The 57671-nt window shown below is 44.7% G+C and carries 46 protein-coding genes, 1 tRNA gene and 2 rRNA genes (1 of these 49 running past the window's edge); 26 read left to right on the top strand and 23 right to left on the bottom strand.

What is annotated here, in order from left to right:
• The 5 genes from K5Q92_RS03260 to K5Q92_RS03240 all read left to right on the top strand — a co-directional run.
• Positions 1–1411 carry the 3' portion of an efflux RND transporter permease subunit gene (locus tag K5Q92_RS03260; RefSeq protein WP_220767619.1) on the top strand. 1664 nt of this gene lie to the left of the window's left edge, so the window shows 1411 of its 3075 coding nt (coding positions 1665–3075); the start codon falls outside the window, past its left edge; its stop codon occupies positions 1409–1411.
• Between the two features lie 448 nt (positions 1412–1859).
• Positions 1860–4106 (top strand): hypothetical protein, encoded by a 2247-nt coding sequence (locus K5Q92_RS03255; protein ID WP_220767618.1) that lies wholly within the window; start codon positions 1860–1862, stop codon positions 4104–4106.
• 227 nt (positions 4107–4333) lie between these two features.
• Entirely contained in the window at positions 4334–5704 is a 1371-nt protein-coding gene (locus K5Q92_RS03250) for a sigma-54 dependent transcriptional regulator (RefSeq protein WP_220767617.1), read from the top strand.
• A gap of 42 nt (positions 5705–5746) precedes the next feature.
• Complete coding sequence (locus tag K5Q92_RS03245) at positions 5747–6538, top strand: thioredoxin domain-containing protein (protein ID WP_220767616.1); 792 nt, start codon at positions 5747–5749, stop codon at positions 6536–6538.
• Between the two features lie 738 nt (positions 6539–7276).
• Positions 7277–9619: a hypothetical protein gene (locus tag K5Q92_RS03240; protein ID WP_259649472.1), complete on the top strand. Its 2343-nt coding sequence runs from the start codon at positions 7277–7279 to the stop codon at positions 9617–9619.
• A gap of 186 nt (positions 9620–9805) precedes the next feature.
• Here the strand turns inward: K5Q92_RS03240 and K5Q92_RS03235 are convergent, their stop codons facing one another.
• The 5 genes from K5Q92_RS03235 to K5Q92_RS03215 form a co-directional block, all read right to left on the bottom strand.
• Positions 9806–12874, bottom strand: a complete 3069-nt coding sequence (locus K5Q92_RS03235) for an Ig-like domain-containing protein (protein ID WP_220767614.1) — start codon at positions 12872–12874, stop codon at positions 9806–9808.
• Between the two features lie 450 nt (positions 12875–13324).
• On the bottom strand, positions 13325–13498 hold the full coding sequence (locus tag K5Q92_RS03230; RefSeq protein ID WP_220767613.1) for a Trm112 family protein: 174 nt from the start codon (positions 13496–13498) through the stop codon (positions 13325–13327).
• An 11-nt stretch (positions 13499–13509) separates the two neighbouring features.
• Positions 13510–14502: a tetraacyldisaccharide 4'-kinase gene (gene lpxK / locus K5Q92_RS03225; protein WP_220767612.1), complete on the bottom strand. Its 993-nt coding sequence runs from the start codon at positions 14500–14502 to the stop codon at positions 13510–13512.
• Positions 14503–16326 (bottom strand): lipid A export permease/ATP-binding protein MsbA, encoded by a 1824-nt coding sequence (gene msbA / locus K5Q92_RS03220; RefSeq protein ID WP_220767611.1) that lies wholly within the window; start codon positions 16324–16326, stop codon positions 14503–14505.
• Positions 16327–16358: 32 nt separating this feature from the next.
• Positions 16359–18728: a DNA internalization-related competence protein ComEC/Rec2 gene (locus tag K5Q92_RS03215; RefSeq protein WP_308443567.1), complete on the bottom strand. Its 2370-nt coding sequence runs from the start codon at positions 18726–18728 to the stop codon at positions 16359–16361.
• Positions 18729–18771: 43 nt separating this feature from the next.
• Between K5Q92_RS03215 and K5Q92_RS03210 the strand changes: the two genes are divergently transcribed.
• Positions 18772–19278, top strand: coding sequence for a DUF2062 domain-containing protein (locus tag K5Q92_RS03210; protein ID WP_220767609.1), 507 nt, complete (start codon positions 18772–18774; stop codon positions 19276–19278).
• 79 nt (positions 19279–19357) lie between these two features.
• On the opposite strand, the gene K5Q92_RS03205 is transcribed toward K5Q92_RS03210, so the two are convergent.
• From K5Q92_RS03205 to yejK, 3 genes are all read right to left on the bottom strand, one after another.
• Positions 19358–20155: a M23 family metallopeptidase gene (locus K5Q92_RS03205; RefSeq protein WP_220767675.1), complete on the bottom strand. Its 798-nt coding sequence runs from the start codon at positions 20153–20155 to the stop codon at positions 19358–19360.
• A gap of 66 nt (positions 20156–20221) precedes the next feature.
• The gene (locus K5Q92_RS03200; RefSeq protein WP_220767608.1) at positions 20222–21112 is read right to left on the bottom strand and encodes a 6-carboxytetrahydropterin synthase; all 891 of its coding nucleotides are present in this window, start codon (positions 21110–21112) and stop codon (positions 20222–20224) included.
• 357 nt (positions 21113–21469) lie between these two features.
• Positions 21470–22498: a nucleoid-associated protein YejK gene (gene yejK, locus K5Q92_RS03195; RefSeq protein WP_220767607.1), complete on the bottom strand. Its 1029-nt coding sequence runs from the start codon at positions 22496–22498 to the stop codon at positions 21470–21472.
• Between the two features lie 428 nt (positions 22499–22926).
• Here yejK and K5Q92_RS03190 point away from each other — a divergent pair, with 428 nt between their 5' ends.
• The 3 genes from K5Q92_RS03190 (at position 22927) to K5Q92_RS03180 (ending at position 25224) form a co-directional block, all read left to right on the top strand.
• A complete protein-coding gene (locus K5Q92_RS03190) occupies positions 22927–23145 on the top strand; it encodes a YejL family protein (protein ID WP_202723423.1) in 219 nt (72 codons plus the stop codon).
• Positions 23146–23226: 81 nt separating this feature from the next.
• A complete protein-coding gene (locus K5Q92_RS03185; RefSeq protein WP_220767606.1) occupies positions 23227–25011 on the top strand; it encodes a DUF3413 domain-containing protein in 1785 nt (594 codons plus the stop codon).
• Positions 25012–25147: 136 nt separating this feature from the next.
• A tRNA-Pro gene (locus tag K5Q92_RS03180) sits at positions 25148–25224 on the top strand.
• A 121-nt stretch (positions 25225–25345) separates the two neighbouring features.
• Here K5Q92_RS03180 and K5Q92_RS03175 read toward each other — a convergent pair.
• On the bottom strand, positions 25346–25570 hold the full coding sequence (locus K5Q92_RS03175; protein ID WP_220767605.1) for a cytochrome c3 family protein: 225 nt from the start codon (positions 25568–25570) through the stop codon (positions 25346–25348).
• A gap of 435 nt (positions 25571–26005) precedes the next feature.
• Here K5Q92_RS03175 and K5Q92_RS03170 point away from each other — a divergent pair, with 435 nt between their 5' ends.
• Entirely contained in the window at positions 26006–28168 is a 2163-nt protein-coding gene (locus tag K5Q92_RS03170; protein WP_220767604.1) for a diguanylate cyclase, read from the top strand.
• Positions 28169–28231: 63 nt separating this feature from the next.
• On the opposite strand, the gene K5Q92_RS03165 is transcribed toward K5Q92_RS03170, so the two are convergent.
• On the bottom strand, positions 28232–29671 hold the full coding sequence (locus K5Q92_RS03165; protein ID WP_220767603.1) for a carboxylesterase: 1440 nt from the start codon (positions 29669–29671) through the stop codon (positions 28232–28234).
• 82 nt (positions 29672–29753) lie between these two features.
• Here K5Q92_RS03165 and K5Q92_RS03160 point away from each other — a divergent pair, with 82 nt between their 5' ends.
• Complete coding sequence (locus K5Q92_RS03160) at positions 29754–30233, top strand: DUF6942 family protein (protein ID WP_220767602.1); 480 nt, start codon at positions 29754–29756, stop codon at positions 30231–30233.
• A gap of 81 nt (positions 30234–30314) precedes the next feature.
• Here the strand turns inward: K5Q92_RS03160 and nadE are convergent, their stop codons facing one another.
• Positions 30315–31145, bottom strand: a complete 831-nt coding sequence (nadE, locus tag K5Q92_RS03155) for an ammonia-dependent NAD(+) synthetase (RefSeq protein ID WP_220767601.1) — start codon at positions 31143–31145, stop codon at positions 30315–30317.
• Positions 31146–31313: 168 nt separating this feature from the next.
• Here nadE and K5Q92_RS03150 point away from each other — a divergent pair, with 168 nt between their 5' ends.
• The gene (locus K5Q92_RS03150; protein WP_220767600.1) at positions 31314–31949 is read left to right on the top strand and encodes a LysE family translocator; all 636 of its coding nucleotides are present in this window, start codon (positions 31314–31316) and stop codon (positions 31947–31949) included.
• A gap of 15 nt (positions 31950–31964) precedes the next feature.
• On the opposite strand, the gene K5Q92_RS03145 is transcribed toward K5Q92_RS03150, so the two are convergent.
• Both K5Q92_RS03145 and K5Q92_RS03140 read right to left on the bottom strand, forming a co-directional pair.
• Positions 31965–33317, bottom strand: a complete 1353-nt coding sequence (locus tag K5Q92_RS03145) for a sigma-54 dependent transcriptional regulator (RefSeq protein ID WP_220767599.1) — start codon at positions 33315–33317, stop codon at positions 31965–31967.
• Positions 33314–35044 (bottom strand): HAMP domain-containing sensor histidine kinase, encoded by a 1731-nt coding sequence (locus K5Q92_RS03140; RefSeq protein ID WP_220767598.1) that lies wholly within the window; start codon positions 35042–35044, stop codon positions 33314–33316. Before K5Q92_RS03140 ends, K5Q92_RS03145 begins: the two co-directional genes overlap by 4 nt.
• Positions 35045–35468: 424 nt before the next feature.
• On the opposite strand from K5Q92_RS03140, the gene K5Q92_RS03135 reads away from it, so the two are divergent.
• From K5Q92_RS03135 to K5Q92_RS03120, 4 genes are all read left to right on the top strand, one after another.
• Entirely contained in the window at positions 35469–36248 is a 780-nt protein-coding gene (locus tag K5Q92_RS03135) for a hypothetical protein (protein WP_220767597.1), read from the top strand.
• Between the two features lie 1049 nt (positions 36249–37297).
• On the top strand, positions 37298–37768 hold the full coding sequence (locus K5Q92_RS03130; RefSeq protein WP_220767596.1) for a hypothetical protein: 471 nt from the start codon (positions 37298–37300) through the stop codon (positions 37766–37768).
• Entirely contained in the window at positions 37768–38109 is a 342-nt protein-coding gene (locus tag K5Q92_RS03125) for a hypothetical protein (protein WP_220767595.1), read from the top strand. Before K5Q92_RS03130 ends, K5Q92_RS03125 begins: the two co-directional genes overlap by 1 nt.
• A 107-nt stretch (positions 38110–38216) precedes the next feature.
• A complete protein-coding gene (locus K5Q92_RS03120; RefSeq protein WP_220767594.1) occupies positions 38217–38738 on the top strand; it encodes a hypothetical protein in 522 nt (173 codons plus the stop codon).
• Positions 38739–38935: 197 nt separating this feature from the next.
• Here the strand turns inward: K5Q92_RS03120 and K5Q92_RS03115 are convergent, their stop codons facing one another.
• Positions 38936–39094: a hypothetical protein gene (locus tag K5Q92_RS03115; RefSeq protein WP_220767593.1), complete on the bottom strand. Its 159-nt coding sequence runs from the start codon at positions 39092–39094 to the stop codon at positions 38936–38938.
• Between the two features lie 433 nt (positions 39095–39527).
• Between K5Q92_RS03115 and K5Q92_RS03110 the strand changes: the two genes are divergently transcribed.
• Positions 39528–39872, top strand: coding sequence for a hypothetical protein (locus K5Q92_RS03110; protein ID WP_220767592.1), 345 nt, complete (start codon positions 39528–39530; stop codon positions 39870–39872).
• An 86-nt stretch (positions 39873–39958) separates the two neighbouring features.
• On the opposite strand, the gene K5Q92_RS03105 is transcribed toward K5Q92_RS03110, so the two are convergent.
• From K5Q92_RS03105 to K5Q92_RS03095, 3 genes are all read right to left on the bottom strand, one after another.
• A complete protein-coding gene (locus K5Q92_RS03105; protein ID WP_220767591.1) occupies positions 39959–41524 on the bottom strand; it encodes an ABC transporter permease in 1566 nt (521 codons plus the stop codon).
• 40 nt (positions 41525–41564) lie between these two features.
• Positions 41565–42326, bottom strand: a complete 762-nt coding sequence (locus K5Q92_RS03100; protein ID WP_259649471.1) for an ATP-binding cassette domain-containing protein — start codon at positions 42324–42326, stop codon at positions 41565–41567.
• A gap of 93 nt (positions 42327–42419) precedes the next feature.
• Positions 42420–43274 carry a putative selenate ABC transporter substrate-binding protein gene (locus tag K5Q92_RS03095; RefSeq protein WP_220767590.1) on the bottom strand — a complete coding sequence of 285 codons (855 nt, stop codon included), beginning with the start codon at positions 43272–43274 and terminating at the stop codon, positions 42420–42422.
• A 285-nt stretch (positions 43275–43559) separates the two neighbouring features.
• On the opposite strand from K5Q92_RS03095, the gene K5Q92_RS03090 reads away from it, so the two are divergent.
• Both K5Q92_RS03090 and K5Q92_RS03085 read left to right on the top strand, forming a co-directional pair.
• Entirely contained in the window at positions 43560–44234 is a 675-nt protein-coding gene (locus K5Q92_RS03090; protein ID WP_220767589.1) for a response regulator, read from the top strand.
• The gene (locus K5Q92_RS03085) at positions 44225–45577 is read left to right on the top strand and encodes a sensor histidine kinase (protein ID WP_220767588.1); all 1353 of its coding nucleotides are present in this window, start codon (positions 44225–44227) and stop codon (positions 45575–45577) included. The genes K5Q92_RS03090 and K5Q92_RS03085 overlap by 10 nt, the downstream gene beginning before the upstream one ends.
• Before the next feature lie 55 nt (positions 45578–45632).
• Here the strand turns inward: K5Q92_RS03085 and K5Q92_RS03080 are convergent, their stop codons facing one another.
• Positions 45633–46328 (bottom strand): 2OG-Fe(II) oxygenase, encoded by a 696-nt coding sequence (locus K5Q92_RS03080; RefSeq protein WP_220767587.1) that lies wholly within the window; start codon positions 46326–46328, stop codon positions 45633–45635.
• 107 nt (positions 46329–46435) lie between these two features.
• On the opposite strand from K5Q92_RS03080, the gene K5Q92_RS03075 reads away from it, so the two are divergent.
• Together K5Q92_RS03075 and K5Q92_RS03070 are read left to right on the top strand one after the other, a co-directional pair.
• Positions 46436–47695: a DUF3391 domain-containing protein gene (locus tag K5Q92_RS03075; protein ID WP_220767586.1), complete on the top strand. Its 1260-nt coding sequence runs from the start codon at positions 46436–46438 to the stop codon at positions 47693–47695.
• 106 nt (positions 47696–47801) lie between these two features.
• Positions 47802–48116, top strand: coding sequence for a DUF3135 domain-containing protein (locus K5Q92_RS03070; RefSeq protein ID WP_259649470.1), 315 nt, complete (start codon positions 47802–47804; stop codon positions 48114–48116).
• A 65-nt stretch (positions 48117–48181) separates the two neighbouring features.
• Here K5Q92_RS03070 and corA read toward each other — a convergent pair whose 3' ends face one another.
• Complete coding sequence (corA, locus tag K5Q92_RS03065) at positions 48182–49129, bottom strand: magnesium/cobalt transporter CorA (RefSeq protein ID WP_220767584.1); 948 nt, start codon at positions 49127–49129, stop codon at positions 48182–48184.
• A gap of 107 nt (positions 49130–49236) precedes the next feature.
• The gene (locus tag K5Q92_RS03060) at positions 49237–49608 is read right to left on the bottom strand and encodes a hypothetical protein (RefSeq protein WP_308443566.1); all 372 of its coding nucleotides are present in this window, start codon (positions 49606–49608) and stop codon (positions 49237–49239) included.
• 160 nt (positions 49609–49768) lie between these two features.
• Between K5Q92_RS03060 and K5Q92_RS03055 the strand changes: the two genes are divergently transcribed.
• Entirely contained in the window at positions 49769–50455 is a 687-nt protein-coding gene (locus K5Q92_RS03055; RefSeq protein WP_220767582.1) for a DUF2057 domain-containing protein, read from the top strand.
• Between the two features lie 76 nt (positions 50456–50531).
• Here K5Q92_RS03055 and K5Q92_RS03050 read toward each other — a convergent pair whose 3' ends face one another.
• On the bottom strand, positions 50532–51509 hold the full coding sequence (locus K5Q92_RS03050; protein WP_220767581.1) for a LysR family transcriptional regulator: 978 nt from the start codon (positions 51507–51509) through the stop codon (positions 50532–50534).
• Between the two features lie 205 nt (positions 51510–51714).
• On the opposite strand from K5Q92_RS03050, the gene xapA reads away from it, so the two are divergent.
• From xapA to K5Q92_RS03030, 4 genes are all read left to right on the top strand, one after another.
• Positions 51715–52548, top strand: a complete 834-nt coding sequence (gene xapA / locus K5Q92_RS03045; protein WP_220767580.1) for a xanthosine phosphorylase — start codon at positions 51715–51717, stop codon at positions 52546–52548.
• 11 nt (positions 52549–52559) lie between these two features.
• Complete coding sequence (locus tag K5Q92_RS03040; protein WP_220767579.1) at positions 52560–53822, top strand: NupC/NupG family nucleoside CNT transporter; 1263 nt, start codon at positions 52560–52562, stop codon at positions 53820–53822.
• Positions 53823–53881: 59 nt separating this feature from the next.
• Positions 53882–54754: a DMT family transporter gene (locus tag K5Q92_RS03035; RefSeq protein WP_220767578.1), complete on the top strand. Its 873-nt coding sequence runs from the start codon at positions 53882–53884 to the stop codon at positions 54752–54754.
• A gap of 216 nt (positions 54755–54970) precedes the next feature.
• Positions 54971–55921, top strand: coding sequence for a patatin family protein (locus K5Q92_RS03030; protein ID WP_259649469.1), 951 nt, complete (start codon positions 54971–54973; stop codon positions 55919–55921).
• Between the two features lie 1274 nt (positions 55922–57195).
• Here K5Q92_RS03030 and rrf read toward each other — a convergent pair.
• Together rrf and K5Q92_RS03020 are read right to left on the bottom strand one after the other, a co-directional pair.
• Positions 57196–57311: ribosomal RNA gene (gene rrf / locus K5Q92_RS03025) — 5S ribosomal RNA — on the bottom strand.
• Positions 57312–57555: 244 nt separating this feature from the next.
• A 23S ribosomal RNA gene (locus K5Q92_RS03020) occupies positions 57556–57671 on the bottom strand; the annotation flags it as partial.

The raw sequence follows: 57671 nt of genomic DNA, 5'->3' as shown, positions 1-57671 counted from the left end.
TAATCGTCTATACATCAACTATCAGGTGGAAGGCCGTCACAGCTTAGACGTCACTGAAGCGATGATCACTAAGATGGAAACTTATCTCTATGCCAATAAAGATAAGTTCCAGATAGACTCGGTATACAGTTACTTCTCGGCCGACAGAGGTCAATCGACTCTGATCTTAAAAGAGGACACCGAAGTCGATATGAAGGCGCTGAAGAAAACCATACGGGAAGGTTTTCCAAAATTTGCCATCGCCAAGCCGCAATTTGGCTGGGGTGGTGAGAATAATGGCGTTCGCGTCTCCCTCACAGGTCGCTCGACCACAGAGTTAATTCACCTTAGTGAGCAAGTCATCCCACTGCTCAGTAATATCGATGGCCTCACCGATGTGCGCTCAGAGTTAAATGGTGCCCAGCAAGAGGTAGTTATCCGCATCGACCGCCAAATGGCTGCAAGACTGGATTTAAAACTCAGTGAAGTCGCCTCTAGCATCTCCATGGCGCTAAGAGGCACACCTCTACGCTCATTTCGTCATGATCCTAGTGGTGAGCTGCGGATCGAAATGGCGTTTGAGCAGCAATGGCGCTTATCACTCGAGAAACTAAAACAACTGCCAGTGATCCGAATCGACAATCGAGTCTACACCTTAGACAGTTTAGCCAAGGTCGAAATTTTACCTAGGTTTGACACCATTCGCCATTACGATAGACAGACAGCACTATCGATTGGAGCCAACTTAGATGAGCTAACCACAGAGGAAGCACAGGAGAAAATCACTCAAGTGATGGATAACGTTAACTTCCCCGCAGGTTACGGTTACTCGCTAAGAGGCGGCTTTCAAAAGCAAGATGAAGATGAAGCCGTAATGGCGACCAATATGATATTGGCTATTGCGATGATCTACATCGTCATGGCCGCACTGTTTGAGTCACTGCTACTGCCCACGGCGATTATCACCTCGATTCTATTCTCTATTACCGGCGTATTTTGGGCACTGCTATTTACTGGTACTCCCATGTCAATAATGGCGATGATAGGCATTTTGATCTTGATGGGGATAGTGGTGAATAACGGTATCGTATTGGTGGATCAAATCAATCAGCTTTCACCTGAGCTAGATAAACTATCTGAAACCATTAGTGCCGTGTGTTTCACTCGATTACGCCCAGTGCTTATGACAGTAGGAACAACAGTACTAGGCTTAGTCCCCTTAGCTATGGGAGATACGCAGCTCGGCGGTGGCGGTCCATCATACTCGCCGATGGCGATTGCGATTATCGGCGGCCTCACCTTCTCAACCGTCACTAGCCTATATTTGGTGCCCTTGTGTTATCAAGCCCTTTATAGAATACGCCACAACAGCGCGATTCGCCTTGGGCAAGCCGACAGGTTTTCAAGGAGGCTATTACCTTGGATGAGCTAATGGTGATTGCCGTAAGTGAGTTCATGCCCGTTAGCTCGGGCTAGCTCTTAACTATCAAGGGGCAACTCATGGCTGTGATGAATACGCTGTACTCTATGAGAGCCTGCTCAAGACTTTTTAAACTTGAACTGGCGATGCTCTAACACATTACAATTTATAGCCAAGGTCTACTCTCACCTTGGCTCTTTCCATTTATTTTCCGCTTTTTATCCGCAAAACTGCACGGCTACACCTGCTATTCGTTGCAAGTATTTTACTCTCTAAAAAGTGTATCACTTTTGAGACAAGATAAGCCTCTGAAAAAACTCAATATAAAGCCATATCGCCGATAACTGTTACACACCTCGCAACCGATAAAAGAGTAACCAACTGAATTATAAGAAATAAATTGTTGGCACTATATATGTATTAAATCAGTACAAACAATGCGATGAATGAGGTATCTATTATGAAAACTCGCAATAAACCTCGATTCTCACTTTTACCTATGCTCGCTGCTTTAATCGCGGTGGGGCTTCCGATGGCTGCTAATGCATTATCGGGCGCCATTTTCACCACCACAGAAGATGGCGGCATAGTCAATGAGAATGTGAGGTATGGCAGTAAGCTCGAAGTCTATCTTGATGGTGGACCTCGGATGAATGCGCCCGCCTCTGCTGCAGCACTTCCTGACGGTAATTACTATTTCCAAGTCACCGACCCCAGCGGTAAAAAGCTCCTCTCTCAAGACCCTGTTATCTGCCGTGAGGTAAAAATCACCAATGGTGTCATCACCGAATACCTAGGCGAAGGGCGAACCTACCAGAGTAAGGGAAAAGAGGTCTCTTGTACTGAGTTCCCAACCAATGGTAATAAAACCATAACGGTGCACGCATTCAACCCCGATATGGATCACGGTGGCGCCCCTCTTTACGCCATGGTCATTCAGCTCTACCCTTATGCTGATACCCCTAACAAAGGTGGCGTCTATAAGGCATGGATGACCCCCGTTGATAACTATGGCGCAGTAAATGAAGGCTTTCATGGCTTTATCCCACGCTACTCCAAAACCGATAACTTTAAGGTAAAAGAGAAAAAACCTCAGTACGGTATTATTGCGCTACGTAACTACCACGATGCTAACTTAAATTGTCGTTTAGACCTAGGCGAGAAGTTTATCTGGCAATGGCAATACGGTATTGAAGATGGCCTAAATGTTCGTAATGACGATAACACCAATGATGAGTCAACGGGCGACCCAACCACTATCTTACTTAAAGAAGCCTTAGGACAGCTCAATGATCTTTGGTCTTTAGACCACTTCAGGTGGACCGAACATCAAGATAAGAACCTTAATAGTCAATATTTCACTACCTCAGGTTATGTCCATGACTACCAAGCATTTAGCTCATTAAATACCGGACCAGAGGATCCTAGCCTTTGGGATGGCGATGATCCAAATGATTTTATTCAGCGCTTCGTGATGGAGATGCCTTGTCCTGACCTATTTGATGACGGCCTAGCGCCACATACCAGTAATGAGTTCTCAGACTTTGTTCCTACAGCCTTAGGTGTCGAGCCTCTAGTGGATAGCGACCCGCAAATCACTATCACCTTAAGCCAAGTTGGTTTCGCCAATATCAAGGTGAAGAAAATCTTTGATACTAACAATAACGGTATCCAAGATGGCAATGAAGTTGGGCTAGCCAACTGGCCGGTTCGACTAAAATATGCCCCAAGCTTGCTGGAATCTAATGGTGGTCCAATCCCGGATACAATCAGCAGTACGGTTAATGCCGATGTGTATGCCGAAGTGGTTGCACGTTTTGGACTCACCGCAGATCCAATCCTAGAAAACGGCTACGCAAACCGAATGACAGATGTCAACGGTGAGATGACCTTTAGCGTATTATTACCTAATGGTTATGGGGATGCACCGCTAACTCAGTACCCTTCTGACTACTATCAGGTAGAAGAAGCCACCGCGCAAGGCTGGATGGCGACATCAAGTATCACCATTGAGTTTGACGTGCGATCTGAGGCCAGCGGTCCAGACGGTCGATTACCACCTATTATGGGTAACGCTTATCTAGACAATAACAGCACCCCACTAGGTGATGTGGTATTTACCAATATCTGTTTTAATGAAGCGAGTTTCGGTACTAAAGGTTATTGGCATAACAAGAATGGCTTAGGCGAAATGGAGACAGCCTTTGTCACAGGTTATATCAATACGTTAGATCCCTATTACAGTGAAACAAGCTATTTTGGTAAAGGTGATGAGCCGTTTGATGGCATGCTCACCGATGGCACACCAGTCGAACCGGCTTATAAAAATGACATGATCACTGACGGCATTATAGATGGTGCTGGTGCGGGTACAGTCAAGGCCGAGGTGTCTCACTTCCTAATTGATAGCAATGGCGGCGGCGATCCAAGAGAGCAGCTCGCACAGCAACTACTGGCTTTTCTATTCAATATTGAGTATCGCCTAGGTGGTGATGCTGTCTTGATGATGCCAGGCGGCGGCACTATGTCTACCGCTGATATCGTTTCAGCTGCAATTAGCGCATGGCAAGGTACAGATGCCGCGGCGCAAAATCACTACAAGACCTTGCTAGATACCTTTAACAACATGAAAGTTGCCGATGGTAACGGTGTTAAGTACGTACCAAGCGATCCTAGTCAATGCCCTGCACTCCCAAGTCCATACTAGTACCACCTATAGCTCAGGGATGAGCTTTATTCATGCCTCAGTCCGAGTCAGATAAGTTAAGATTCAATTCTGACCAGACGCCAAAAGTGACAAAATACTGCCACATGTCAATAACGTGGCACTTTTAGCTCTCTATCGGCTTGCGTTCCGCCAAATCCTACCTAAAATTTATACAACAAGAGTTCGCCATTGAGGGCACTGACACAGAGTTTCTCTAAGGGAGAACCGTGAACAAATTCCAAAATAAAAAGCCCATTGCTTGTAGAGAGCTCCTCGTACTTGACCTCACAGGTGAGTTTTTGGGCTATGAACAAGAGCTCAAAACGTATCATTGGCACAGCATCCTCGCCACAACCCTTACAAGCGCAAAAAAAGCTGTACGAGATTACAATTTTCATGTTGCCATTGCAGTATTATCTAAAAATAATCAGCAACGGGTACTCAGCAGCATTAATGAGATAAACCAGCGCCAGCAAAATATTATCTGGATCGCCGTGTTAATCGATATCGATGCGGTAGACACAAAACTCACTTCTAGTCTCCCCTACTATTTTACCGACTATCATCATCTTCCTATAGATTGGAATCATCTTAACCAAACATTGGGTCATGCGTACGGTATGGCAATTTTGAAGCAGAAAGAGCAAGGGGCATGCCGTCATCAGGGTCAGAAGACTCCGCTTTTGGGTGACTCTCATTTGATCAATAAATTAAGAGATAACATTACTAAGGTTGCAGTATCAGACGAGGCTGTATTGATCAGCGGTGAAACGGGTACAGGCAAAGGCCTATGCGCTCATCTTATTCATTGTCAATCGGCTCGCCAAAAAGGTCCTTTCATCACCATCAACTGTGGAGCCTTACCTCAAAGCTTGATCCATTCAGAGTTATTTGGTCACGAAAAAGGCGCCTTTACCGGTGCAGACAAACAATACATAGGGCATATAGAGAGAGCCAATAAAGGCACGTTATTTTTAGATGAGATAGGCGACCTGACATTAGAGTCTCAAGTGAACCTGTTACAGTTTCTCGAAGAGCATATCATCGAGCGTCTCGGTGGCAACAGAAATATTGCCATTGATTGCCGAATCATCTTTGCTTCCCATGTTAATCTTGAAACCGCTGTTGAGGAGGGAAGATTTAGAGAAGATCTCTATTATCGTATCAATATACTACGCCTGCACGCACCGAGCCTTAGAGAGCATAAAGAGGACATTCCACTGCTCGCGAATGAGTACCTTGAGCTGTTCGCTCCAGAGCATCACAAATTCACCCTTGCCCCAAAGGCGCTCGATACCATGCTCAGTTATGAATGGCCCGGTAACGTGAGAGAGCTTAAGAACCGTATACATAGAGCCATTATCATGGCAAACAGTAATCAATTAAGCGCAGCAGATTTAGGAATTAAAATCACTAATTTAAAGCCCGATGAAAACGATGTTGTTGATTTGGCTCAGCATAGAGTGGTGATTGATACCGAACTGCTACTTGATGCTATAAAGCGTAATAACCACAATATCTCTGCAGCGGCGCGTGAGCTTAAGATATCAAGAACCACCTTTTACCGTTTAATTAAGAAATGCAAGATTAAACTCTAGAGATGGCTTCTCGAGTCCATTTGATTAGCCGAGGACCCCACGATGTTAAGATATAAACGATTACCGATTGCGTTATTACTGACTCCCTTGCTACTTACAGGCTGTCAGCCTCAGGATAACGCAGAATTAAAACAGGAAATGGCATCACTCAAACAAGAGATAACCCAACTGAAAAAAGAGGTGAGTACGGTAGGAAGCCAAGTCAAAGACATTCATACCATTGCTATGCGCTCGCAAAAGCCACAATACAAAACCTTACCAACACAGCCAAACTTTAATGAAGATGGTAAATTGCCTTCACTTGGGGACGCCACAGCTCAGTTGGCAATTATCGAGTTTTCTGACTACCAGTGCCCTTACTGTAAACGTTTTATTGATCAAACTTTCACTAAGCTAAAATCCAATTATATCGATACTGGCAAGGTCCAATATCTAGCCCGCGATTTTCCTCTGAACTTTCACCCGAAGGCAAAGGGCGCCGCTATTGCTGCAAACTGCAGTCAACAACAGAATGCATACTGGCCGATGCGCGACTCTCTGTTCAAGAACATGAAGCAACTCGATGATGAACTCTACCAACAAACCGCCAGCAATCTCTCATTAGATATGACTAAATTTGACGCCTGCTTAAGCGATGAAAAAGTAGCAAACAAAATACAGCAGGATGTGGCCTACGGCTCCTCTTTAGGGATCCGCGGAACACCAAGCTTCGTCATTGGCTTAGTAGAAAATGGGGAATTACTCTCACCCAAGCTGGTTGTCGGTGCTCAGAGTTATCAAACTTTCGCACTATTACTCGATGAACTGCTAGCTAATTCCCAACAAAATAACTAGCAAGTCATAAATTCATAAATATATCGCACCACTCTACAGTTCCAGCTTAAAACTAATAATACCAATATTGGGCCTCAGCCCATTATTGGTATTAGGTTTTTACAGGTAACCGCTCCTTATTAGTAATAGCAGCTCTAATTAAGCAAGAGCTTTATACACATACCTTTTCGCGCTTATCTTGGCTCCCCCTCTACTTACCAGCTTCCCTATGTAAACTACGTAAATTACCGACTTATAAGGAATGAAGTACTAAGCCCTATTTAGCTCTGCTTTTTCATTGGTAAACATACTGATTCTCAGACACTAAGGCTAGGGTTCAGAAGAGAACTGCGCCAAGTGTAACAAGCGTTACAGCATCAACTTGAACACTCTCAAAAAATAACCCTATAACAAACATGTAGTTAGATAACCTCTCAAAATCTCTCTGTTTCACCTCTGAAACATCTCATTCCAGACTAGGTGCTAAAAAATAAAGATTACTCTTAATATTCAGCCACATACATCTATGGCTTGGGGTTTGCTTACTCTCTTGGCATAAGCTTGAATTCGCCCTCACTGAAGTTAATTGCTAGCGCTCTTTTCAGTCAGGTAATCAGCCTTATCGGCAAACTGCCGACAGTGGCGTGACCATGGGGCCACGTCAAATTTTAATACACAGAAAGTAAAGATTTTATTGGTAAAAATTGACAAAAACTAAGCACGTTTTATCCATATTCACTTATTAAGATGGTAAATATTATGAAACGATTTAAATGCAAACGACTTATCGGCGCGCTGGGTATTGCGCTTATAAGCTCAACGACCCTCTATGGTGTGACGAGCCTGTCAACCGCAAATGCCGCAGCCTATGACTGGCTTGGCATGGGCGAAGACCCGGCTAAATTCTGTATGGCCGATGCCTATCTGATGAAAGACGGTAATAGGCTGGCACAGGACGCATTAAACTGTACCGCGAACGACGTTGAGATCACTAGAGTCACCCCAACCGACCCTAACGCCGAATGTAACTTAGGTGAAGTGTTTACCTTTAACGCCGATGTAACGGTACGGACTAATGCAAACGAACGTTGGGATACGACTTTCTATCTACCTTTAACCGAGCAAAGCCCACAGGTTGTGCAAGGTCCAGGTCTTCGTAACTGTAGCATGATCTTACCCATCCCAGGTGACAGCGGTCAGGCAGCCGATATACAGCTAGACGGTGACCAATGTGGCGATATTACCAAGGCGTTAGGCCCTGATGAATATGTGCTCACCAATGAGCCTATCACCATGTTATGTGCCGATGCAGATGGTAATAATCAGGCAGACTTCACCTACTGTGCGGCTTGGGATAACCAAGATAGAGATAATTGTACCTATGAAGAAGACCCTTACGCCGGTCAGATCCCTAATACCAAATCAAAATGTAACTGTGACACCTTTAATATTGATGTCTTTATTAAACCGACTCCGCCCGTTGTAACTAAAACACTCACGAGCGTCTCAACCCGCAGCGAGCCAGGTGGAACATTTAGCTATACAGTAAGTTTTACTAACCCTAATGCTCAAACCTCACTATTTATCACCTCTCTAAGCGATGAAATTGATATCGGCGCAGAGGGTGGTTTTGATCAATCAATTGATCTTTGGGGCGCACCAGTTGCAGTCAACCCAAACGTTGATGGTGTGTATCTAACAGCGACTAACTGTTCAATGCCAGCTAACGGCGGTGAAATCTTACCTAGTGCCACATACAGTTGTGCCTTCACGGTTCATATTGTTGACAGAGATCTGCCTAATGATCAAAGTCCTGAACTCTATGACGACCTCGTTAAACTTGCGCTGATCGATAAGAACGGCGATGCCGTTACTAACGGTGATAGCTGTACTGCAATTCCTAGCAGCATTGCAGGCGATCACTGTAGTAATGAGATCAGAGTACAGATCACTAATCTACCACCAGCAATTACCGTAACTAAGACGGCTAATCCAACGGAAGTGTTAGAACCTGGTGCAAATGTCGAGTTTACCGTTACGGTTGACAATGACTCCGCATTCTGGGATTCACCACTCACGTTAACTGTGTTAAATGATACCGACTTTGGCGATCTTCTTGCTAATGAGTGTTCTGCAATCTCCAAAACGATTGCCTTAGGTGGCACTTATACCTGTAAGTTCACCAAGTTTATTGGCGGTGATGCCGGCGATATACATTCCAATACTGTATCCGCCACAGCTATCGATGATGAACATGATCAGGCCACAGGTAATGATTCGGCAATGGTCGATATCCGTGATGTACCATCGTCAATCACGCTCATTAAAACTGCAACGCCAACAGAGGTGCTAGAAACTGGTGACGATCCGAACAACTATAGCAATGTTAGTTATAACTTTGAATTTAGTGTCAATTCATCTGGTGTCGATGACGTAACATTCTCTAGTCTCACCGATGTTCCGTTTGGTATCTTAACCAGTGAGTGTATGGTAGACAGTAAAAATGGTAACCCTATCACTCCTACAGCACTTAATGGCTTTGTATTAATGCCTGGAGAGTACGCAAGTTGTGATATTACCAAAGGGCTACAGGGTAATGCGGGCGATACTCACGAAAACACGGCTACCATCAGAGGTGTAGATGAAGACGGTCAAGATGTCGATGCATCTGATAATGCACTTGTGACCTTTACACCGCAAGCTCCAGATACAGATATGGCATTCGCAACTAGCATGCTAGTCGTGTTAGAGCTGACTAATGCCGGTGTCGAGGATGTGACCTTAACAGAACTCACAGTTAAGGGTGTAACAGTTGCCCATAATAATGTCCACCCAGAGTTTACTATCCTCAATGTAGCAAGTGGAGAGCACGCTGGAGTTGCATACTCACCTTGTGCAATCGGCTCGGTACTTGGGTATAGCGGTTCGGGCAGTGAGCACTATACTTGTGCCTTTACGATTGAGCTCAAGCCTGGTGTTGAAAATACTGACCCAATCACCTTCCTATCTGCTGGGGTCGACGGTATCGTCGCTATAGTTGAAGATGATGAAGGTTCACAGATTGTCAATGGCGTGACTGTTGAAGTTAAAACTGTTGAGTAAATAACTGAACTCAGCCATAGACAGTACTTATATTTACAGTACTTATATTTACAGTACTTAAATTTAAGTACTATGATTAACAGTACATAAGCTTGAAATGACAAGAGGGCGACGGTAAAAACCGCCGCCCTCTTTATGAGTCACTATCTAGTGATAATAAACTTGATAGTAAAACCCTATCACAGGTTATTTTTTACCATTGCCATGGCCGTTACCATTACCGCCACCGCCAGAGCTCGTTAGGCTCAAGCTAACAGAAGCCGTTGCCGTCTTATCACCGTCGCTGATGGTATAGCTGAAACTATCACCACTCTTAAAGCTTTTGGCTGGTGAATAAATAACTTGACCACCACTAATCTGAACACTTCCCTTTGCCCCCTGACTCACTGAAACAATCGTCAGTTCATCACTCTCAGCATCCCAGTCATTGGCTAGCACATCGATGGTCACCGATGTTTTAGATGACATAGTCACACTATCACTAACCGCTACCGGCGCGGTATTTGGCGCAGATTTCACCGTATAACTCACACTGGTTTTTCCTAAATACTCAGCTTCACTCGAATTCTGAGCATTAAGTCCAACATTAAATACTCCAGCTTCTGCTTCGGTATCCGATGTCACGCTAATATTCACAACAGTACTAGCGCCAGGTGCTAACGTCACTCGTGTAGAACTAGCACTCCAACCACTTGGCACATCGGCAAACAGAGCAAATACAGCCTCAGGACACGCTTCACTGTCTTGGCTCGTAACTGTAGCGCTATAACTCACCTGAGTTCCTGCGTTCACCTCACCCCCTTGAGGGTTTGATACCACAATAGATGGCGCGGCCAATGTACAAGTTGGCAGTGGCTTTGCCACCGTATAGCTTGCGATATCATTACCAATATATCGATTGTCGAGACGGTTTATCGCACTCATATCGAAATCATAAGTGCCATCTTGCGCAACTGTCGATGACTCAACGTTCAAACTAATGTTACGGCTTTCACCGGGTGCGAGACTCACCCCAAGACTATCGGCACGCCAACCAGCAGGCACATTGGCAGTAACATCAAAGTCGCTGCTTGTACAACTACTGCTATCTTGACTGGTGATAGTTCCGCGATAAGTTGCAACTTCTCCGGGAGCAAGCTCACCACTGTTATCAACCGACAAGACAAATCTTGGGCTTGCCATAACGCAGGCCTCAATAGGCGAGTCAACAACATAGCTTACAATACCTGTTTGAGTGTACTCGCTGTCACGGCTATCAACCGCCGTTATGGCGATATCGTAGAAACCATCAGTAGCAGCCTCTGCCGAACTCACATTCAAGCTCACTGTACCGCTCATCCCAGGCGCTAAACTGAGACTATTTTGTGTCGCTACCCAGCCACTCGGCACTACAGCAGACACGTTATAATCCGATATCGCACAACCTGTACTGTCATTATTGGTTACTGTTGCGCTGTAGGTCACAAGCGCTCCCGCCTCAACCCAAGCACTTTCATTAGGCTGTAATGACAAACTCGGACTCGCCTTTACACAGCTTAGACCTGAGTAGCTAACGCTAACGCTGGCACCTGAAGCATCGGCCCACTCAGTAGTAATTGTTACGCCTGCATCTGGATCGGTATAACTTATCCCCGCCAACAAAGCCGCATCATCAAAATCATAGATACCACTATTTGGCGTCATATCGATGAGCAGGTTACTCTGCATGTCATTTTCAGTCGCTAGATGTAATACCACGCCATCGGTAATACCATTTTTGCCCGCTAAAAAATCATCGAAACCTAACGCCTGACGATACTCAAGGTAGTACCACAAGGGTAAACCTGTATCGGGATCCGTTCCGCGTCTCACTTTTATTCCCTTCGCCTTACCTGCAGGCAGAGTTTCATAAGGCTCAAGTTCATAGCTACCATCGTTATCAGCTGTGACAACTTGACCAGATGAAGATGTAATCCAACCGAGTTGCTGCTTACTGAACGCGTTGAAATGACCCGTTACCCCAGATTTCCCCATGATATCCATGGTATCGCCATACTCAAATGACATACAACGACCCGTTAGTACGCCTTCTGAGCAGTCATAATCCTTAGCATGATACAACCCCAAATTGTGCCCCAATTCATGGCCAACGGTACGCAGTGTCATTGAGCCATTTATAAAGGCACGGGACGGATTTCCGCCAATAGTCCCCTGACCTGTCCAGCCACAACCTGAGTTCTCAGGATAGATATACACCCAGCGATCATAACCAGAAACGTCGATTCCACTATCAAGTACCGCTTGACGTCCATAGTTATCAATATCGTTAGTTCGACATGTCGCATCGATTGGCAACGTAAAATAACCCTGTACATCCCCACTTAGCCAAGTCTGGCCATAAGAGGCTTCTTTGTAATAGTCATTAACCGTACCAAAAACCAGCTCCTGCACTTGCTCGTTTGTCCACGGCTGACTCGTATTGTTCTGAAAGTTTACCAGCACTACCAGTGTACGCTGCTCACCAATAGTATTAGGCAAACTAGACGCTGAAACACTCATTACATCCGTGCCAGCGACAAGCTGTAAACTATCACTCTCATCGTTGAGCACTAACGCGCTAGATTGAGTTTGTTCATCGCTTGTTCCTTTAAACATCCAGCCCTTCGCTTTAATGTGAGAGCCTGTTTTCAGCTGCTCAAACTTTGCTCCTTTAGGAAGATGCAAGTCTACCGAGCCATTATCCGTTATCAACGCATGACGTAACTGACTATGACTACCGTCTTCATAATCTATATATGAAAGTTCCAACTCGCCCTTAAGTTCACGCTTTTGAGTCAACATAGCCAAAACGTCCTTTGGCATGCCAGCTCTGACGGACTCAGGTAAAACGGCTCGAACCGCCGCTTCAGGATCGGTTTTAACCAGCTCTGCCAGCAGAGATTGGCGCGCTTTAGCTTGTGACATCAGCTCTTGTTTAAGCTGCTGCTTATTTGATTTACTCGCTTGACGAAACTCTGCCATACGATTGGCAAGTGCTAGAGTTTCATCTTCAACCAGCGGCTTATGAGGATTTGCTTTCCAGCCCAGAGCATAGCCATGACCGTGGCTGATCGAGCTATTATTGTTTGGGGTGCTAGAATATCTGGCATCGGTAACTGATGCGGCAATTGAAGCGACTGAAAAAGTGAAGGCAGATAAAGCCAATAATGTTGTGGCCGATAGCTTCAAAATTGTGGCAGCCGAATGCGATGCCAATTTGACATTTTTGTTATTCAAATATCATTACCCCTAAGAGTCGAACGTACTTATTTAAACCTGCCTAACGACAGATTTCTCATTTTGGTATTATCAGTATGAAAATTAATAAATAATCATAACGCAAAGGACGGAAACCCTTGCTGGCTCTGGGTTTGACCAGAACAACCTGGCGGCATACTAGCAAAGAGACAGATTGAATTACAAACACGAATCGATCATTTTTTGATCGATCGAACACTTTTTGACCATCAACTCCACTAAGTAATTGATAAGCGACATTCCATCAAAAAAGCAATTTGCTGGTGATAATTTATACCAGACTCTAATTGGGATTTTATAAGATTTGAGTTTTGACAATCGCAGCGCTAGTACCAGCACGCTGCAAACCTATGATATGAAATCCGGTGAACGGCATTAGCTATTAAATGTAAAAAGCGCCATTTAGGCGCTTTTCAATGATAGTAAAAGTTACTCGGCTAACGGTTCTGCTTTGTTTTCTAATAGCACTGGAATACCATCATTAATTGGGTAAACAAGCTTATCTGCTTTACAGATCAGCTGTTGGGCGTCTTTGTTGTATTCAAGCTTGCCCTTACATACTGGGCACGCAACGATTTCGAGTAGTTTTTTATCAAATGCCATTTCGAATACCTTTACTTATCTGCTACTAACCGATCTATTTTAGCGAGTAGTTGTTGATCAAATGAGGCGGATAGCTTCGCATCTACAGCGAGATACCACCAGTTATCTTTTGCAAAATCGCGACATTTCACCGCATCTTTTTCTGTCATGGCCAAGATACGACCATGCGCGAGTTCATTTAGCACTGATTCACTGTAAGTACTATGGTCGTCAAAGACTTGGGTTTGCTCCAATTGGTAACCTTGGGCAGTTAACGTATCGAAAAAACGCTGTGGATTACCAATCCCTGCCATCGCGACCAGTGGCGAGTCTTTAGTCGGGCTCTCCACACCGTCATATTGACTCGATACAGGTAACCATGCTGATGGATGGAGTGTCATCTGCACCTCTCCTTGCAAAGCGCAGCCACCATTAACGATGACGTGGTCGACGCTCTGTAAGCGCCAAGGGCCTTCACGCAGAGGGCCTGCTGGCAGTAACATGCCATTACCGAAACGGCGTTCACCATCGAGAATAACCAGCTCGATATCTCGAGCAAGTTGATAATGTTGTAAGCCATCGTCACTAATGATGATATCAACATCGAACTCTGCTAATAACCTATTCGCCGCATCGACGCGCTTAGCGCCCACTACCATAGGCACTTGCGTGCGTGACACTATCATAGCAGGTTCATCACCTACCGTATCCGCACTATCTCCTGGCAAAACCACTCTTACACCATCAATCTCGACACCATAGCCGCGACTGATCACACCTGGCTTTAAACCATGCTTTCTGAGTAACTCGATAAGATAAACCACGGTTGGCGTTTTACCGCTGCCACCAACGGTAATGTTTCCCACGATAATCACAGGCACAGGGAGTTTTATCGCCTTTTTGAGTCCTAAGCGGAACAGTTGGCGTCGAAAGCCAGTGATAGCGAAAAATAGTAAGGCAAGAGGCCACAACACAAACCTAAGTGGGTGGCCCTGATACCATAGCTTATTAACCCAAGACTGCATCTAGCTACCAAACTGCATCTGATACAGGTTAGCGTAAACGCCGCCTTTAGCCAGCAAGGCTTCATGGTTACCACGTTCAACAATCCGTCCTTGATCAACAACCAGAATTTGATCGGCACTTTCAATGGTTGATAAACGGTGAGCGATTACAATTGAGGTACGGTTTTGACGCAGATTATCTAAGCCCTGTTGAATCGCCTTCTCAGACTCAGTATCGAGGGCTGAGGTCGCCTCATCAAGAATTAATACTGGCGCATTACGCAAAATCGCGCGTGCAATCGCAATACGTTGTCTCTGACCGCCAGAAAGCATCACGCCATTTTCACCAATCTGGGTGTCTAAACCCAATTCCATCGGCTCAATAAACTCCATCGCATGGGCAAGTGTGGCCGCCTCGATGATCTGCTCTCTTGTCGCGACACCTGGATAGGCATAAGCGATATTGTTGGCGATAGTGTCGTTAAACAAAGTCACTTGCTGTGATACCAGTGCGACCTGACTGCGTAACGTCTTAAGCTTATAGTCGTCGATATTCTGACCATCGAGCGTAATATCACCGGCCTTTAAGCCTGTGTAGAAGCGGGTAACGAGACTCGCAATAGTCGATTTTCCTGAACCTGAGCGACCCACTAAAGCTAAGGTTTGCCCCTGCTCAACTTTAAAGTCGATACCGTTTAGTGCCAATTTTTCATGGCCAGGATAACTAAAGTCCACATGATTAAAGGCAAGCTCGCCTTTAACGCGCTCGACTTCCAGCGTTCCCGTATCACTTTCAGGCTCTGTATCGAGAAGTTCAAACACTGTAGTACAGGCGGCAATACCGCGCTGAAACTCTGCATTGACTCGAGTAAGATTTTTAATCGGCTGCAACATAGCAAGCATGGCCCCTAAAATGGTGGCAAAGGTACCAGCTGTAAGTTCCGCTTTCATGCTATCAATGCTTGCTGCATATAATACAAACGCCAATGCAAACGAGCCGATAATCATCACTAGGGGCTGACTAATAGCCTGCGCCGTTGCCAGCTTCATGGTTTGATAACGGTTTTGATCGTTTACTTTAGCGAAACGCTTGGCCTCGGTTTCTTGACCGCCAAAAGACAAGACGTTCTTATGACCTTTGATCATCTGCTCGGTTGCCGCTGTCACGCCGCCCATGGCTGTTTGAATCTGTTTAGACACCTTTCTGAAACGACGGCTGACTACGGTGATCACTACGCCGATAATGGGGCCAACAACCAAGATCACCAAAGATAATTTCCAAGAGAAATAGAACATGATTGCAATCATGCCCACAACTGTGATGCTATCACGAACGATAGTGATAAGCGCACTGCCCGACGCCCGAGCAATTTGTTCCGTGTCATAGGTGACACGAGAGATAAGGTTACCCGTGTTTTCTGAGTCGATATAACTCACAGGTAGCGTCAGATAGTGTTCAAACACCTCTTGACGCATATCCATGATCACCCGAGCACTCATGTAAGAGATGCAGTAGGTCGATAGAAAGTTGGCAAGACCACGAAGCGAGAATAACCCGATAACCACGAACGGCGCCATCATTAGAACATCACTCGATGAGTTGAAACCACCGCTCGTGCCTAAGTCTATACTACTTATCCCACCAGCAGCTTGAGCCGCCTGTCCTGCTTGGCCGCCGAAGCCTTCATCGATGAAAGGCTTAATCACTGCAATAAAAGTGGCATCGACAAGGGCGTACATTGCAAGGCCAATGATGGCAAAAGCTAATACTGCTTTAAGAGGCTTTAAATACCCTAATAGGCGCTTAAAAACAGTCCAGACTTCATTTTTAGAAGATGTTGTCATTGAGGAATTAACATATTGGCAAAAGAAGCATTCTACTCTGGATTTTTAATCAGGCCAAACCTAAACACTTGGTTATACCAAAATGGTGCAAAATCTGACCGATAAGTACGAATTTTCATAGTTTTTCGATTAAATAAAATACTTATCTGTCCAGACTCTCCGCTAGTTAAAGTCGAAATATTTCGTTTTTGGTAACGCTCAACGACCTCTTTTCTTGGAAATCCCCAACGGTTTCGAAATCCAGCAGGAAAAAGAACCAACTCAGGTGATACCGCATCGATAAACGCTTCGGTTGATGAGGTCTTACTACCATGGTGGGGCGCAATTAACACGTGGCTTTGCAAATTAGTGCCGCGATTATGCGTGTCAGCGATTAACTCGAGTTCAGCGGTTTTCTCTATATCGCCACTGAGTAACACACTGTTGCTCATATCACTCACCCTAATCACACATGAACCGTTGTTACCCGATGTTGCCTCACTCGGCGCTAACACCTCTAATGTGAGACTTTGCCATTGAAATGTCTTTGGTCTACAACTAACTTGCTGAACTGGTGTAAGCTCAACCCCGAGCTCAGCTGCCAGATCAGAGATCACCTTCACCTTTGGGTTATGCCTGATAATCACCTCTGCCCCACCCGCATGATCATTATCCCCATGACTCACGATTAAATAGTCCAGCTGCTGGATCCCATGACTCTTTAGAAATGGCTCCAGCACACGCTCTGCGTAACTAAAATTGTTGCCGTAACGTGCACCAGTATCATAAATAATGGCTCGCTTATTTTGCTCTATGACGAGCGATAATCCCTGACCCACATCAAGCAAATGAACTTGCCATCGCCTATCGTCAATGGGTACGAATCTAAACATCGTAATTAGCAACAAGGGAATAAACATTACCGATAGCAAGATCCGCCATCGCCCTTGTTTAAAGTTGACCATAAGGTAAAGCCCTATTAACGCAACCATTAAAGCGGCAATAACGTCATCGGCAAGATCGAGCCATATAAAACCAACAGAACTGCTGTAGTCCAATATACTGACCACTGGCGACATAATATAAGCCGCGAGGCTAAATATGCCCGCAGCTGATAAACCTAAGTGGCTCAGCAGAATAAAAAACAATAATGACAACAGGCTTATAGGAATGAGCAACAAAGTAAACCAAGGGACTAGCAGCAGGTTGACAACCAAGCTTGCAAGTGATGCTCCAGAAAAAAAGATCGCTTGAACAACGCACAGCCCTAGGGTTAAGCGCCACTGCACCGCCCAAAAAGAGAGGCCTGCCGTGCGAAGCTTATTCCACAAAGCTAGAAGTCGACTTGGGCCAACGCTCACACCTGCCGACAAGCCAATATTGGCGCTGTACGCCTCATCGCTAAACCGATACTGAGTCACCGTGAGTAAGATGATCGCCAAGGCACTAAAAGATAGCCAAAAACCCGCACTAAGCATACTCAAGGGGTCAAGCACGAGAACGATAAAAAGTGCATAAAGTAACCGTTCCCAACTTGAGGAGTGTGTTTTCAATACACTAAAACAGATAAATGCCAGTAGCATTATCAGCGCTCTTTGTGTCGAAACGGAAAAGCCTGCAAGGTATGCGTATCCTATCGCTCCCAGAGCTGATACCGCCAAACACAGCAGCCAATTTCGGCGACTATTGACAGCCGAGTATCGATACAGGAAAAAACGGGCCAAGAGCAACAGCCAAAGTGATACCACCGAAAGGTGTAAACCAGAGATAGCAAACAGATGACCCGTGCCCGTATTCCGAAGCTGCTGCCAACGTGCAGAGGAGATAAGGCTCCTATCGCCTGCCACCAGCGCAAGTAACAAGTCGCCACTCTCCTCATCGGCCAACACGGATTTCAATGCCGTAATTAACCTTGTACGGTAATCTGGCGCGCTTGTTAGCATCTGACCACTAACAACCCAACCTTTTCCTATAATATGTTTAGCTAGCAAATTCTTTTGTTGGTTAAAACTGCCTTGATTTAACGTACTGGTGATGGGCTTTGGCTTTATGCTTAACAACCAGCGCTGGCCCGGTGCTACGGGCGGCGCATCACGCCAAGTTAACCTAAGCTTTCTGTTAAGAATATGGGGGGAAACCGGATCGATAAGCGTAATATCCATGCTGATCCGGTCGCCGTTTGTATGAACAAATGATATGATCTCTGTTTCGACATTCAATGTATCGACTCGTTCACCTGTATTCCAGCCCATTAATAATGCATAAAACAGGCTAATCCAACTCATCGCAATCAAGCTTCCAGCGATAAATGGCACACGCTTACAGGCGGTAATAGCCACAACGATAAGTACGGGCAGAATGTAGAGTGTAGGTAGAGCCGGCCAAAGCAATGCTGAAACTATAGTGATGCAATAGCCGCACATAAATCGATTCATAGTAAGTAAGTTAAGACAGCAAATTGAAGTTATGCCAAAAAAAATAATTGAAAAATTTATGCCTAAGCCAGAAACACTGCGCGAACACAAACACCTGCGCATGTTTGGTGATCTACTGTTAAAACCCAATTTATGGACCTTAAATCGTCGCTCAGCCCCCGGAGCCTTTGCCGTTGGCCTGTTTGCGGCGTGGATCCCGATGCCCTTTCAAATGGTGTTGGCAGCTGCATTAGCAATCTTGTTTAACGTTAACCTTCCCCTAGCCGTTGCGCTGGTGTGGATAACGAACCCGATCACCATGCCATTTATGTTCTATATCGCCTACCTTTTAGGCGCGACACTATTAGGGCATGAACCTCAGGCGTTTAATTTCGAAGCGAGCTGGCAGTGGGTCCAAGCCTCTGTTGAAACAATTGGCCCACCCTTTTTATTAGGTTGCTTGGTGTTTGCTGGTATCTTTTCTGCTGGGGGGTATTTCGTAATAAAAAACCTCTGGAAATACTCGGTACTATTCAAATGGAAGAAGCGTTACAAATAATAGCCATTTGAATTTCCTAATAAAAAAAGCAGCCATTTAGGCTGCTTTTTACTGCTTCGAAGATACTTACTGTTTAGTGTTACTTGGCGTTTTCTTTCGCCAGCACACTCTTCATCGAAGGCACAATTGTGGTTGGATCCAAGCGCATCTGATACCAGTTAATTCGCCAATCAAGATGCGGGCCAGTAGAACGGCCTGTTGAGCCCACCTCAGCCACTTTATCTCCCTGTTTCACCACATCGCCCTCTTTGACATACAGCTTACTCAAGTGTAGAAAGCTTGAGTTAACGCCATAACCATGATCAATAATCATGGTGCCACCAGAATAGAACATATCTGGCACAGAAAGTGATATCACGCCATCGGCCGGAGCCACGACAACGGTCCCGGTTTTCGCTGCTACGTCTACTCCGTAGTGTGGTGTACCAGGCTTACCGTTATAAATACGCTGGCTACCATAAACACCGGAGATCCTGCCCGTTAAGGGCCAGATAAACTGCTGATTAAAAGCATCATTTGGCGTGAATTGCGCCCTTGCGGCCTTAACCTGCTTAGAGTCCTTTGCTGCACGCGCTTGTGCCTTAGGATCCGGCTTCATGATTTTTTTGCTGATCCCATTCACTTCCTGAATCCGGTATTGACGCTTTGTCAGTTTTAGCGGCTTCAGTTCGGTTAAACCATCGGGGTAGACCAGCTTGAGCATCTGCTCAAGCTCAGCTTCTCTAGCAAAACCAAAGGCGAACTGACCTTGAGCATTCACTTTTACCGGCTCATCATTCAAGAACACTTGTGTACCAGGTTGCACCTTAGCTCGAACAAGCGCCCCTTGGGATAGCTCACCGTTTAACTCAATCGCAGCGCTGGCCTGAAAAGCCATGCTGGTCAACACACAGGTAAATATAGTCCGAGTAAAAGCTCTCAAAGCCACTCCTTATATGCTCTATTAACTTGCAGCAAATTTCGCTGCTTTACTTACAATCGCGCCTTTACCTACGCCTTCATAGGCAATCACTTTAAAGTCACTGCTAGGTACCTTTTCAACCAAGGTTTGCGCCATATAATCAGCCAACAGCTCCACCGTCGTGTCATGTGGAAGAATGTCACAACACTCTTTAGGCATAGCTAACTGAAAGTCACCCTGTGGAGCCTGATAATGAAATCCATAATGAGTGTCATCATTGACGACAGCTTGAGGAGACAAGGCTAATGAACTGACTAATACCTGATCTTCTAACGTGGCTAGGTAGATATCCTGCCAACGCTTAGCCCAATACTCATCCCATTTAGGTGCCGCAACGCCGTTTTCAAATACAGTAACAGGGCTACGATGACCGTGAGCAATTCGCTGGCAGTTACCATCGTGTTTTTTCAAACCATGGCTGTAATGATAATAAGGTGCCTCGTGAATTTCATTTCTGAGAGTCAGCGAGATCCCTTCAACATTAGCCGGTAATGCCTCTTTTAATGCCTTCTGCAAAAATTTATTCACACTCTCAAAGTCGATTAACTCGCTTGGAATAAGTGCAAAAGCCTCTGACGGACAAGCAAGATGTATATCGCCTTGTTGACTCTTAAAATCCATCCACACTCTGTCGCCCTGCTGCTGCCAACGAACTTCACTACAGGCTGTAGGGATCAGAAGACGATGGTCAGCCACATCATCAATGGTGTTCTTAATGGTTCGTTTCACTTTCGCGAAATCGAGTACCATGTTCTGCTCATCTAAACCACCATCGAGTAGAACATCGACGATCCAGCTTTCTCCCACCATACCTCTAATAGGACATAGGTAAGAAAAATCGATAACGGTTAAATCTTTAACAAAGAGTTGCATTTGTGCTCCTAGGTAGAAAAACAGTCTACCTGCCTTAGTCCACGCAGCAATGGCCGCAGGATAAATGTACATAAATTGAGTCAAACAGGTATGACTCTTTTAATCATAGCCGTAGCTTACATTGAACAGAGATAACATTCGACTTTTTTAGCCTGAGTGCCTATCTATTCCCCTGTGAAACGATTCAACGCCGAGTCCCCCCCTATGACTAGTTCTATATATTGATAAATATGACGCTACACAAGCTTCCATCTTAACCATTAGGTAAGACTCAACATAATGCTATTTAAAAGCAAAAAACCGAGCACTTAAGGCTCGGTTTTTGTTATAACCATCGTCATGCTAACGCTTGCAGGGTTACTCCCCTTTTAGACGACGATCTAACTGATCTTTAAGGTTTGCTGGCACACCTTTAATGATAATGGTATCTGAGACAGGATCATAAATCACTCTCTCGCCTAAGTGCTGGCCATCGAAACTTAATGTCACCCCGCCACCAGTACCAGAGAACTTCTTCAGCTGTCTTAGCGTTGGCTTATCCCCTGGGAACTCCTCTTCTAACCCATAATCACCGCCTTGGGCGAAATCATAGAAAGAGTCCATACCTTGATCTGCAAGCTCATCGGCTAAATCTTTAATCTGAATAGACGCACCTTCATCACAGCGCTCTGTACAATATTCAAATACGCGTTCACGGGCTTGTTGACGCTCATCTTTAGTCAGCTCGCTATTACCCACAAAATCTTCAACAGCATTCATCAACGACTTGTTCTGTGCCTTGGTATTCACACCTTCGACACAGCCCATGAAATCGAGGAAGAAATCGGCAACTTTACGCCCTGCACGACCACGAATAAAGGAGATATACTTTTTCGAATCAGGATCAGCTTGCCACTCAGTCAAATCGATTCGTGCAGCAAGTTGCACATTGTTGAGATCTAAATGGGTGTTTTGTGACAGCTCCATATCATCGAGAACAGTCATCGATGACTTTGCATTTAGTAATGAAACAAATAGGTAGTCGCTCGTCATATAGGTATAGCAAGACAACAATAGGAAGCCGCCAGTACTAAAGTCATATTTAGCCAGCTCTTCTTGCAGTAACTTACCAGCAATACCGGAAAACTCAACGAACCCCAACTCGCCACTACGGTATGTCGTTAGCGCTTCTTCAAATTTAGTGTTGGCTTCGCCGTCCTCTCCATTAATACCAAAATGACCAAAACCTTTACCCGCTTTGGTGGTATAGGTTTGATGCAACTCTTCTAGCATCGCCTCAACCGCTTGGCTGTTTAGCAGAGGTTGTGGACGTAATCGACAACTAAGTTGACCTTCACCATCTTGAGAAATGGAGTGGATAATTGCTTGTTCGACGTTAATACTCATTGAGCCTCGATAAATTTGGCAAGGAGCGTTAGCTTTTGCTCACGCTCTTATTGTAAGTAATTGATATTCAGTCATTGATACAGGTAGAGATATCCGCCTTAAATCAACCACATTCTAATGCTCGCTATCATACCAGAGAGGCGTTAAAAATCTATATATCTTCCATCACGACTCTCACCTAAAAACCTATTCTCAACCACTATGCCCGCAATCTAGCCTCGCCAAAAGCAGCAACTATACGAGTTTCAATGCAGGCTGTAGCCTTCATAAAAACGCCAGTAAATATGCCGCTCAAACTCGGCTTTATGAGTAGCCGTGTGGCTCGATCAAACTGTCATGTTAAAAAGGGGAACAAAAAGTGCGGAGCTTCTGCAAAAAATCCGTTATTATATGCCGTTAATTAAGATTTTAAGTGAACCTTTATCATTATGGCTATTCAATCCAAATATTCTAACGCTCAAGTAGAGTCAATTATTGCAGAGTTACTTGCCGTTTTAGAGAAGCACCAATCTCCAACAGACCTAAGCCTAATGGCGTTAGGTAACTGCGTCACTCACCTTTTGCAAAACAAAGTTCCAGCAGAAGCTCGTGAAGTGGTTGCAGAGCAATTCGCTAAAGCATTATCACAGTCAGTAAAAGCTAACTAAGATAAACAAGTTAAGCTGAACAAGTTAAGGCTAATCAACAAAGGTTAGCCTTCATAAAGCCTAAACAATAAATGGAACAACATGGTCGAGCGACAAAAACAGATTGGACGTGATCGCGTTTCACGCTTAGTAAGCTGGGGACATTGGTTTGCCTTTATTAATGGCCTACTCGCCATTATCGTTGGCTATCGCTACCTCGACACCATTGGACTTCCTGAATCTTTTATTGGCTGGGGCTACTTATTGATCAGCACCATAGGTCATTTCAGCTTCTTGGCTTTTATGGTCTATTTGGTTTTTGTGTTCCCCATAACCTTAATACTGCCTTATTCCAAGATCCTCAGGGGATATGCCGCAGTTGTAGCAACATTGAGCTTATGTTTACTGCTCTATGATACGGTTATCTATGATGACTATGGTCTTCACTTAAGCCCCTTTGTTTTTGATCTCGCATGGGCTGATTTAAATGCTCTGCTTCGAGGCACCTCATACATTATTACCCCTATTGCCATCTTGGTGATAGAGCTAACGCTTGCCAATTTCCTGTGGAAGCGAATCGAAAAAATCCGTAAGCGCAACGTCGGCAACAAAGTGGTTGCGATTGTTGGGATCTGCTTTGTCTCCAGCCACCTCATTCATATCTGGGGCGATGCAGCCGATGTCACCGAAATTACCCATTTTGATGACGCCTACCCGCTATCCTACCCAGCAACGGCAAAGAGCTTAATGGAAAGCTACGGCATCGAAGGCATTCAGGAGCACCAAAGCCAGACCCCTCCTAAGTCTAGCCTACAGTATCCGTTAGAGCCGATGCAGTGTAATGCCGATAGCCAACCCAATATATTAGTCATTGCGGTAGACAGCCTACGCGCCGATCTTGTTGATGAATCAACGATGCCGTTCCTGTCATCTTACGCAAAGAAAAACGTAAACTTTACTCAGCACCTCAGTGGCGGCAATCAGTTCAATAGTGGTATGTTTAGCTTGCTCTATGGTTTGCAAGGCAGTTACTCCAACGCTGTAGATCTACACTATCAAAGCCCTGTGTTAACTCAAGAGCTCGCCTCTAAGGGCTACAAGCTAGGGCTATTTAGTACTCAAGATACGCTAGCCGCGCCTCTGGCAATATACAAAGATTTTGAACGTGTCGATGCCGAGCATCTAAATAGCTATGCTAAGTCGGATCTACAGTCTATTGCCAACTGGCAACAATGGACCCGCTCCACTCACCAACCTTGGTTTAGCCTACTCAACTTAAAGTCCCCCGATAGCTACGATACGCCTATCGGCTTCCTCGGCATTAAGACAGTACAATCGGCTACCAAACTAAAACCGGCGCAAAAAGTGTTATTTAACCAATACCGTCAATCGCTTAACTTTATTGATAAGCAAATTGAACAGGTAGTAAATAGCCTACCCGAAGGCACTATGGTGGTTATTACAGGTGTGAACGGCAAGATGTTTACCAGTAATTCGGATGAAGCAAGAGCTAACCTGTCTCCAGACAGTGTGCGTGTACCAATGATCATCCACTGGCCAAATGAAACCTTGCCCAAACAGATTCATTATCGTACAACGCACAATGGCTTAGTACCTGCTATTTTGACCCAAATCCTAGGCTGTACTAATCCAGCATCAGACTATAGCTCAGATCAGAGCCTGATGCAGCCAAGCGACAAAACTTGGGTCTATGTTGGCGACCACCGTATATTTGCGATTTATCAGCCATCTGAAATCACTGTCATCGACCGTCACGGTAAATACCGGATCTACGACAGTGAGTATCGTAAGCGCTTAAAGAAGAAAATGAGCGCACCAGAGTTGATTGAGGTTATGCGTGAAGGACGTAGGCTCCACATCCACTAAAGATTATAAACTAAGCAAATGAACCATTTAAAGCCATGAAGGGCTTGCACTAACAAAAATGACTTGATAAAGTGCTGGCTCTTCAGAACGCTCCCCTTTCGTTATAAGTTGTTATAACAGGTTCTGTTGAATATCTCGGGATATGGCCTAGTCCGGTAAGGCGCTTGTCTGGGGGACAAGAGATCACAGGTTCAAATCCTGTTATCCCGACCAAATACAAACAAAAAAGCCAGCTAATCAGCTGGCTTTTTTGTTATAAATCAAAACGCTAAAAATAATGATTAGGCATAAAAAAAGCGCCGATATTACAGCGCTTTTAATCTTGCCTGAGTATTTACTCGTGACAGTCAGCACACTCTTTCATTGTTAACTCTGGAGTGTGGATTTCTTTATCTAACTCGTGAGCACTTGCCATATCGTGGCAATCGTTACAGGTAGCAATGGTCGCTTCCATTTCAGTATGCTCTTCAACATTAATTGTCTCATGGCAATCTGTACAGTTTACAGCCATAGCTGAAGCAGAAAACGCTAACGCAGCAACCAAAGTTAAATATTTCATATGCATTCCTTAATATCGGAGTTATCGCACTTAATGTTTGTGTTATTACAAAACTGTTAAGGCTTATTTTTGTTAGTTCTGCCTAATAAATGAAAGACTTAATTTGTCAGCAGACTTGCCTACCATGATATGACTTAACCTTAATTGAAACTTAAATTTGGCGCTAGAGTTGAACAAAAGCTGAATAGCGGGGCGATGACTTTTAAAGGATGTGAGCAAGGTCTGACATATCACCAAAATTGGACATTTTTCTTTTAATCGGCATAGATTTAAACTGCATTCTCCTCTACTTAACTACATAGCTCTTTGTTTGTTTTTTACCCAAATAGTGTTCCAGAGATCGTTATAAGTTGCTATCGCCTCATAAAGTTAATAAATTGTGAACTAGGGTGTAATTTGTCACAGCCATTCCATCGGAAACAAAGGCACATACTATTGGGGAAAGTAGAAAAGAATAAGCTACTACTAGCATCGGTACTGGGATTCATTGGTTTAATCATCAACCTCTATCCCATTCACCTGTTCGCTAACATTCAGCTGATCCTCGGCAACATATCTTATGTTGTTGTCGCGATATTGCTTGGCCCTTGGTATGCACTTTACACCGCAGCCATCACAGTTACCGGGCTAATGATCGTCTGGGATAGCCCCCATGTATATTTTCTATTTGGCGTTGAGGCTCTCTTTCTTGGTTTTGCAAGGCGAAGAGACATCTACGCTCTATATGCCAGCTTTGGTTTTTGGCTATTTGTTGGAATGCCGCTATTTTACCTGTATATCTTTCTCTTTACCGACCTACCCAGTAGTCATATTGCTTTCGTGATCCTCAAGCAAGGGATCAATGGACTCGTCTACACTTGTCTTGGTTCAATACTGATTATTTTAACCCCCTCGTTTTGGCACTTTAAAAGCAAGCTAAAAGACCAACGCAGGCGTACCTTCAATGCCCAGCTCACCTATACTTTTACTCTAGTGATTACCGTTGCCCTACTTTTGGCCGCTTTGTTGTTTAACAATCAATTTATCGAACGCCAACAAGCTTTGCTCTACCACAATATCGAAAACTCAGCCGACCACTTAGGGCTATCGACTCAGGCTTACCTAAACTCTCACCGCCAAGCGATAAAAAACGCAGCTGCATGGCTCAGCTTAAATCAACACTCAATGGAAGATGAACAGATATTGCTATCGCAGCTACACGGCAATTATCCTGGATTTATCACCATGTTGCTTGCCGACAGAAGAGGCTCGATTATAGGCGCCAGTCCTGCGTCATTACTTTCCAGTCTTGAGAACCTACCAACGTTCAGTATTCGTGATAGAAACTACTTTGTAGAGGCCTTTATTAATCAACGAAACTATACTTCTCCCGTTTTCTTGGGTAAGGGGTTTGGCCAGGATCCGATTGTCGCCATTAGCGCCCCCATCTATCGATCAGATACACCTCATCAACCCATAGGGATCATCGAAGGTTCGCTTGACCTAAAAGAGTTCAAGGTAATCGATCACATCAATGCCAGCAGTGATAACCAATCCATTGTGCTCATAGACAATCATCACCGAGTAATATATGCCACGGACAACCTCAATATTTCCCCTTTATCAGAATTTACTTACACGTTACCGAGTAGGAACTACATCACCCCTTTCCCTACACTTAATATCGCCCACAGCGATAATATGGCACCGGAGTATGTCTATGCCAATGTGACACTCGAAAACGGTTGGCAGCTGTTCGTCCTTAATCCGTTTCGTCCCCTAGTCGAACTGGTTGAAGGTATGTATTTAGCAACCTTTGCAATCTTATTCCTCGCGCTATTGATCACCATCTATATCTCGCATGTCATCAGTGGGCGTCTTACCCTGCCACTCGAAAATATTGCCAGCAAGTTCAGCACTGCCCCTGAGAATCCACATGTGGAATATTCGGTAGATTCAGAGTCACCGCAAGAGATCTACTCACTGTTTCAGCGCTTACAGCAGAGTAAAAGCCAGCTCATTGGTTATCAGCTGGAACTGGAAGAAAAAGTAGCGCTGCGAACGCTAGAGCTTGAGCGAGCAAATAACAAATTACAGGCATTAGCCGAAAAAGACTCTCTCACAGGCCTTTATAATCGCCGCTATGCCGAAAATCAGTTCCCCGCCATACAGGAGCTTTGCCAAAGAAGCGATGAAGTGATTGCCATTGCGCTACTGGACCTTGATAAGTTTAAGTTCATTAATGACACTTACGGCCATGACGGCGGCGACCTAACCCTTAAACGGGTTGCCGAGCTCCTCTGTCAGGAGTTTAAACGCGAATCAGATATCATCGTAAGATACGGCGGCGAAGAGTTTTTACTGATCATGCCCCTTTGTAACGCCTTAAAAATTGAGGGGCATTTAGAACGCTTTAGACTCAAGCTACAAGAGATAGTCATCGAGCACCCCAAGGATAAAGTACAATTACAAGTGACTACTAGCATAGGTGCCGTCATAGGTAATGGAAGCTTCGGAGCCTCACTTGATGAATGGGTCAAGCAGGCCGATATCAATCTGTATCAAGCCAAGAATGCTGGCAGAAATCGCCTCGTTTTCACCACCTTAAAAGACTCATAAGCTCGATAATGCAGTGAAAATAAACCGTATCCACAACATGTTTAGCAAGCCAGTTAGCCAAGGTTAAGGAACTATAACCTCATCCATTTTATCAAGCAGATAGCTATGAAAAGGATTCCATTTCTGCCGCAACATCTCACTGGCTGACACACTTATCACCCCTCTCTCCCCGCGAGAAGCGCCGGTACCAATCTGAATATGGGGCTTTTTCTCATCCCAAATAGGACCATAGAGGGGATCATGTCTTGGAAAAGGCAGTGCAACATGAGACAGAGAGTAAACCTGCTTTGGCCAACTTAATCCAAGCGGTGTGATCTTATTATCATTTAAGCGTCTAGCTTGAAGCTCTCCGCTTTCAGGGCTCAGATTTTCAACTAGGGTAAAGTCATAATTAAACTGTCCCTTAGTCATCATCTGTCGGTAAGGCTCAAGGGGATCACTTAAAATAAGGCTCAAATTCACCTTAGTGCGATTGATATCGAATAACACCAACTCATGACCAGCATCGGGCAACAGGCTATATAGTGAACTTATCACTGCACTGGTATCCACGGTATCATCGGTCAGGGACTGAAACGTCAATATAGGCGGTAACGCCTCTAGCGCTTTTAAGCCCAGCCCCTGAACAAGCTGGTGATTACGCAATGAAAGCTGATACACCACATCTCCAGCATTAACGGCGAAAGAGCCGTATTTAAAGGGATCGTATTCAGCCTGAATACTGTTCCAGCTTAGCTTATCTAAACCGAGTACCGTCCCGAGCCGAGCCTGCCATTTTGCACCTGCGGCAACGGGAGGCAATCCTATTGCGGGTGAGATCAACACCATGGCGGCGTAATCACTCCCTTTGTTAGTCGCTATCTGCTCAAGTTCATGATTCAGCGCCAATGCCGCACCAGTAGAGAAGCCAACTAAGTATAAAGGCTTCTCACCTAAAGCTTGCTTCATATGCGCTGTTGCAAGCGCCACAGCGCCGGCCATATCTTGCCAATAGATATGGGTCAACGCCGAAGGCAAGGTGCCGTGACCCGGTAGCCTTAATCCTAGAACATGGGCTTGGTCTTTATAGTGCTTAGCGAAATGTGACATGGCATAAGGGGAATCAGACATGCCGTGAATGAGCAGCACCCCAAACTCGGCATCGGCGTTGACCCATTCATAGCTTCTATTCCAGTCTTGTGACCAGTGGGCAGGATCGGAGTAACTCCCTCGAACATAACGATTGATAACATCAAACGGTTGAGGCGCTTCCGCGTCAAGGTAGATCTTGTTTTCTAGCTCATCGAACAGCTTATCTTCAAGCTGCATATACTCTGAAAAACTGCTCACATCACTGTGTACACGATACTCAGAGGTTAATTCAGTTGTATGCCATAGTGATAAGTCGGGGCGAGAATTCAAATACCAAACGACCATCGCGATTAACGCAAGGCTGGTTCCTAAGGAGGCGTAAAACAATGCAAAAGCTAAATGTTTTGTCGACCCTATAATAATGGCTTTCATAATCGTCGCGACTTCCCCTAAACAAGCAATTAAGTTAACTTACACGCTTTTACGCCGAAACGGTGAGGTTAAAGAGAAAACATTGAATAAAAATAACCAGATTATAGGTTTAGATAACGCAAAAATATGTTTCTATCTACCCACACCACCAGTACTCAGTGCTGACTGGAGCCATACTGCGCCCTCGGCCATACAAAACCTTATCCAGATTAACGGTAATCATTGGCGCAAGATCTTAACTATCATGGCCAAAATCGCTGTTGCCGATACCAATTGGAAAGGCTACCGCGATGAGCTATTACTCAAGCAAGATGAATCGATTTTGATTAATAGCCACCAGCTTAACCCAAACGCCAGCGTACATATCGTTTGCGGCCAACTAAGTGCTCAGCACTTAAACCTTCCCCCTAACCTCTTTACGCCAATATCTCCTACGGCAAACTATGTTAGCAAGCATGCAAGTCAAGCTATCTACCTCTGTCCCTACCTCGACTACCGTCAATTCCCAAACCAACAGATCGATCTATTAAGAGTTGCATTAAATCTCCCGCCACTGAGTTAATCTTTAAGCAGAAAAGGATTCACCTATTGAAGTTAGGGCTAATAAAAAGGCGCCGCAGCGCCTTTAAAACAGAATAGAGAATTAATCATAAATCGTCGGAATTGGCTCACGCTTATGTTGAGTCGCACGATAAATCCCAATCAGCTTATCGTTAACAAAATCGCTGACCTCTTTACCCTCTAGGAAGTCATCAATCTGATCATAGGTAAGACCTAGGGCAACTTCATCTTCTAGCTGCGGCTTGTTCTCTTCCAGATCTGCGGTCGGCGCCTTAACAACCAATGTTTCTGGCGCACCGAGGAAGGCTGCAAGTTGACGAACCTGACGTTTATTAAGGCCAAACAACGGTGCTAAATCACAGGCACCATCACCCCACTTGGTATAAAAACCGGTAATATTTTCGGCGCTATGATCGGTACCCACCACGAGTCCAGCGACTAAACCAGCAATTTCATACTGGGCAACCATGCGCATTCTAGCTTTGACATTGCCCTTCACAAAATCGACTTTATCGGCATCAGGCAGCTCAATGCCCGCCGCTTCAACAGCAGCTAAGCTCTCACCATGAATGCCATCAACCCCAGATTTCACATTCACAGTGACCTGTTTTGAAGGCTGAATAAACTGGCAAGCCAATTGGGCTTCATCTTCATCTTTTTGCACACCGTAAGGCAGACGAACCGCGATAAACTGGTAGTTCTTACCGTTAGACTCACTATTGAGTTCATCAACGGCAAGCTGACACAAACGCCCCGCTAATGAAGAGTCTACGCCACCACTGATCCCCAAGACTAAAGAAGATGTACTCGATTGCTTAAGCTTTGATTTAATGAATGCAATGCGCCTTTGTACTTCAAAGCCAGGATCAATAGCATTAAGCACCTTCATTTCTCTTAAGATCTGTCCTTTCACGTTCTACACTCCGATGGTAGTTGGCAGAAAAATCGATTTATATTATGGGTGAATTCGCTCGACAATTCACGACCTGTTTAATCACAATCGTGTTAATTTAGGCGTTAATTCGCAATATGTATCATTCAGGCCTTAAAATGGCCATAAACTCGCTCAATAAGAGACTCGATGGAATATCAATTACTCATATCACTTAGCATCATTCATCTAGTAGCGCTCGCCAGCCCCGGCCCAGATTTTGCGTTAGTGGTTCGCCTTGCAACCCAAGAGTCGCGCACAGCAGCAGTTGCTTCGGCGCTTGGCATCGCTGTGGCCATTTTAGGCCACACCCTGCTTAGCTTAACTGGGGTTAGTCTCGTCATTCAAAGCTCTGAACAACTCTTTTTAATTGTACAACTTGCGGGAGCCAGCTACTTAGCTTGGATGGGAATAGGCGCGATAACCGCGGCCTGGCAGCACTGGCGAGACCCAGTCACTCTCGAACAAAGCTCAAACAGTAAAGGGATAACCGGTTATCGCGGATTCTTGCAAGGTCTCTATACCAATCTGCTCAACCCGAAAGCCTTGGTCTTCTTTATCACCCTGTTTTCGACGCTGATCACCCCAACCGTTAGCCTTGGGACCAAGAGCATGGCCGCGCTGCTACTATTTTTGTTGTCTTTTATCTGGTTTAGCTTTATCGCCGTGGTGCTTTCGAAGCCTAGAGTCCAACTCAAGATGAAAAAGGCCAGCCCATTCATCAACCTTGTGACTGGCATTATTTTTGTTGGCGTTGCGCTGACTATTATTTCAGGGATTTTTTAATTAAACATTGCGAACTTAACTTAATTGGTGTTTCTCTAAACGATATAAGAAAGCTTTGTAACTTAAGCCCAACTGCTTTGCCGCCTGAGTACGATTCCCCTCATGACGCGACATTGCTTGTTGTAAGCAATCTCTCTCAAATGCTTCCCACTCAAAACCAGACTCGGGTAGGACGAACTGATTCGAACTATTGATAACTTGACCTGAACTCAACTCGGCCACTAATTCCTGCTCGTCCCCTAATAACACAAACCGCTCGATGCGGTTAGAGAGCTCACGAACATTCCCCGGCCAAGGGTAATCCAGTAACAACTTCATCGCTGGGGCACTCAATTTAGTAGGCTCTACTTTATATTGAGCACTATGGATCTTTAAGAAATGCTCGATAAGCCGTCCTATATCCTCTTTTCGCTCCCTAAGTGGTGGCATATCAATTGGCACCACGTTGAGCCGATAGAATAAATCTTCTCTAAAGTTGCCCTTCTCGACCTCCTCTTTAAGGTTGCGGTGGGTTGCGGCTATCACCCTAACGTCGAGTTTTAACTCACCGTTCTGCCCTAACCTTGAGATCACCCCTTCCTGTAAGAAGCGCAGCAACTTTGTTTGCTGTAACAAGGGTAACTCTCCAATCTCATCGAGAAAGATAGTGCCGCCATCAGCCGCCTCGAGCTTGCCGACTTTCAGGGTATTGGCACCAGTAAATGCGCCTTTTTCTGCTCCAAAAAGTTCAGACTCGGCTAGGCTTTCAGGAATCGCGCCGCAATTGATAGCAACAAATGGCTTATGCTGACGAGTTGATAACTGGTACAAGGCCCTTGCGGCAAGCTCTTTACCCGTGCCGCTTTCTCCACCAATCAACACGGTCGCATCGGTTGCGCTCACTCTTTGCACCCGAGCATAAACCTTTTGCATACAGGGCGCTCGTCCAACGAGTCCCACCAGCTCTTGCTGCTGAGATAACTCAGACGTTAGACGGCGATTTTGCTGTTTTAATGTAAGCGACTTTACGACCTTATCTATAGCCATCAATAATGACTGACGCTGATAAGGTTTTGACAAGTAATCATCAGCCCCGGCCTGCATAGCATCGACGGCGTGGGTGATAGTGCCGTATGCGGTCGCGATGATAAAACCCATATCGGGATGCTCTCGCCTGACATAACTGAGCAGATCCATGCCAGTTAACTGTCCCAGCTTCCAATCGGAAAAGACTAGATCTGGTGGACTTCGCTTGATTAAAACAATCGCCTCTTCAACGCTCTCTGCACTCAAAACCTGATATTGATTCGACGCAAGTATTTGACAGATAAGCTCTCGTTGATCCGGCTCATCCTCAACCACTAAAATTTGCAAAGGAGCATTATTCATGAGTTTGCCTCAGTTTGATTATGGTCTGCTTTTGAGCCTAGCTTTGAGTTTGAGCCAGCCTTTGAATCTGAGTCATGTGCTAGGCTTTGCTCACCATGACCAAAAATGAGTGTTACTATAGTGCCTCCCTGAGGATTATCTTCATACAGGATTTCACCATCATAATGGCTCTCGATTAACCGCTTAGCAATATAGATCCCCATACCAGTTCCTTCGGCTTTAGTAGTAATATGAGGCTTAAACATCTGTTGTTTAACCATAGGGTCAATCCCTTTGCCCCAGTCGGTAATAATCACCTTCTTACCATTAGCATCTTGGGCGAGTTCAATGCGGATCGCCTCGGCACTAGGGTCAGCTTCGACTGCGTTAATCATCACCGCATGCAAGATACTCCTCAGCTCAGACTCAGCACCATTAACACTTAGCGTTGTAGATTGTGAGTCGAACTGCACCTTAGGCTTAATGCCGGTGATTGATAACTCCAGTAGTACATCTTGGATAATGGTATTTAACGGAATCGCTTTGTCACGGGCCACCTCATGGCTCGAAAGCGTCAGCAACGACTGAATGCTCTTATCCATTAAGGCGATTTTTTGCTGCATCTTGCTATTGAGCTTTTCTCGCTCGGCTAATGTCTCGCTGCACGTTGTCTGCTCAGAGAGTAAACCAAGGGTATGCAGCGGGTTTCTCAAACTGTGGGCAATACCACGAGTGATCTGGCCAAGATCTGCTAAGTGTTGCTGCTGTGACATCTGCTGCTCTTTTTTGCTCAGCTCAGCCAATGCCAAACTCATAGTATTAAACCCTTTTAAGATCTGCTTTAACTCCTTAACCCCTTGCTCCTTAAGCCGTACGCCAAACTGTCCTTCAGCCAAGCGTTGGTGCCCAGAAGCAAGCTCAGATAATGGCTCGGTCACATGATGGCTCAGCCAATACGCCAACAACAAAGCCACCACACTGGTCAGCAAGATAGCGAGTAACACAGATTCACTGAAGCGTTCCAGTAACTGGTTAGCGCCCTGACTTGGCAGCTCGACACTGCGCTCACTATTGAATTCAATGGGCTCACCTTTACCACCATGCCCCTCAACAATCAGCACTCGACCATCTTCAAGCCACTCATCGGTATGGATCTCAATATTCGCTAAACTCTGCTCGACTCGCTGCTGATACTCCCGCGCCGCTTGTTCCCGTAGTTGCGCCATATTCTCAAGATTACTCTTCTGCAAAGCACGCTCTTTGGCTAATAGTAACTGTACCTTCTGTTTTAGTGCCGCTTGCTTAGCCTTAAAAGCCTCACTCTTGTACTGCAATTCGTTGCCAGAGGACACACCATGGGAAAGCTCTTGTGCCAATTGATCAATTTCAGCATTTAAACCGCCAAGCTCAGCTTCTATCTCTTGTTCCGCTTCGTCAGTTAACCTATCGATCTCATCTTCAACCTTGTCATTGAACAGCTCACTGCGTTCAATCCAATTCAGCTCAGGCCCTGTAACGTCAGGAGCAGCTACCGTATCTGGCGTTTCTGGAAAGGATAACTCCACCCGCTCCAGCTCTGCGGCATTCTCAATCACCACACTTACGAGTCTTTTAGATAAGCTTTTCGAACTTTGTTCAAGCTCGGCCTGCAACTGCGCCTTAAAATACTGCGCCACAAAAAGCTGACTCATGGCTAACACCAAAATCAGCGCACCAAATAATATAAACACATAGCGTTTTATCGACATATTCTGCTCTTTTCATTTCCCTATCTAATGGTTCCTACCTACAGGTTCCAACAGCGGTTTATCACTCTATTCCCATACCACCATACAAGATTGATACCAATCGGCTTCCCAGCCCCAGTAATGAAAGCACTCGTAACGAAAGTCATCCTGATGAAAAGCATCGCGAATATCAAACGTTCGCGGCGCAACACATGACCCAAGCTAACACAAACAAGCTCAATATCCTCATATAAGGAAGTCACCTACCTATATCCGTAACTATTTTAACCCTTCATTTTTGAGCGGAGGGGCAAACATAACGCCAATACCAGCAGCCGTCTGGGGTTAACAGAGTTGGCACAGCCTTCGCACTATCTAGTGATAGCCATCTAGTGGAAATCACTAGATCGATGAATCACAAGCAATACTATTAAAGGGAATAATTATGAACTTCAAACCACTGGCCATCGCTTTTGTAACTAGCTGCTTAACCTTATCTTTGCAAGCCTATAGCGCCCCCACCGATATCGAAGCTATCGACAACAACCAAGCTTTCGAAAAAGTTAAAGTTATTGAGAAAACTATCGACAACAGCAACCACAGCCTAATCACCAAAATCAATACCGATGAAAATGACATTACCCATGTCACTGTTGTTGTAGATGGTGTAGATAGCACTGCCCATGAAATGTCATTTACGCCTGAAGAGCTCAGTGATAAAGAAAGCGTTAAACAGAAGATAAGTGAGTTGCCTAAGGATGTGCAAAAGAGCGTTGCGAAAATGCTCGATCGAGTCCAACGTCATGCAGCAAACCCCAAGCAACCTCTTGATCCTAAGGTCGAGCAAGCCATTAAAATTAAACTAGAGAAGCTTCATCAGCAGCTAAGCGGTAAAGAAGCCGAGATTGAGGCTCATGCATTTAAACTTGAATCTAAGGCGCGCGCACTAGAGGAAAAGGCCCGCGAGCTAGAAGTAATATTTGAGCAAAATGAGGGCGAATTTGAGATCCATATGCAGTCACTTGGGGATGACATTGAAATTCTCACCGAACAAATAACCGAACTTGAATTAGAACGACTCGGACTCGATGGTGAAGCCTCACGCGTGCTAATAATCCAAGGCCATAGTAAGCCCACCAGCTCGGATATTCTTGAGCTGATCGAGCGCGCAGATTTGAGCGATGAAGATAAGCAAAAGTTGAGTGAAGTGTTAACTCAGAAATAGTCGGAACTAATACAGTTTATCAAACAGGATATTATCCGATGTGATTTAAACGAATTAACAAAAGTCGTGATGACATGGTCAATAATATTCCCTACATCATAATGTGTAGTAGATCTGCCCCATATCTCTATGGGTCAGATTTCATAGAACGGCCATGTCATCAAAGCCAGCAGGCGGAACTACACTGGATATTAAGTGTTTCATCTAGGCTGTTATGGTTTGGCATCTAACTTGGAAATGCCCCAAAGTTGGTTAGCCTTGAAACTATCAAGCTTCGCTTGACCAAAGTCGTGGCGCTTCGCCCACACCCGAGCAAGGAGGACTGCTCGTCCTTATCCTCCTTGCATCCACCATGACGCCCCGACGGAGTTACATGCATTAGATACGGGCCTCACTCATTTTCGAAAATCTCTACCGCCTCAGAATCGCCATCCATGGCTCTACTAAGGCTATCTCGGCATCCTGCCTCAATCACGAGATTATTCTTCAATGACCTCGGCAACTCCGATGGGGAATGGGTGTTTCCCGTAAGTGTCGTAACTCAATTTTTCCCCAAGATCAGTTTCACTAATAGAAGTGATTAGTAACACACGTGAATCTTTGCTAATAGAAAAGTTAATGTGAAAGGTTTTGCATACACCAGAAGTTATGCCTGTTCTTTTTCTTCATCTTTAAGCTCAATTCTTCCGATTCTACTTTCCTAGAACAAACCAAAATAACTGTAATCCTATACAGGTATAATGACCTTGATGAGTGAGACAGATTTATCGATGCTAGAAAGTAAAATAATTGCATCGATAAATTTTTAACATCTAAAATAACTAATACTTATCAGCCAGTTAGTCTTCCTACATAAACTAACAAGAGACCCGATAAATGTTCTGCATTACTTTGCGGGGAAGGTAAATTCAAATTTGTTAACACTAGCAAGGTAAACTGCTTTACATCAATAAGTTACGTTGATAGCTTTGACGTAAACTAATAAAGTGCAGGGATTTATCCGAGACGCTGGATAATAAGCTGTTATGCATCAGAACACGGAGAAATAGATGTATCAAAATAGACAAGCCTTGGCCTTAGGTTCACTGGCGTTTCTAGTAATTCTTGGTTTTATCACAATAATATTGGCATTTTGGGCTTGGCCAAAATACAACGTCTACAAAATGGAGCTTAATGGACGTGCAGCTCTTAAAGAAGCTGAGTGGTCAAAGCAAATTCTAATTGAAGAAGCTAAAGCTAGAGAGCAGGCAGCACTAATGCAAGCAAAAGCCAAAGTTACATTGGCTGAGGCCGAAGGAAAGGCGAAAATAGTTCGAGCTAAAGCGGAAGGTGCGGCCGATATTGAGCGAGCCAAAGCAGCCGCTGAAGCTAATCGAATAATAGGTGAATCACTGAAAAACAACGAAGAGTATCTTCGATACGTCTGGATAAAAGGCTTACAAGACGGAAAAGGTGAGCGTATCTATATTCCTACTGAAGCCGGCCTGCCCATCCTTGAAGCAGGTAAAGCTGGCAAGTAATGCATAACAAATTGGTGCATCTGACGCCCTACACTCCCCAGCTGAGCAAGGCGTTAGCTAGCAAAAGGATATTGAGTCAAATTTTGAAACCTTATATTAAATTCGCAGCAAATTATGCGTTAAAAATGGGCGGTGCACTTTTTATCGCAACAATGTCTATAGCTATTGTAAGCAGTTTACTAAAAGGTTCAGCCGATCCAATATCTGTTGTAATCCAGCGTCTACTTATAGCTTCAATTGTTATTTTTTTTATATTTTATGTTGGTAGTTTTGTATACGGGTTATACAAGTACCATATTGAATCCCCTTTTATGGAAAGTCAGGACTATACTGCAAGCTAACATGCTAATTAATAAGGACAAAAAACAGTTGACTGTTTTCGTTCCTCAACATTTTAGCCAACAATTTTTTGTCCATTATTAGGGCGTTAGTTGCTAAGGAGAGTTTGGTGCCAATTTGGGCATATTGTTATTGTGGCTTAATCGTAGCGGGAACCATTTTTAACCTTTTTGATAAGGATAAAATCAAAACCATTTATCAATTTTCTGGTGAAACCTTGTCTGGTATTTGTGCGGTTTCTATTTTCCTAATTGCCTACAATATTGTGCATTTTAAAAACTCAGAATTCTTAAGTACTTTGTGCATATGCTACGGGTTATTCTGGGCTTATCATGCGCATAGGCATTATCTAAATTACGATAAGTTTAAGTCCGATATTCATGAATCTGCTATCGAAGTACATGAAAATATGCTCAAAGAGATAGCAGAGATGAAAGAAGCCGCAATTGCTGAAGGTGCAGATCCCAAAGAGGTTGATGAACAGTTTGCTGAAGTTGAAAAGGAATATGACTTTGATGAAACAGAAAAAGAAGCTTATTACCTTTATATTGGGGTACTAGTTCTTCTTAGTGCTTTAGTAATTCCTTATCTATATGTTTACTTGATATCGCTAGGTGTTTTTGGCAACTAACAAGTTACTCAAAAGGACGCAAAACGCTTGGCTTGCGCTCCTCCGTCTCTAATTTTAGCCAAGCATTTATGCGCCCATTAGTAAGGCGTTACCTTATATCGACTTACCATACTTTCTCTAATACTCTTCATTGCTTTATGAGCTTTAACACTAACTAATTTATGTCCAGAAACGAGCTAGACCTTTAGCTATAACGCTTAATTCCAAAGGTTATGCTTATCTAACTCAGTGTAGATACGGCCGTGACCGTCCATGACATGGATGTCATGGCCGAGCTTCCAGGGATGGACTTGATGCGTGTCACGGAAGTGTCTGCACATGCGCAGGCCATTGGAACCACTTTTGTTAGATGCCACTCTTAGCCAAAAATATATCGAGCCTTTGGGGCTTTGTTATCAAACGAAGTTTGATTTCGATGTAAGGGCTAGTCGAGCTGCAAGCTCCAACTGACTTTTGTCCAAAAATAAGTTTGTAATATCTAAAGGAGTTGAGTTGTGAAAAGAATAGTCCAGATGTCGCTACGGATATGGGCGTAGGTCTCAAAGGGAGGTATCTCAAAAAGATCCTCTTCTAACGAGAAGTATTGATGCCTAGCTCTCCCAGACTTAGCGGATGAATGAGCAAGTCTGGATCTGCTCTGAGCTAGAACATCTAATATCGCCTATCAGGTTTATCTTTCTAGGCTAGCTATCAAGCTAATTGTCATTATTGTGAAGCCGCCTATAGAATACCTCTTATTGTTTCACGTAAGCTTTGCCTCATTATAATAATTTCCTAAGGTAACCTGTCATGTGGTGGCGAATCCTACTTATCTGTTTAGCCTATCTTCTTATTGGTGCACACTTTTTACGTTTTGGACAAAACGCTGCCTGTATTGTTTTTGCCTTAAGCCCCTTATTGCTATTTATTAAAGCCAGCTGGGCGACCCGAGTCTTACAAGTTGGCCTTGTCGCCTGCACATTTCTCGTTTGGGGTGTTAGCAGTTTCGAGTATATTCAGATGCGCATCATCGCCGAAGCGCCTTGGTATCGTTTAAGTGCGATTATGACGGGTGTCATTGCCTTTACGCTTTTGGCTGCATGGTGCTGTAATGGCATTATTAAAAAGCGCAATCAGCGTAAGATTTTTAGTTAAGAAGCATTACATTAACTAACACGGTAAGTCTCGCTTTCAATAGATAGGCTTTACGGCAACTAAGACTGAACGCTTCATTGCTTTAGCTAATGAGCACAGACGAGTTGCCTTTTGTTTTTTGAGTACAGTAACCGCCGACTCAAAATGTCTACAAGGATATTCACTAGCGCGGTGACACACATCAGCACCAATGCGCCGTTAAAGCGAATTTCTGCAAAGTTACTATCGATATAAAAACCCAGTGTTGCTATGCCTAGCATCCCCAAAATTGCCGTCTCTCTTAAGATCACCTCAAAACGATAGAACAGCAGTGCCATCATATTCGGATAAATGGCAGGCAAGACTTCATAGCCATAGCCATCGACTCTGTGATTAAAGTGCGCTGAAACTGTCAGCTTATCGGCGTGCCTAACGGTTAAGTAAGCGATCAAAGCGCCATTATGTATGGCTAAGGCCAGTATCGCTGGTAACATCGACGGCCCAAGCAGCAACATAAACACGAAGGCGAAGATATATTCCGGCACCGAGCGTAAAATAAGTAGCAGCAAACGATTCAGTTGTGGGATAACACCACCACTTAGGCGCTTATCACTAATAGCACTACCGAAAATTGCAAACAGATGAGTAACACCCAAAGCCGCTGTGGCGAGTAAAAGAGTAGCAATAATCCCTGGTAGTGCCTGTTCATACAGTAAGCTTATCAACCAATCGCCAAACTGACTAAGTATGTCTCCCCCACTCATCCCGCTCCCTTGTAGCCCATAATTTTGAAACGTCTGGCTTTGAAACGTCTGGCTTTGGAACATCGGCGGCAAGATATCTTGGCTTAAAAAACGCCAGATCAATGCGCCATCAATATTGGGTAACTCAGGCAAGGCCCATACCGCTAGCACGAAATATACAGGCAGCGCCTTAACTCGACACCAGTAAGGGATAGTGCCAATCAAGGCGATAAACAGAATCAAGAGTGCTGCCCCTTGATGATAGTGCCCTTGACGAAAAGCCGTCTCTAAGTAAAAGCCTAAGGTGGGCATACCAACAAAGCCCAGCACCGCACTGCTTCTTAAGGCACACTCGAATCGATAGCGCACATATGCACGTACAGGCACGAGCACATGGGCGAGTCGTCCATAGAGGTAACGGCTAATACGGTCAGTGCCCTGTGGCAGCGTCTGTAAGGTTGTTGTGGGAGACTGCTGCAGGATATCACTAAAGACACGGGCAAATGTGGCGGCAAAAGGCAGTGCTATAGCCAAAATACCGGTCAGCGGTGACAAACCAAAAATTTGCAGAAACAGTAGTGCCCAGAAGATCTCATGGATTGAGCGAATAAACGCGCAGAACGCCGCGACATAAGGCTTGTGGTACACCAAGGCGAGTGGTGCCCCAAAAATAAGCGCTATCAATACGCCCAAGAGTGCAAAACTCACGGTTTGCCATAAAGCTTGGAGTAGATATTCTGTGGCAAAAAAGTCTGGCGCGATAAAACCTTGGCCAATCAGTAACAATTCACTCCAAGGGTCTAGGGCGATGATTTCGGTATCGGCGAAATAGAAGCAAAGCAAGGTTACAGCCCACAGCACTAGGGTCACTTTTTTCCAATAACCCACAAAGGCAAATAGCCTGCTGGATGTCACGGCTTGCCCTATCATGCTAACAAGACTTATTCATGCTTAAGCTATTCATGCTCAGCTATTCATGCTTAGTTAGGCTTTGTCGCGGTTCGAGCAGAGATGCAACTTGTCGCTCCTCAGCGCTATCAGCACCAGCACCAGATTGGCTATCGCAGCTCTCTTGATAGAAAGCTTCTAGCCTACGCACCTCTAGAGAGGCAGTATCGGTGTCGAGCACGATACGCCCATCGCGCATGCCTATCACCCGATCAAAATTGCTTAATGCCATCCCCATGTCGTGCAGCACCATTATCACCGAGTCATGACTGGCTAAAACTTCGGTTAAGAGTCGCTGCCCCATCAAGGGATCCAATGCCGAGAATGGCTCATCACCAATAAACAGAGGTTGGCGCTGATACAGCGCACGGCCGAGGGCTACACGTTGTCGTTGGCCACCAGATAGCTCTGACACAGGCTGAGTCAGCGCGCAATCGAGCTCCAATGTGTCGGCAATATGTTGAATTGTTATGCGCGGAGCCTTAAAGGGATAGACTAGATTCGCAAGGTTGTAATACCAGCGGTGCTGATTAAGCGCGCCCATAAAAATATTATGGAACACGCTTAAGTTCTCTACTAGCCCCTGTCTCTGGGAACACAGAGCTGCAGTTGATCTAAGCTGTTCAAAAACATGATTAACTAGGGTCGACTTGCCACAGCCAGAACGCCCAATGATGGCCACTTTCTCACCATGGTGAAAAGACAGCGCATCGATATCAACGGCTGTCTTTCCTTCAAACTGAACGATGAGGTTTTTGACTCTCAACATAGACTTACTCGACATCGGCTCTGTCACCTATCTTTAGCGAGACTATCTTCAGTTAGCTTGTACTTAATCCACTTATCTTTAATCAACTTATCTTTAATCAACTTATCATCAATCAATTAGGCCTATCGCTTTAGCGACATCTTCTATCGGTTCATAATCTAGGTTTTCTGCTGGCACAAATGACTGTCTAGGAAAGCTGGCCAACAGTTCTGGATCCTTCATACCGATGAGTGCTTTGGTCACTTTGTCACTAAAACCTGCGCCAAACTGTGCATCGACATCGCCACGTATGGTCCACTGATAATCAGGGTAAGCCGGGCTCTCCCAAATCACATTGACTTTGTTGAGATCCACTTTACCGTTGGCTAGTGCGGTTTCCCACACTTTGTAATTCACCGCACCGACCTGATAGACACCGGCCTGCACCTGAGCAATGGTACGACTATGATCGCCAGAGTAGCCAATGCGCTTGAAGATATCCTTACTATTCTTACCTAGATTACGCTCGATAAAAAATTGCGGCATCAGGCGACCCGAGGTGGAGTTCTTTGAGCCATAGGTAAAGGTGTAACCGTTTAAATTGGGAAAGCTGTCGCTTGGAATAATCTCTGTCGAGGCGTGAGCAATAAAGTAGCTCTTAAAAAACTGATCCTCATAGCCTTGAGCAATGGCCAGCGAACCTGGCACTAAACGTCTTGCCTGCACACCGGAGAGACCACCGAACCAGGCCAATTGAACCTGATTGTTACGAAAAGCCGTTACCGCAGCGGAGTAAGATTTTACTGGCACATACTTAACCTCTACCCCAAGTTTTTCCTCAAGGTAGATTGCAACCTTATCAAACCGAGTCCGCAGCTGACTCTCATCCTCATCGGGAATTGCGGTAAACGTAAACGTTGTGGCTATTACACTCGGCGCTATTAAAAGCAGTGCTAACCCTGTAAATAGCCTAACAAACGACATGTCTTAATCCTTTTGCATTTAATTTTTCACGGAATTTTAACGAAAAAACAGCAACAAACACAGACCTTACGACATTAAATAATGGCTAATTCAATAAATCGTGAACTAAATAGGCAAAAATCATGATTTAGTAGCAATAAGCAGCAAAAAATAATCAATAGCGAAGAAAGTTCAGCCGAGGTTAAGTTTGTTAGGCGTAAACTTCCCCTACTTAGAAACACTTAGTTGGCAGTCGCGTTAATTCTGCGTAAACTAATCTGTATTGAATTCAAGGATATTTTGACTATGCGAATATTAGTTGTTGAAGATGACCCGATTCTTTCTCATCACCTCAAAGTACAACTGAGTGAATTAGGCAATCAAGTTCAAGTCGCATTAACTGCGAAAGAGGGATTTTACCAAGCAACCAATTACCCTATCGATGTAGCCATCGTCGATCTGGGCCTTCCAGATCAAGACGGCATCAGCCTCATTCAAAGCCTTCGTGACAATGGCTTAAAAGCCCCCGTTCTCATTCTCACCGCCCGCGTAAACTGGCAGGATAAGGTGGAAGGATTAAACGCTGGTGCCGATGATTACCTCGTCAAACCTTTTCAGAAGGAAGAACTCGTGGCCCGCCTAGATGCGCTAGTGCGCCGAAGTGCAGGCTTCGTCAAACCTCAAATTACCAGTGGAGCACTCGAACTCGACCTAGCGGCAAAACAGGTCACGCTAAACGAGCAGCCCATGGAGGTGACCGCCTTTGAATACTTAATTCTTGAGTACCTGATGCGCCACTGCCATGAAGTCGTCGCGAAACAACGTCTTCTCGATGTGATCTATGGTGACAAAGAAGGCGATCCTAACACGATTGAGGTGATGGTCAGTCGTCTGCGTAAGAAGCTCACCAAAGGTGGCATCGAAAACCCTATCGTGACGATTCGCGGTCAGGGTTACAAATTTAATCTGCCATGCAATTAAGATTTAAGCCTAAGAAACGTCTGCTTACGCGGATGTTTCTCACCTCACTATCGATCATCGCGCTAGTCGGGTTCGGTTTGGCGTGGATGGTAAATATCCTCCACGCCCAAAACAGTTATAACGAAGAAACCGCCGAACTGATTGCCGAGATCCCCAAAGTCGCTGCAGAGCTTAGGGAACACGATCTTATCCCCGATACCAGTGATGAATGGTTAGAAGAGAATAACGCGACACAGCGCTACATTATTGCCAGCTGCGACAACAACTTCAATCAGGTCTGGACCTCATCGCTGGCGGTAGACAGAGGCTTATTCGATACCTGTGAACGCTTTAACGAGATCAGAAACACCTCTCCGCCTTACTATCTGCCACTTGCCGACAACAAAGGCTACTTCATTTACCTGTTATCTCTTGATATCGCCAGTAATAAGTACAACTTGCTGGTATTGAAAGATGCAGAGAAACTCGAAGAAGAGTACAGCAAGTTCAGTCGCCTTACCTATATACGCTTAGCCTTCGTGTTGGCACTAGCGCTAGTGCTGTTAATCAGTGCTGCCTATTGGGGAATGCGCCCCCTTGTACGCCTTAAGAACGAGCTACAATCGGTCAACAGCGGTAAGGCTAAAACTTTATCTGACGGCTATCCTGTTGAGCTTGAAGGTGTGACTCAGGCTCTCAACCAGCTGCTGAACCAGTCGAGTGCTCAGCAACAGCGCTATCAAAACGCGATGAACGACTTGGCCCACAGCCTTAAAACCCGCTTAGCGGCAGTCCATGCGATTACTGATGACAAGACGCTTGATAAAGATGCTTGCAGCGAAAAGATCATGGAGCAAGTCAGCCAGATGGATCAATTGGTGAAATATCAATTGAAGCGCGCCATGTTGGGCCGTAAAGGCCTGAAGCAGGAGCAAACCCAAATTGCACCTTTAGTCGATCAACTATCGCAGATGTTATTTAAAGTTTACCGTGACAAACAGGTTCAATTTGAAGCGGTGATCCCAAAGGAGCATGTGTTCCCTGGTGATAAAGGCGACTTGATGGAGCTCTGTGGAAATCTGATGGAAAATGCCTTCAAGCTGTGTATTTCAACGGTCAGAGTGTCGTCATACTACAACGACGCCGGAGAGTTTGAATTACTGGTTGAAGACGATGGCCCTGGTGTTGAAGAGAGCATTCGCCAAAACATCATCCAGCGAGGCGTGCGCGCCGACACCCAAAAACCCGGACAAGGCATAGGTCTTGCGGTGTGTAATGAGATTGTCATCAGTTACGGTGGGCGACTCAGTATCGAAACTTCAGAGCTTGAAGGTGCTTGCTTTAGGATCTCAATTCCAATTTAAGCCACTGATTAGAAAGTTGGGGATAGCATTAATGCTATCCCCAACTCAATAGCGTTTATTTAGCAGGCCCATATAACTGCTCAGCACGATTAAACATGATCCAAGAGGTGGCGATATACTTGTCGCCACTGAGTGGCACATTGCCACGGTGGGAATGGGTAAAACCAGCGGGGGCTATCACCATGGTGCCCTTTTTCGGTTTAATCAATCTGTTTTGATAATAAAACTCTGTCTCGCCGCCCTCTTGCACATCATTCAAATAGAACATGTATAACACCACTCTATGCAGCGCCTCATTATGTCCTAACTGAGGAAACTGCTCCGAGTGCCAATGGGGATAACCGCCTTTAGCTTGTAAGTATTTTTGGATGTTGATGCTACCGCTACGGTAGAGATATTTTACGATGGCTTCGGCTCTACTCTTACCTAACTCCTCGTAGTTATTCGGCGTTAACGTAACCGATTGGCCACTTTGATCGCTAACTCCCACCGAGACAGCCCCCATTAACGCCATCGCATATTTATCAAAGTACTGAGTTGCATGAGACAGAGTATAACCAAGTAGTCTATTTTTCAGTGGCGTTAAATCGTCATAGGAGTCTAGCATGAGATCGAGACTGCGCTTTTTTGACTCATCCACCCCGCCACCAGTGTGCCCAGCAGTCACGCCTGAATGCCGTTCAAAGCTGTTAATCAGCTCATCGCAAAATTCATCGGGGATAGCATTCGGGTATATTTCAATGAAGTCCATTTTAAGGCTCTCTATTCTGCAACATCTGTAAATTTCTCAGTTAAGTAATTGTAAATTATATAACTTGAGTTAGAATAGCAACTAATGAAAAGCCTAAACTAATGCCCATGACGAATAGTTGTAAAGTCGCTGTTGGACAGCTGCAGGTAGGTAACTTTGTTAGGTTACCGATTGCGTGGAAAGATCACCCATTCATCTTTAATAGCTTCAAAATCAAGCAACAGGCTCAAATTGAGCTGATAAAAAATCTCGGCCTTGAGTTTGTCTATATTCGTCCTGAGCGTAGCGATAGTCAGCCGCTTTCGAGTATAGCGGCCAAACAACAAACGTCTAAGATTATCGACAATAACCTTGAGCTCTTGTCTGGTGAGTTAAAGCAGCAAAAAAACAAAAGCATCGAGGAACAGCAGTCTTTAAGGCGTCATCTTCAAAAGACCGAGAAGCATTTTACCCGCAACCTTGCCATGATGCGTAATCTGACCAGCAAGCTCCGTAGTAGGCCACTCGATGCCGTCAACGAAGCCAAAGATCTCATTCATGGAGTCTGCAATCAGTTACTCACTGATGATAAATTGGTACTGCACCTAATGGCCGATGCTAAAAGCAATGAGGGGATCTATTATCATTCCCTGAATGTTGCCGTGCTGTCTATGCTGATCGCCAAAGAGTTAGGCTGGAACCGTAAAGAGATTGAACGTGTGGGAATGGGCGCACTGTTCCACGATATAGGCAAAATCAAGATCCCAACTCAATTACTGCGAAAGAGCACTGCTTTTACTCATGCTGAACAAATATATTTTAATCAGCATCCCGCTATGGGCGCAGAACTATTGATCGCTGCCGATAACTTTCCTGCAGAAGCATTACCTATTATATTGAATCATCATGAGTTTTTAGATGGTTCTGGTACACCTAAGGGATTAAAAGAGCAAGATCTCGACAAATGCAGTCAACTAGTCTGTGCAATTAACACTTATGATAACCTCTGCCATTCCGACCGAAACAATAAAGCCAGAACTCCCTATTCGGCATTAGGTTACCTCTATAAAAACTATCAAACACGGCTTAATCAGCAAGTTGTTAATCGCCTAGTCAAAATGCTTGGAGTTTACCCTCCTGGCAGTGTGGTTGAACTCTCTTCTGGTCAGTTTGCCATGGTGATGTCGGTCAACTTAAGCAAGTTATTACTGCCAAGAGTGTTAGTTTACGATCCGACCGTTCCCAAAGAGCAGGCACCGATTGTTGACTTGGCCAGTGAGGAACTGACCATTACCAGGTGCTTGCCCGTGGCCGCACTACCAGAAAAAGTGCTGAAATATCTCAACCCAAGAGAGAAGATCAGTTACTTCTTTGGAGCTGAAACATAACCGGACTCAATTAGCACGACAATAGCTAGAACTGCCGTTTTCTTGCCCAAACCGCCTCGGCTGACTAAGGTTAGATCTACTAACTTTCATGTCGAGGTCAGTTTTTATGACTAAACTACCAAGTTTTGACAGACTGTTATGGATGGCAGAGAATACCCCAGAGAAATTGGATGCTCTACAAAAAAGACTAAGCGAAGAGGCTATTGCGCAAAGTAGTGCACGTAATCAGGCAAACCTAACCTCGCTACTTGATCACTTAAACAAACGCTTAAGCCTATGCAAGACTCCCTACCAACGTTGTCATCTGGTTAGTAGCTTAATGTTTCAAAAACTAGCCTTGCTCAATCAGGCCTATTGCGAACCCGAAGAGTTTCTTCAACATAAAGCAGAGGTCGTCTCTCTACGAAAACACGCTAAATAGCGATATTCCCAAAAGCAAAAAAGCTCGCAGTCGCGAGCTTTTTTAATGTACGAATACAATTGGCTTTATAACCAACCTTTGCGCTTAAAGAAGAAGTAGGTTCCCGCCGCACTACCAAACATCATTGCAATGGCCATTGGGTAACCTAATTGCCACTCAAGTTCAGGCATATTAACGAAGTTCATACCATAAGCACTGGCGATCACTGTGGGGGGTAAGAAGACCACTGCCGCAACCGAGAAGATCTTAATGATCTTATTTTGCTGTAATCCGCTAAAGCCCATAGCCGCATCGAGCAAGAAGTTAAGTTTATCGAAAATAAACTGGCTGTGGGGCATCAAAGATTCGATATCCGACAACATTTCTCGCAGATCTTTAAACTCATCATCTGACAATTGTCCTCGATAATGCTTCTGCAAAAACCTCAATGAACGTTGGGTATCAAGCAAGCTTAAACGTATTTTACCGTTAGAGTCTTCCTGACGGGTGATAAGCTTAAATACATTATCAAGCTCTTCATTCTTAAATACTTCTTCACTTACGTTCTCAAGAACCGTATATACGTCCTCAATAAGATCTGAAAGATAATCAACTTTAAGATTAAATAGCTCTAGTAAAAGCGCCTGTGGTGTACTCGCTTCTATCTTACCAAGCCTTAAGTAATTACGTAGTAAGCGAATAAGACCAACATCTTCCTCACGAATGGTTAGTAAGAAGTTTTGACGCAGATTAAAGGAGACGTTAACCCCCTTTACGTCTTGGCCCGCACGTTGGGGAAATAACGAGTTAATGTGCAGCCCATCTTTATTCTGATAAAAACGTGCAGAAGCCTCAATCTCATTGATATCTTCCTCATCAGGCACATCTTCAACTGAGAAGCCACTTAACCAATCTCGTTCCTGCTCGTCAGGTTTATACAAGTCCAGCCAGATGATGCCGGGAGGGATATTGTCCTTCATGCTCAATTCGATAATCGTAAGTTTACGATCCTCATAGGCATAGGCTGTTATCATAGCTCCTCCTTAAAACACATATAGCAAATAGATTGGTCTAAAACGTGGGCTATTCTACCTTATAACGCCTTATTGCAAAGAGCTAACATAAAGAAAATCCATGAAGATTACTTATTTACCGTGTTAGCCACGATAATTCGTTCCTGATTGGACAATCTAATGCGGATCCCGTTAACTGTTGTTATCTCATTGCTAGTGATATCCTTTTTCTTCACTTGATAAACAACAGACTCATCACTCATTGGCGACACTATCGTTACACTGACAACTTTATTGCCATCACTCCAATCCCAATACCAATATGCTGCAGTAGCGGTGAGTGACAAACTGATCAAAACATAGGCACCAATTCGAAGCTTTATGTTCTTACCTAACTCTTTAGTACTGGCGCGAACCCCATTTTCTCTTGGCTTACGGAGATAAACCATAGCGCCGACGATAATTAACAATGTGATCAATATTTTAGTTAGCACAGACATTCCCTCTACGGCATTTGTAAGAATTATACCCGTAAATAAATCGATAAACTGTTATTAATATCCAAGCATTGGATCCCAGTGAGTATTAAAATCATCTTGTTATGCAAATTCAGCCTCCTTCTGCTATAAAAGGGGGCATAAATTCAAATTAGGATCTCAAATGAAGCGTTCTGCTCTTGTCTTAAGTAGTGCCTTAAGTAGTGCCCTACTACTGTTTACTCCATCAGCTTTTGCTGACGTCACTCTCTCTATGCCATCAAACTCTGAGCTGGTACTAGTTAATGGTGTTGATGCGAGTGGCAGAGATACGCTAAACCTTAAAAATGGCATTAATCAAGTTGCCTTTCGATATCTTGGACGCTACCAGCAACAGGGCACGCAAAATCAATTCCAGTCTGATGTCATTATCATTAAATTCGACCAGAGCGATACCCAGTTATCATTATCTATGCCGCGTATTCGATCTGGCAGTGCAGCCGACAAGTTTAATCAGTCTCCGCAAGTCAGCCTAGAAGATCAAGACAACATGCCTGTTTCCTTCGAACTAGGAATGCTCATCAAGAAAGGTTTGCAGCTAGGTCGAGATTACGAGGCTGAAATGGCCGCCTATAACCTCAGTGCCCAAAAAGCGTCACTCAATATCCAGCCTACTACAACAAGCGCTACAGCTACAACGGCTACCGTTGCCGTAGCGACAGCTAGCGCAACCGCAGATACGCCTGCTAATACAACCGCTAAGCCTGAAGCAACTAATCAGGTGAATGTAGGACAGATGCTAGATTTCTGGTATCAACAAGCCGATGAAGAGACGCGCAAAGCCTTTAAAAAACGAATTGAAAACCAATAGATTTTCACTATCAAAAAGCCCGCTCTGACACGAGTGGGCTTTTATATTTGTGTTGCTATACCTAGCTGTATAAAGGCTAATTAGGCTTTAATGATTCTGCATTCATAAACTGATGCAATGACTGGATCAGAGCCTGTTTCTCTGGAGTGATTTTTTGTGGATTGTAGACGGCGCAAATATTGGCGTGGATCTGCTGCTTTAGCGAGATAAAATGAATATGTCGCCAACTCTGGCGACTAAAGCTTTGGGGAACTACAGAGATCCCAGCCTGACTCTCGATCACGTTCATCAAAGTCATCGGCTCTACCACCTCTTGGGTAATCTGGGGGATAAAGCCCTCCTTGATGCAGTGATTGACAACCAACTGCGCCGAAGCAGAGTTTTTATGACTCATGATGACAAACTTTTCATTAGCCAGTTCTGACAAACATAACTCAGTGCGCCCACTTAATTCATGCCTATCACAAAGCGCAATCACCATCGGCTCACAGTAAAGATTACAGGACTCTAACGGGGTAATATCTAAGGTGTCGGCGTAACGAACGAAGCCAATATCGATCTCATTATTAAACAACGCCACCTTCTGCTGCTGTGGTGACAATTCTAAGAACTCAAATTGAATGCTCGGGTATTGGGTCTTTAACTGCTGACAGGCATAACCAAATCCAGCCCAAAATACAGAACTCACAATACCCAAACGAAGCTGTCCCTGAGTTTCTCTAGCGTGCTGGGTCACCTTACTTACAGCCCCTTCCATTACGCTAAAAATCGACTGACACTCATGGCGCAACATTAAACCTGTTGAGGTTAACTGAACGCTTCTTTTATCTCGATTAAATAACTTAACCCCAAGAATCCCTTCAAGCTCTCGCATCTGGGCACTCAAGGGAGACTTTGAGATATGCAACCGCTCGGCAGCCTGGGTTAAGGTTTGACTATGACTGGCCACATAAAAATACCGCAGCATTTTCATACTAATACGCTCAGCCCAATAGAGGCTATTTAAATCTAGCGGTGCAACGCTATGGTCATTGTTCACAAATTTAATATCCATTTCTTTGCCATAAATAGGGCAATTCCGGCGTAAAAACTGAGCGTTGAAGCAATTTTCAATACCTTAAATAACAGTTTTTACACTCAAAGCTATCAATCCGCCTAATGTGCCGAAAAACAGCACATTAGGGTCGATTTTAGTGATTTTAATCAAAATCGCTTCGGAATATCGTGAGTCCAATAACAAATCCACTTAGGAAAAAAATATGTCTCTGTACGACCCTGTCCCAAATGCTGTTGCTACCATCGAAAAATACAAACCAGGCTTTAAACCGCAGATTGCAATGATCTTAGGCTCTGGCTTAGGCGTGCTTGCTGACAAACTCGAAGATAAGGTTAGCATCGGTTATCAAGAACTGGATGGCTTCCCAGTTAGCACCGTTGAAGGTCACAGTGGTGAATTAGTGCTCGGTTACCTAAATGGCGTTCCTGTTGCTTGTATGAAGGGTCGTGGACACTTCTATGAACACGAATCAATGAAGGTCATGACTACGCCAGTACGTACCTTTAAGACACTAGGTTGCGAGATGTTGTTAGTGACTAATGCTGCTGGGTCTTTACGTCCAGAGCGCATCGATGTTGGCTCATTGGTTGTGTTCTCTGATCATATCAACACCATGCCAAGCACCCCAATGACAGGACCAAATGACGACAAGTACGGACCACGCTTCTTCAGCCTTGCCAATGCCTATGATAAAACGCTACGTGAGCAAGCTCTAGATATCGCCAAAAAGCAAAATATCGTGCTTAACGAAGGCATTTTTGTTTCTTACCCAGGCCCTTGTTTCGAAACCGCAGCAGAAATTCGCATGATGCAGATCATCGGTGGCGATGTAGTGGGCATGTCTGTGGTACCAGAAGTTATCTCTGCAGCTCATTGTAATCTACCAGTACTTGCTATCTGTGCAATTACCAACATGGCTGAAGGTCTAGGTGATGTGAAGCTATCACACGAACAAACGCTTAAGTGCGCAAAACTAGCCGAAAGTGACTTCTTACAACTTATCAATGCATTCATCGATAGCGTTAAGAAAGCGTAGAGGATAGCTCAATGATGTTCATGGGATTTATCGGCATGCTAGTGCTGTTAGGCATAGGCTTCGCGTGCTCAGTTAGTCGACGTTCAATTAAACTTCGCACCGTTGGTGCAGCACTGGGTCTGCAAGTGTTAATCGGCGCACTGGTGTTATATGTGCCTATGGGACGTCAGGCGCTAGAGTCTATGTCACATGGCGTACACGTAGTGCTCGATAGCGGTAAAGCGGGTATTCGCTTTCTATTTGGCAACCTAGTCAACTTCTCTGTAGAAGGTATTGGCTTTGTATTCGCACTTAACGTGCTGCCTTTGGTGGTATTCTTCTCGGCGCTAATCGCGGTACTTTATTATTTAGGCATCATGCAATTTATTATCCGCATTATCGGCGGTGGTATGGCCAAATTGTTAGGGACTTCTCAGCCTGAATCTATGTCTGCCGTGTCTAATGTTTTCGTTGGACAAAGTGAAGCGCCGCTAGTCATTAAGCCTTATATGGCTAAAATGAGCGACTCAGAGTTCTTCGCAGTTATGTGTGGCGGTATGGCTTCAGTATCGGGAACGGTACTCGCTGGTTACGCCATGATGGGCGTTAATATGGAATACCTACTAGCAGCATCATTTATGGCTGCTCCCGGTGGCGTTCTATTTGCTAAGTTAATTCTTCCTGAAACTAGCGCCCCAGCCTACACCATGGATAGCAAGATCCAATTTGATGACAAGCCTCCGGTCAACGTATTAGCTGCAGCGGGTGAAGGCGCAGCAAGCGGTCTAAAACTTGCTGCTGCAATCGGTGCGATGTTAATCGCCATGATTGGCCTCGTGACTCTGGTGAATAACCTGCTGGGCGGTGTTGGTGACATGGTTGGCATGCAGCTATCTCTTGAAGGAATTTTAGGCTGGATCTTCGCGCCTTTAGCCTTCTTGCTTGGTGTGCCTGTTGCAGACATGGCAATTGCTGGCTCTATGATTGGTAAAAAGCTAATCGTCAATGAATTCGTTGCCTATAGCGATCTTGCTCCATACCTAAAAGACACACAAGAAGTCACGGCAGCGGGACTGCAAGTTCTTCAAGAAAAGAGTAAAGTGATCATTAGCTTTGCCCTGTGTGGCTTTGCAAACTTAGCCTCTATGGGGATCTTGATTGGCGGACTCGGCACACTGTGCCCGTCAAGAACGGATTTCATCGCTAAGTATGGCTTACGTACTGTTATCGCTGCTACTTGCTCTAACTTAATGAGTGCAGCTATTGCAGGTATATTCTTCTCCCTAGCAAACTAAGCCATTAGTTATTGTGTATCAAGGGCGGAACTCCGCCCTTTTTTATTGAAGGTTCAAAAATGTTTAGATCCGCTTTGCCACACCTACAAATGCTTATTTTTACCTTCGTAATAGCCATGACCTTCCCTATCGGCAAGCAGTTAATGCTTGAAGTTCCCCCTATGATAGCGACTTGGCTGAGATATATTATTGCTGCGGTACTTTTTAGCCTGTTATTAGTCATAACCCGACGTTTCAGCTTGCCAACAAAAAGCGCATTTCTGCGCTATACCTTAGTCTGCCTGCCTTCATTATTGTATTTTACTGCCATGTTTAGTGCTCTTACGCAAACAACCGCGTTTGCTACAAGTGCCTTATACACGTCAGTACCACTCATTACTGCGCTTCTTGTTGTGCTAACAAGTAAACACCTAGGCAAATTCAGTACATGGGCCGCTTTGGGCTTAGGCTTTATCGGCGCACTAACCTTAGTCATACAACAAGCTAGCGAATTGAACACCGGTGTCACTTGGAATTCAGGCTACAGCCTGTTTATGCTTGGCTGCGTTGCCATGGCTGCGAACCCTTTAGTCATCAAGGCCTGCTATCGGCAAGAGGACTTTATGGTTTTTACTGGCTGGAGCTTAATTGCCGCAAGCATTATCTTATCTATTACCCTAATGCCAGATATTTCAGCCTATGACTGGAGACAAGTATCGAGCAATGCATGGTTAGCAACCCTATATCTGGCAATCTTTGCTACCGCAATCAGTTTTTTTCTATTTCAAAAAGCCAGTGTAAGGTTAGCCCCAGAGCAAGTTTCCGCTTATATTTTTTTGATCCCTGTATTCGTGCTAATTACAGGAAACTCAATAATTATAAACTGGCTCTATACAATACCCGCTTTAATGGCAGTGTGTTTAGCGATGGTATTACTGATGAGAAAGCAATAACAGCAATGCTATTTAGAGCAAGGCTGATAGAGTTAATCTATTTAAGTGATTTATTTTACCCATTACACAAATAGCAGCATAAAGATTACATTAGTTAGCCTAAAGAAACTGATTTAACTTTCGAGCTGCTTTTTGATGTTATCTAAATCCACAAACTCCAAACTCCACAATTTAACCCCCGATTTAGAGCCGAGTTTCGAACCAAGATCGAGTTCCTTGAATGGTCATATACCCCAAGATCAGATAGCACTTGTGGCAGAGGGCGGTGGTCAACGTGGGATCTTTACTGCGGGGATCCTAGACAGTTGGTTAGAACAAGAATTTAATCCTTTTAAATTATTAATTGGTACGTCTGCCGGTGCACAAAATTTATCTAGCTATATAACACAGCAAAAAGGCTTCGCCCATGCCTCCATTACTGAGTTTTCAAGTTCACCAAAGTTCTTTAGCTTAAGCCGTCCTCTAAAAGGCCAGAGCAGTGTTGATTTAGATTGGTATTTTGATCAAGTAACTATCGGCAAACATGGTGAACAACGGCCTCACCAACTCGATATTCATAAAGGGCTAGAACAACTACAGAAGCGCCAGCTACTGATCTCAACTACCAACAGCTCAAATTACCAAGCTAGCTTTTTCACACCCAATAAAGACAATTGGTTAACGCTACTCAAGGCTTCTAGCGCCCTGCCCCTTTTATATAAACAGGGGGTGAAAATTGATGACAAACTTCAAGTTGATGGTGGCCTCTCCGCTCCATTACCTGTGGAGGAGGCTTATAAAAGAGGTGCGAAAAAAATCGTTGTGCTACGAACTCTGCCAAAAGCATACTCGGCCAACACGCCTTGGGTTAACCGACTTAAGTCATGGGTATGTACCTCAAACCAATGTCCTAAAGCGTTAGATTTTTTTATACACCACGAATACGCCTATCGTGATGCTCTGCGGTTTATTGAGTCGCCACCCGATGATTTAGAAATAATCCAAATATTCCCAGAGCAAAACCTTAAAAGCAAACTGATAGGCAGCAAAAAGTTAGCACTTCAATCTGATTACCGACTTGGAAAGCAAGCTGGTGCCGCGTTCATCGAACACTACGCCGAAAGACTACTGCGACCAGTAGCCCCTTCAGCGCCAGCAGCTCCTAAAAAAGTTATACGCTACTGTTGAGCTCATGCAGTGGCCTCACTGAAACTCCTACACCACCAAGCGGCTTTGAGACCATGTATATGCATCCCGCATAGATGGCATTCCCGACACACTGTAGGCCACAGGCGCTCCGCGTTGCCCCATATGAATATGGGAAGTGTCGATTATCCATAAGCATATAATCGCCCTCGGTTCGCGCAGCGAACACATGGGGGTGAAAGTGAGGCGCTTTGAATACGCAGTATTCAGCCCCTCAGCTTTAAGTGAAGGGTGAACGCGGAGAAGCTTGCCTTCGTAGCTGGAGACCCCGCTCAGCGGCGGGTCGACGTCGGGAGTCGTTCTTTTCGCGCGACCTATATGGATATAGGAAGTGCCTTAAATTGTCTGGAACAATTTTGGTCAGCGCATATACGAAAAAAGCCCTAGCGACTCTTGTAATAATGAGTGCTAGGGCTTTTTCGCCAATCTTTAGAGAAAAGTTTGGCGCCTGAAAATGGCCAGCTTCGAGCAAGCTCTCCGCGTTCACCCCTTGCATCAAACTTCGTTTGATAAGCACAAGGGCTTCCCCCTACGACCGCCACGGATGGCGGAAGTGTCGATATTGTCAGGAACATTTATCGACCTCCACAAGGGTACTGAACCTCACTCCGTTCGGGCTTTTTATTTCCCCATGTTCGTTCGGTCATCTTTCCAGGCAATAACGAAAAAAGCCCACTACATCATAGCGGACTTTCTCGTTATTTAACGTCTGGAAATGGCCTACTCTCGTAGTTCGCGCAGCGAACACATGGGGGTGAAAGTCTGGCGCTTTGAATACGCAGTATTCAGCCCCTCTGCTTTAAGTGAAGAGTGAACGCGGAGAAGCTTGCCTTCGTAGCTGGAGAGCCCGCTCAGCGGCGGGGCGACGTAGGGGGTAGGCATTTATGCCTACCTTAAGTGAAGTAGTCACCTTAACGGGTGGCTGTATTCTAGATAAGTTAGCGTTCAGCATTTTACAAACGCCCAAACGCAACTACTCTCTATCCCATCCATAGCATTAGAAGGTAAGTACATTCTCACTTAATTTAAAGCCTAGAAATGACCTACTCTCGTAGTTCGCGTAGCGAACACATGGGGGTGAAAGTGAGGCGCTTTGAATACGCAGTATTCAGACTCACTTGAACGCGGAGAAGCTTGCCTTCGAAGCCGGAGACCCCGCTCAGCGGCGGGGCGACGTCGGGAGTCGTTCTTTTCGCGCAGCGCATATACGAAAAAAGCCCTAGCGTTGTTTGCTAGGGCTTTTTCGTGTATTTGGCGCCTGGAAATGACCTACTCTCACATGGGGAGACCCCACACTACCATCGGCGATACTGTGTTTCACTTCTGAGTTCGGAATGGATTCAGGTGGGACCACAGCTCTATGGTTTCCAGACAAATTCTTACTGGTTAATTCTTCGTCTGACGGTATTGTTTCCTCGCTGCACGGCTCATGTACTAAAGTACACTCCGCGGCTCGCTCGTCACGGCTTTGTCAGCCAAACAATTACCTGCGTAATTAACCAAAATTGTAAATTCGGAAAGCTTGAAATTAAGTTTTGAGTTCACACTACATTAAGTGCTTCATTCTAATTCTGATTAGAAACATTAGTCTCTCATACAAAACCTATCAGGGTTGTATGGTTAAGCCTCACGAGTCATTAGTATCAGTTAGCTCAACGCCTCACAACGCTTACACACCTGACCTATCAACGTCCTAGTCTCGAACGGCTCTTTAGAGGAATTAAATTCCTAG

This window comes from Shewanella sp. MBTL60-007 (assembly GCF_019654915.1).
In the GTDB taxonomy this organism is placed as follows: Bacteria; Pseudomonadota; Gammaproteobacteria; order Enterobacterales; family Shewanellaceae; genus Shewanella.
Note: the sequence above shows the minus strand (reverse complement) of the source record. Positions and strands in the feature narration are given on the sequence as shown.

What these genes read in the sequence shown, in the direction of transcription:
- K5Q92_RS03255 (WP_220767618.1), top strand. Translation starts at nt 1,860, where the DNA reads ATGAAAACTCGCAATAAACCTCGATTCTCACTTTTACCTATGCTCGCT.
- K5Q92_RS03245 (WP_220767616.1), top strand. Translation starts at nt 5,747, where the DNA reads ATGTTAAGATATAAACGATTACCGATTGCGTTATTACTGACTCCCTTG.
- K5Q92_RS03240 (WP_259649472.1), top strand. Translation starts at nt 7,277, where the DNA reads ATGAAACGATTTAAATGCAAACGACTTATCGGCGCGCTGGGTATTGCG.
- K5Q92_RS03230 (WP_220767613.1), bottom strand. Translation starts at nt 13,498, where the DNA reads ATGGCATTTGATAAAAAACTACTCGAAATCGTTGCGTGCCCAGTATGT.
- lpxK (WP_220767612.1), bottom strand. Translation starts at nt 14,502, where the DNA reads ATGCAGTCTTGGGTTAATAAGCTATGGTATCAGGGCCACCCACTTAGG.
- msbA (WP_220767611.1), bottom strand. Translation starts at nt 16,326, where the DNA reads ATGACAACATCTTCTAAAAATGAAGTCTGGACTGTTTTTAAGCGCCTA.
- K5Q92_RS03215 (WP_308443567.1), bottom strand. Translation starts at nt 18,728, where the DNA reads ATGTGCGGCTATTGCATCACTATAGTTTCAGCATTGCTTTGGCCGGCT.
- K5Q92_RS03210 (WP_220767609.1), top strand. Translation starts at nt 18,772, where the DNA reads ATGCCAAAAAAAATAATTGAAAAATTTATGCCTAAGCCAGAAACACTG.
- K5Q92_RS03205 (WP_220767675.1), bottom strand. Translation starts at nt 20,155, where the DNA reads ATGGCTTTTCAGGCCAGCGCTGCGATTGAGTTAAACGGTGAGCTATCC.
- K5Q92_RS03200 (WP_220767608.1), bottom strand. Translation starts at nt 21,112, where the DNA reads ATGCAACTCTTTGTTAAAGATTTAACCGTTATCGATTTTTCTTACCTA.
- yejK (WP_220767607.1), bottom strand. Translation starts at nt 22,498, where the DNA reads ATGAGTATTAACGTCGAACAAGCAATTATCCACTCCATTTCTCAAGAT.
- K5Q92_RS03190 (WP_202723423.1), top strand. Translation starts at nt 22,927, where the DNA reads ATGGCTATTCAATCCAAATATTCTAACGCTCAAGTAGAGTCAATTATT.
- K5Q92_RS03185 (WP_220767606.1), top strand. Translation starts at nt 23,227, where the DNA reads ATGGTCGAGCGACAAAAACAGATTGGACGTGATCGCGTTTCACGCTTA.
- K5Q92_RS03175 (WP_220767605.1), bottom strand. Translation starts at nt 25,570, where the DNA reads ATGAAATATTTAACTTTGGTTGCTGCGTTAGCGTTTTCTGCTTCAGCT.
- K5Q92_RS03165 (WP_220767603.1), bottom strand. Translation starts at nt 29,671, where the DNA reads ATGAAAGCCATTATTATAGGGTCGACAAAACATTTAGCTTTTGCATTG.
- K5Q92_RS03150 (WP_220767600.1), top strand. Translation starts at nt 31,314, where the DNA reads ATGGAATATCAATTACTCATATCACTTAGCATCATTCATCTAGTAGCG.
- K5Q92_RS03145 (WP_220767599.1), bottom strand. Translation starts at nt 33,317, where the DNA reads ATGAATAATGCTCCTTTGCAAATTTTAGTGGTTGAGGATGAGCCGGAT.
- K5Q92_RS03140 (WP_220767598.1), bottom strand. Translation starts at nt 35,044, where the DNA reads ATGTCGATAAAACGCTATGTGTTTATATTATTTGGTGCGCTGATTTTG.
- K5Q92_RS03135 (WP_220767597.1), top strand. Translation starts at nt 35,469, where the DNA reads ATGAACTTCAAACCACTGGCCATCGCTTTTGTAACTAGCTGCTTAACC.
- K5Q92_RS03130 (WP_220767596.1), top strand. Translation starts at nt 37,298, where the DNA reads ATGTATCAAAATAGACAAGCCTTGGCCTTAGGTTCACTGGCGTTTCTA.
- K5Q92_RS03125 (WP_220767595.1), top strand. Translation starts at nt 37,768, where the DNA reads ATGCATAACAAATTGGTGCATCTGACGCCCTACACTCCCCAGCTGAGC.
- K5Q92_RS03110 (WP_220767592.1), top strand. Translation starts at nt 39,528, where the DNA reads ATGTGGTGGCGAATCCTACTTATCTGTTTAGCCTATCTTCTTATTGGT.
- K5Q92_RS03105 (WP_220767591.1), bottom strand. Translation starts at nt 41,524, where the DNA reads ATGATAGGGCAAGCCGTGACATCCAGCAGGCTATTTGCCTTTGTGGGT.
- K5Q92_RS03100 (WP_259649471.1), bottom strand. Translation starts at nt 42,326, where the DNA reads ATGTCGAGTAAGTCTATGTTGAGAGTCAAAAACCTCATCGTTCAGTTT.
- K5Q92_RS03095 (WP_220767590.1), bottom strand. Translation starts at nt 43,274, where the DNA reads ATGTCGTTTGTTAGGCTATTTACAGGGTTAGCACTGCTTTTAATAGCG.
- K5Q92_RS03090 (WP_220767589.1), top strand. Translation starts at nt 43,560, where the DNA reads ATGCGAATATTAGTTGTTGAAGATGACCCGATTCTTTCTCATCACCTC.
- K5Q92_RS03085 (WP_220767588.1), top strand. Translation starts at nt 44,225, where the DNA reads ATGCAATTAAGATTTAAGCCTAAGAAACGTCTGCTTACGCGGATGTTT.
- K5Q92_RS03080 (WP_220767587.1), bottom strand. Translation starts at nt 46,328, where the DNA reads ATGGACTTCATTGAAATATACCCGAATGCTATCCCCGATGAATTTTGC.
- K5Q92_RS03075 (WP_220767586.1), top strand. Translation starts at nt 46,436, where the DNA reads ATGACGAATAGTTGTAAAGTCGCTGTTGGACAGCTGCAGGTAGGTAAC.
- K5Q92_RS03070 (WP_259649470.1), top strand. Translation starts at nt 47,802, where the DNA reads ATGACTAAACTACCAAGTTTTGACAGACTGTTATGGATGGCAGAGAAT.
- corA (WP_220767584.1), bottom strand. Translation starts at nt 49,129, where the DNA reads ATGATAACAGCCTATGCCTATGAGGATCGTAAACTTACGATTATCGAA.
- K5Q92_RS03060 (WP_308443566.1), bottom strand. Translation starts at nt 49,608, where the DNA reads ATGTCTGTGCTAACTAAAATATTGATCACATTGTTAATTATCGTCGGC.
- K5Q92_RS03055 (WP_220767582.1), top strand. Translation starts at nt 49,769, where the DNA reads ATGAAGCGTTCTGCTCTTGTCTTAAGTAGTGCCTTAAGTAGTGCCCTA.
- K5Q92_RS03050 (WP_220767581.1), bottom strand. Translation starts at nt 51,509, where the DNA reads ATGGATATTAAATTTGTGAACAATGACCATAGCGTTGCACCGCTAGAT.
- xapA (WP_220767580.1), top strand. Translation starts at nt 51,715, where the DNA reads ATGTCTCTGTACGACCCTGTCCCAAATGCTGTTGCTACCATCGAAAAA.
- K5Q92_RS03040 (WP_220767579.1), top strand. Translation starts at nt 52,560, where the DNA reads ATGATGTTCATGGGATTTATCGGCATGCTAGTGCTGTTAGGCATAGGC.
- K5Q92_RS03035 (WP_220767578.1), top strand. Translation starts at nt 53,882, where the DNA reads ATGTTTAGATCCGCTTTGCCACACCTACAAATGCTTATTTTTACCTTC.